This window comes from Okeania sp. SIO2B3, from assembly GCF_010672525.1.
GTDB lineage: Bacteria > Cyanobacteriota > Cyanobacteriia > Cyanobacteriales > Microcoleaceae > Okeania.
This window is the reverse complement of the sequence record NZ_JAAHGH010000021.1, coordinates 1-57,671: the sequence shown is the minus strand read 5'-3', so window position 1 is coordinate 57,671 and position 57,671 is coordinate 1. Positions and strand designations below refer to the sequence as shown.

General features: G+C 36.0%; 43 protein-coding genes, 1 tRNA gene and 2 pseudogenes (1 of these 46 running past the window's edge). 17 read left to right on the top strand and 29 right to left on the bottom strand.

The window, feature by feature from the left end:
• The 4 genes and pseudogenes from fabD to F6K15_RS17210 form a co-directional block, all read left to right on the top strand.
• Positions 1-476, top strand: partial view of an ACP S-malonyltransferase gene (fabD, locus tag F6K15_RS17230; protein ID WP_293062728.1) — the 3' portion only. The gene continues 418 nt to the left of window position 1, outside the view; only the last 476 of its 894 coding nucleotides appear in the window; its start codon lies beyond the left edge, outside the window; the stop codon is at positions 474-476.
• Positions 477-1,453: 977 nt separating this feature from the next.
• Positions 1,454-2,152 (top strand): annotated as a pseudogene (locus tag F6K15_RS38420) (substrate-binding domain-containing protein).
• Between the two features lie 536 nt (positions 2,153-2,688).
• The gene (locus tag F6K15_RS17215) at positions 2,689-3,324 is read left to right on the top strand and encodes a 1-acyl-sn-glycerol-3-phosphate acyltransferase (protein WP_293062724.1); all 636 of its coding nucleotides are present in this window, start codon (positions 2,689-2,691) and stop codon (positions 3,322-3,324) included.
• Positions 3,325-3,359: 35 nt separating this feature from the next.
• Positions 3,360-3,692, top strand: a complete 333-nt coding sequence (locus F6K15_RS17210) for a DUF2288 domain-containing protein (RefSeq protein WP_293062722.1) — start codon at positions 3,360-3,362, stop codon at positions 3,690-3,692.
• On the opposite strand, the gene F6K15_RS17205 is transcribed toward F6K15_RS17210, so the two are convergent.
• The 5 genes from F6K15_RS17205 to F6K15_RS17185 form a co-directional block, all read right to left on the bottom strand.
• Positions 3,653-4,243, bottom strand: a complete 591-nt coding sequence (locus tag F6K15_RS17205; RefSeq protein ID WP_293062782.1) for a YdcF family protein — start codon at positions 4,241-4,243, stop codon at positions 3,653-3,655. The two genes, F6K15_RS17210 and F6K15_RS17205, sit on opposite strands and share 40 nt — an antisense overlap.
• A 608-nt stretch (positions 4,244-4,851) precedes the next feature.
• A tRNA-Pro gene (locus F6K15_RS17200) sits at positions 4,852-4,925 on the bottom strand.
• Positions 4,926-5,132: 207 nt separating this feature from the next.
• Positions 5,133-5,498, bottom strand: a complete 366-nt coding sequence (locus tag F6K15_RS17195) for a DUF1818 family protein (RefSeq protein WP_293062720.1) — start codon at positions 5,496-5,498, stop codon at positions 5,133-5,135.
• A gap of 114 nt (positions 5,499-5,612) precedes the next feature.
• Positions 5,613-6,260, bottom strand: a complete 648-nt coding sequence (locus F6K15_RS17190; protein WP_293062718.1) for a hypothetical protein — start codon at positions 6,258-6,260, stop codon at positions 5,613-5,615.
• A gap of 161 nt (positions 6,261-6,421) precedes the next feature.
• Positions 6,422-6,682: a DNA-directed RNA polymerase subunit omega gene (locus F6K15_RS17185; protein ID WP_293062781.1), complete on the bottom strand. Its 261-nt coding sequence runs from the start codon at positions 6,680-6,682 to the stop codon at positions 6,422-6,424.
• 397 nt (positions 6,683-7,079) lie between these two features.
• Here F6K15_RS17185 and F6K15_RS17180 point away from each other — a divergent pair, with 397 nt between their 5' ends.
• The 4 genes from F6K15_RS17180 to F6K15_RS17165 all read left to right on the top strand — a co-directional run bounded on the left by F6K15_RS17180 (position 7,080) and on the right by F6K15_RS17165 (position 10,507).
• The gene (locus F6K15_RS17180; RefSeq protein WP_293062716.1) at positions 7,080-7,772 is read left to right on the top strand and encodes a GDSL-type esterase/lipase family protein; all 693 of its coding nucleotides are present in this window, start codon (positions 7,080-7,082) and stop codon (positions 7,770-7,772) included.
• A gap of 310 nt (positions 7,773-8,082) precedes the next feature.
• On the top strand, positions 8,083-8,724 hold the full coding sequence (locus tag F6K15_RS17175) for a bifunctional 4-hydroxy-2-oxoglutarate aldolase/2-dehydro-3-deoxy-phosphogluconate aldolase (RefSeq protein WP_293062715.1): 642 nt from the start codon (positions 8,083-8,085) through the stop codon (positions 8,722-8,724).
• Positions 8,725-8,984: 260 nt separating this feature from the next.
• On the top strand, positions 8,985-9,497 hold the full coding sequence (locus F6K15_RS17170; RefSeq protein ID WP_293062714.1) for a L,D-transpeptidase: 513 nt from the start codon (positions 8,985-8,987) through the stop codon (positions 9,495-9,497).
• 317 nt (positions 9,498-9,814) lie between these two features.
• Positions 9,815-10,507, top strand: coding sequence for a metallophosphoesterase family protein (locus tag F6K15_RS17165; RefSeq protein ID WP_293062713.1), 693 nt, complete (start codon positions 9,815-9,817; stop codon positions 10,505-10,507).
• A gap of 745 nt (positions 10,508-11,252) precedes the next feature.
• Here F6K15_RS17165 and F6K15_RS17160 read toward each other — a convergent pair.
• The gene (locus tag F6K15_RS17160; protein WP_293062712.1) at positions 11,253-12,170 is read right to left on the bottom strand and encodes a histone deacetylase; all 918 of its coding nucleotides are present in this window, start codon (positions 12,168-12,170) and stop codon (positions 11,253-11,255) included.
• Positions 12,171-12,295: 125 nt separating this feature from the next.
• Here F6K15_RS17160 and F6K15_RS17155 point away from each other — a divergent pair, with 125 nt between their 5' ends.
• Positions 12,296-17,605, top strand: coding sequence for an ATP-binding sensor histidine kinase (locus tag F6K15_RS17155; protein WP_293062711.1), 5,310 nt, complete (start codon positions 12,296-12,298; stop codon positions 17,603-17,605).
• Positions 17,606-17,981: 376 nt separating this feature from the next.
• On the opposite strand, the gene F6K15_RS17150 is transcribed toward F6K15_RS17155, so the two are convergent.
• The 3 genes and pseudogenes from F6K15_RS17150 to F6K15_RS17140 all read right to left on the bottom strand — a co-directional run bounded on the left by F6K15_RS17150 (position 17,982) and on the right by F6K15_RS17140 (position 18,754).
• Complete coding sequence (locus tag F6K15_RS17150) at positions 17,982-18,179, bottom strand: hypothetical protein (RefSeq protein ID WP_293062710.1); 198 nt, start codon at positions 18,177-18,179, stop codon at positions 17,982-17,984.
• 90 nt (positions 18,180-18,269) lie between these two features.
• Positions 18,270-18,554, bottom strand: a pseudogene (locus tag F6K15_RS17145) (tetratricopeptide repeat protein); the annotation flags it as partial.
• Between the two features lie 14 nt (positions 18,555-18,568).
• Positions 18,569-18,754 carry a hypothetical protein gene (locus F6K15_RS17140; protein WP_293062709.1) on the bottom strand — a complete coding sequence of 62 codons (186 nt, stop codon included), beginning with the start codon at positions 18,752-18,754 and terminating at the stop codon, positions 18,569-18,571.
• Positions 18,755-19,580: 826 nt separating this feature from the next.
• On the opposite strand from F6K15_RS17140, the gene F6K15_RS17135 reads away from it, so the two are divergent.
• From F6K15_RS17135 to F6K15_RS17120, 4 genes are all read left to right on the top strand, one after another.
• Positions 19,581-20,084: a hypothetical protein gene (locus tag F6K15_RS17135; protein ID WP_293062707.1), complete on the top strand. Its 504-nt coding sequence runs from the start codon at positions 19,581-19,583 to the stop codon at positions 20,082-20,084.
• Position 20,085: 1 nt separating this feature from the next.
• Positions 20,086-21,303 (top strand): FAD-dependent oxidoreductase, encoded by a 1,218-nt coding sequence (locus F6K15_RS17130; protein WP_293062705.1) that lies wholly within the window; start codon positions 20,086-20,088, stop codon positions 21,301-21,303.
• Positions 21,304-21,819: 516 nt separating this feature from the next.
• On the top strand, positions 21,820-21,993 hold the full coding sequence (locus tag F6K15_RS17125) for a hypothetical protein (protein WP_293062703.1): 174 nt from the start codon (positions 21,820-21,822) through the stop codon (positions 21,991-21,993).
• Between the two features lie 381 nt (positions 21,994-22,374).
• Positions 22,375-22,518, top strand: coding sequence for a hypothetical protein (locus F6K15_RS17120; protein WP_293062701.1), 144 nt, complete (start codon positions 22,375-22,377; stop codon positions 22,516-22,518).
• 647 nt (positions 22,519-23,165) lie between these two features.
• Here the strand turns inward: F6K15_RS17120 and F6K15_RS17115 are convergent.
• The 5 genes from F6K15_RS17115 to F6K15_RS17095 form a co-directional block, all read right to left on the bottom strand.
• Positions 23,166-23,705: a hypothetical protein gene (locus F6K15_RS17115; protein ID WP_293062699.1), complete on the bottom strand. Its 540-nt coding sequence runs from the start codon at positions 23,703-23,705 to the stop codon at positions 23,166-23,168.
• A gap of 32 nt (positions 23,706-23,737) precedes the next feature.
• Positions 23,738-25,135: an AAA family ATPase gene (locus tag F6K15_RS17110; protein ID WP_293062697.1), complete on the bottom strand. Its 1,398-nt coding sequence runs from the start codon at positions 25,133-25,135 to the stop codon at positions 23,738-23,740.
• Positions 25,136-25,317: 182 nt separating this feature from the next.
• The gene (locus F6K15_RS17105; protein WP_293062696.1) at positions 25,318-25,794 is read right to left on the bottom strand and encodes an MEKHLA domain-containing protein; all 477 of its coding nucleotides are present in this window, start codon (positions 25,792-25,794) and stop codon (positions 25,318-25,320) included.
• A gap of 102 nt (positions 25,795-25,896) precedes the next feature.
• A complete protein-coding gene (locus F6K15_RS17100; protein WP_293062695.1) occupies positions 25,897-26,634 on the bottom strand; it encodes an SDR family oxidoreductase in 738 nt (245 codons plus the stop codon).
• 173 nt (positions 26,635-26,807) lie between these two features.
• Positions 26,808-27,545, bottom strand: coding sequence for an SDR family oxidoreductase (locus F6K15_RS17095; protein WP_293062694.1), 738 nt, complete (start codon positions 27,543-27,545; stop codon positions 26,808-26,810).
• 99 nt (positions 27,546-27,644) lie between these two features.
• On the opposite strand from F6K15_RS17095, the gene F6K15_RS17090 reads away from it, so the two are divergent.
• Positions 27,645-29,492 (top strand): fatty acyl-AMP ligase, encoded by a 1,848-nt coding sequence (locus tag F6K15_RS17090; RefSeq protein ID WP_293062693.1) that lies wholly within the window; start codon positions 27,645-27,647, stop codon positions 29,490-29,492.
• Between the two features lie 1,430 nt (positions 29,493-30,922).
• Positions 30,923-32,557 carry an aminotransferase class I/II-fold pyridoxal phosphate-dependent enzyme gene (locus F6K15_RS17085; protein WP_293062692.1) on the top strand — a complete coding sequence of 545 codons (1,635 nt, stop codon included), beginning with the start codon at positions 30,923-30,925 and terminating at the stop codon, positions 32,555-32,557.
• Positions 32,558-32,631: 74 nt separating this feature from the next.
• On the opposite strand, the gene F6K15_RS17080 is transcribed toward F6K15_RS17085, so the two are convergent.
• Both F6K15_RS17080 and F6K15_RS17075 read right to left on the bottom strand, forming a co-directional pair.
• Complete coding sequence (locus tag F6K15_RS17080; RefSeq protein WP_293062690.1) at positions 32,632-34,053, bottom strand: NAD(P)/FAD-dependent oxidoreductase; 1,422 nt, start codon at positions 34,051-34,053, stop codon at positions 32,632-32,634.
• Between the two features lie 667 nt (positions 34,054-34,720).
• A complete protein-coding gene (locus tag F6K15_RS17075; RefSeq protein ID WP_293062689.1) occupies positions 34,721-36,076 on the bottom strand; it encodes a methylglyoxal synthase in 1,356 nt (451 codons plus the stop codon).
• Between the two features lie 174 nt (positions 36,077-36,250).
• Here F6K15_RS17075 and F6K15_RS17070 point away from each other — a divergent pair, with 174 nt between their 5' ends.
• Positions 36,251-36,475, top strand: coding sequence for a hypothetical protein (locus F6K15_RS17070; protein WP_293062687.1), 225 nt, complete (start codon positions 36,251-36,253; stop codon positions 36,473-36,475).
• Positions 36,476-36,537: 62 nt separating this feature from the next.
• Here F6K15_RS17070 and F6K15_RS17065 read toward each other — a convergent pair whose 3' ends face one another.
• The 13 genes from F6K15_RS17065 to F6K15_RS17005 form a co-directional block, all read right to left on the bottom strand.
• Complete coding sequence (locus F6K15_RS17065) at positions 36,538-37,689, bottom strand: VWA domain-containing protein (protein ID WP_293062685.1); 1,152 nt, start codon at positions 37,687-37,689, stop codon at positions 36,538-36,540.
• A gap of 156 nt (positions 37,690-37,845) precedes the next feature.
• Positions 37,846-39,168 carry a serine/threonine protein kinase gene (locus F6K15_RS17060; RefSeq protein WP_293062683.1) on the bottom strand — a complete coding sequence of 441 codons (1,323 nt, stop codon included), beginning with the start codon at positions 39,166-39,168 and terminating at the stop codon, positions 37,846-37,848.
• Positions 39,169-39,273: 105 nt separating this feature from the next.
• A complete protein-coding gene (locus tag F6K15_RS17055) occupies positions 39,274-40,773 on the bottom strand; it encodes a PP2C family serine/threonine-protein phosphatase (protein ID WP_293062681.1) in 1,500 nt (499 codons plus the stop codon).
• A 291-nt stretch (positions 40,774-41,064) separates the two neighbouring features.
• Positions 41,065-41,820, bottom strand: a complete 756-nt coding sequence (locus F6K15_RS17050) for a VWA domain-containing protein (RefSeq protein WP_293062679.1) — start codon at positions 41,818-41,820, stop codon at positions 41,065-41,067.
• A 426-nt stretch (positions 41,821-42,246) separates the two neighbouring features.
• Positions 42,247-44,040 (bottom strand): vWA domain-containing protein, encoded by a 1,794-nt coding sequence (locus F6K15_RS17045; RefSeq protein WP_293062678.1) that lies wholly within the window; start codon positions 44,038-44,040, stop codon positions 42,247-42,249.
• A 421-nt stretch (positions 44,041-44,461) separates the two neighbouring features.
• Entirely contained in the window at positions 44,462-45,658 is a 1,197-nt protein-coding gene (locus F6K15_RS17040; RefSeq protein ID WP_293062677.1) for a vWA domain-containing protein, read from the bottom strand.
• Positions 45,630-46,820, bottom strand: a complete 1,191-nt coding sequence (locus F6K15_RS17035) for a hypothetical protein (protein WP_293062676.1) — start codon at positions 46,818-46,820, stop codon at positions 45,630-45,632. Before F6K15_RS17035 ends, F6K15_RS17040 begins: the two co-directional genes overlap by 29 nt.
• Positions 46,821-47,289: 469 nt before the next feature.
• Positions 47,290-48,438 carry a hypothetical protein gene (locus F6K15_RS17030; protein WP_293062675.1) on the bottom strand — a complete coding sequence of 383 codons (1,149 nt, stop codon included), beginning with the start codon at positions 48,436-48,438 and terminating at the stop codon, positions 47,290-47,292.
• Positions 48,439-48,468: 30 nt separating this feature from the next.
• Entirely contained in the window at positions 48,469-50,721 is a 2,253-nt protein-coding gene (locus tag F6K15_RS17025) for a hypothetical protein (RefSeq protein ID WP_293062674.1), read from the bottom strand.
• Between the two features lie 551 nt (positions 50,722-51,272).
• Complete coding sequence (locus F6K15_RS17020; RefSeq protein ID WP_293062672.1) at positions 51,273-52,211, bottom strand: hypothetical protein; 939 nt, start codon at positions 52,209-52,211, stop codon at positions 51,273-51,275.
• Between the two features lie 323 nt (positions 52,212-52,534).
• Positions 52,535-53,272 carry a hypothetical protein gene (locus F6K15_RS17015; RefSeq protein WP_293062670.1) on the bottom strand — a complete coding sequence of 246 codons (738 nt, stop codon included), beginning with the start codon at positions 53,270-53,272 and terminating at the stop codon, positions 52,535-52,537.
• A gap of 324 nt (positions 53,273-53,596) precedes the next feature.
• Entirely contained in the window at positions 53,597-54,223 is a 627-nt protein-coding gene (locus F6K15_RS17010) for a hypothetical protein (RefSeq protein ID WP_293062668.1), read from the bottom strand.
• Between the two features lie 2 nt (positions 54,224-54,225).
• Entirely contained in the window at positions 54,226-54,960 is a 735-nt protein-coding gene (locus F6K15_RS17005) for a hypothetical protein (RefSeq protein WP_293062666.1), read from the bottom strand.
• Between the two features lie 100 nt (positions 54,961-55,060).
• Between F6K15_RS17005 and F6K15_RS17000 the strand changes: the two genes are divergently transcribed.
• The gene (locus F6K15_RS17000) at positions 55,061-56,842 is read left to right on the top strand and encodes an ABC transporter ATP-binding protein (protein WP_375341070.1); all 1,782 of its coding nucleotides are present in this window, start codon (positions 55,061-55,063) and stop codon (positions 56,840-56,842) included.
• Positions 56,843-57,671: the final 829 nt, after the last annotated feature.

Here is a 57,671-nt window from a genome sequence, read left to right as displayed (position 1 = left end):
AACTTCAGAAAACAGAAAATGTTGTTCTAGCAAATGATAATAATTCAGCTCAAGTTGTTATATCTGGTAGACCAGAAGCAGTCGAAACTTTGCTCAATAATATTAAGGTTAAACGTGCAGTAAAGTTAAATGTTTCTGGGGCGTTTCATTCTCACTTAATGGAGTCGGCATCTATAGAATTTAAAAAAGTATTAGAATCAGTAGAATTTGCTGATGCAAAATTTCCCATAATTTCTAATTTTGAGCCAATTGCTACTATAGATGCAGCTACTATAAAAAAACGTCTTACTCAACAAATGACAAATGGTGTGCGGTGGCGCGAAACATCTTTAGAGATGCAAAAAGAAGAAGTAGAAAAAGTTATAGAAATAGGTCCGGGAAAAGTTCTCACAGGTATAATTAAACGAACTTGCCCAGATTTTAAATTAGCAAATGTAAATAGTTTAAAGGATATTAAAGCTCAAGTTAAAAGTTGAAAGTCAAAAGTTAAAGAATAGGCTCAATGTTTTGATTATTTCTAGTCAAAAATGTAGGTAGATAGTTTGATATTATTTTTGATTTGTTTGTAGTTTTGCTCTAGCCCTTACAATACTTAGTATTATTGCTAAAGCAAAACTTACTAAGTCTACTATTATAACTGTTCTACCGATAGCTTAGCTCCCCTGGAAGGTGCAGATGATATTACACAAACGATACCAGCGGATAGGATATGACACATAATTTGGGATTTTTATATAATATCATGTCCGGATAATTAGTGATCAAAAAACTTTCTCCTTTTCCTCCTCTTTTTTCTTGCTTCTTCCTTCTTTCTTCCCTTCTGACTCCTGAGGACTCCGTCATTTATTTATAACTATTCAACCGGACATGATATAACAATCCTATTTGAATTTTGAATTGTGAGACATAACATAAAGAGCAAGGAAGAAGGAAAAATCTTACGTTGTCTGATTTTTAAGCCTTTGATTTTTCCTAACTTTTTCTTCGACTACTATATCCTCAACTGTTAGGGAATAGGGAATAGAGAATAAGGAGTAGAAAACACCGAAGCAATAAATCAAATTATCAGGGAGGATTAAGGATTTCTAGAACTATAAATTCTTGGGTTATATTCTATTTCAGGTCGGAAATGATTTTTTTGCTCAAATGGAATATCCTGCATGTGTCTTTTTATTCCTCTTACTGTTGGTAACATTCTTTTTTCAAATTGGTATTACTCTATAAAACCAAGTCAAACAATCATGACTAAAGATAATACACCACCAGTAATTTTTTTTATACTATTATTTTTCCTACTAGCTGGAGGAGGATACTGGTTTTATTAAATCAAAATAAATTAGATACTAAAAATGATATTGTTAATAATCCATCAGCAAAATTAAGCATCGCTGAAGCAGCTAATCAAATAATCTCTAATCTAGATGTTTCTCTACCAAATTCCAATATATTAGCAATGGATGGTAGCGTGACGATGGTTAAATTAATCAAGCTGATGGAAAATGCTTATGAACAAAAACATCCTAATATTCCAATAACTTATAGAGTACCTGAAGGTAGACCAAATGGCTCTAATCAAGGCATCAAAAATTTACGAGAAAATAGAGTACAAATAGCAGCAATATCTCGTACTTTACTACCAGAAGAGAGCCTTCAAAGAAACATTAAATTAATTCCTATTGCTAAAGCATCTTGAGCAATAATAGTCGGAATTAATAATCCCTAGAAAGGAAGCTTAACATTAGACCAACTCAAAGATATTTATCAAGAAAAAATAATCAATTGGTCAGAAGTTGGTAGTGATGATTTGCCGATAAAAGTTATCAACCGTTCTGCCAAAAGTGGCAGCTACAATTTCTTTCAAGATGTTGTCTTATTAGGAGAATCTTTTCCTCCAGATAGTTCAAACTTTATTACATATCAAACAGATGTCACAACTCCAATCTTACGAGAATTGAACAATAATGGAATTAGCTATACCACAGTAGCTCAGGCAAAAAATCAAACCACCGTTAGAATCATACCAATAAACAGAATTTCACCTGTAGATCAAACTACTCCTAATAATGATAATTATCCTCTGAGTCGTAGTGTATTTTTAGCAGTACAAAATCAAACAAGTTTAGCGGTAAAAAAATTTCTAGAATTAGCCTGATCAACCAAAGGTCAACAACTTGTAAAACAGGCAGATTTTATACCTTTAAAATAAATGCACTTTCCTTCATCTCTCCACTTCTTCAGTAAACATTTCTTGCAGAATGCTGCGCAAACGGCTATTAGCGGTCATCTCTCGGTTTTTTAATAAATGAAGTAATACCAATTTGATAAATATTTGCTACAAATAGCTAGGGTATTTCGTAAGAATTCAGCAATTATGAATTCAGGAGTCAGAATCAATAGATTTAATACCATGTTTGATATTGTCAATTATCTTTTTCATCAAATAGACTTTCAGATCAAGTATGCGCGATAGTGCTTATTATTCGTAACATTCTTTTTTCATGCATGGTAGTATATCAAATCCGGGGGAATTGGACATAAAAAAAATATCCAACTGTCATAACTACTAAGTCAAAGTGATTCTCTCTCCTCCTAACTCCTGACTCCTAGAGACTACCAATCTATAACTGTTTAACCTGATTTGATATTATGATGATGAACTAACTTAATCTAAAATTAAGGTCATATCTTGTGGCTAGAAACCGTGAACCAGTTGAGAACTTAATTCTTTATTGCTTATTAAAATGGTCAGTAATAGTTCCTATACTTAAGTTTTATTTTCGGAATAATGTTTATGGTACAGAAAATGTTCCACAACAAGGGCCATTTGTTGTAGTTAGTAATCATGCTAGCGACTTAGACCCTCCAATAGTTTCTGTTTGTATGAAAAGACCTGTTGCTTATATGGCAAAAGAGGAATTATTTGAAGTACCCGTTTTGAAGCAAATTATTACATTATACGGAGCATATCCAGTTAAAAGAGGATCGGCAGACCGAAGTGCTATTCGTTCAGCACTCAATAGTTTAGAACAGGGGTGGGCAGTAGGTATCTTTTTACAAGGAACTAGGACTTCTGATGGTAAAATTACAGAACCAAAATTGGGGGCGACTTTAATTGCTGCAAAAGCCAAAGTACCATTATTACCAGTTTCTATCTGTGGTACTCATGCAGTGAAACGTCAAGGTTTGATAGCTAATTCTGTACCAATAACTGTCAGAATTGGAGAACTTATACCACCTCCAGAATCAACTAAGAAACAAGAGCTAGAATTAATAAGTCAAAAATGTGCAGATATAATTAACAAAATGCACGATTTAGGACGTTGATATATTGAGTTTAGTTAAAATTAGTTAAAAAAGAAATGCCGGATATTAGAGAACAATTGGCCGAAAATTTGGATGTAGCTGAATGGAATTGGTTAGTACCCCATGTAAAACGTGATGCTGTAGTAATTGTCGGCCAAAATTTAGATTTATTGGATGTGGGAGTAGCGATCGCTTCTGATAATACATCTTCTGTGCAAGACTGGATTAGCCGAGAACTTATTTATAAGCCCTCAGCCGAACAGTTGTCAATTTGGAATAGTAATGATAGTAAAAAATTTAATGCTTTGATAGTACAACCTTTTGTTTTGGTACAAGAATCTGATGCTACTCAAGAAGATAATGGAGCAACCAGTCCTGCACCAGTATAACCAGTAGTTACCCATAAAATCGCTCTCATGCCATCTCTAATAACTTTTTCAATGGGTTCGGGCGATCGTCCAGAAGGTACAGGCATTGGCTCAAAACTAATGCCCCTGCTGCCCAAAACAATTTCCCCTATAACTTGAGCGCGACGCATATGGTCATCAGAAGTAACTAGATAAACACTTGTAATACCGTGGGATTTTAACTTATCTACCATTGTAGTAAAATTAGTTACAGTATCTACGGCACTATAGTCTAAATGTAAGCGAGTTTGTGAAATACCACTCTTAGAGAATAACCAGTCAGCATATTCCGGGTTAGTGCCAGAAGACACCCAGATATCAAGGTGAGGACGTTGGCGAGCAAATTCTGCCGCAAAAACTTCTCTTTCTATCGCCCCACCAAGTACAAATAAAGCTTGAGGTGTTTCTAAACTACCTGCAAACTGTTGATAACTAATCCAAAAAGTTAATATAAATCCTAGTAAAAACCAGAAAATACGGGAAATCTTCAATCCTTTGTATGATTTTTTACTTGAAACAACCCTCAACACCATATCTTTAACATAAAAAACCATCTGTAGTGTTACAGATGGAAGTAGATTCTATCAAATAAATATTCAGATAGTATTATTTACCATCCGGAGTAGGGGATTACAAAAGATTTTTTGAAGAAATAACAATCTCTTGCTGAGAATTAATTAGGAGTTTTGTGCCAAAGTGTAGTAGAAGGAAGGACCGAAGTTGGAAAAATCTTGTAGCGTGGTCCCCGTCTCCTGTCCACCGGAATCTCACCACAAGGCACGGTCATGTCATAGCGACAAACCTTGTTCCTTATTCCGCTACTATAGCAGATTTTTACTTCGCCTTATTACCCACGTGTTGTTATTCAAGCAGCCGTTAAAACGGGCGCTGCGTACTTACTCCCGTCATTTTTTAGGTTTACTATTCCCCAACTCTCCTGCTCACTCAAGAAAATGTAGAAAAATTTTTGAGAAATAGTCTCAAATTATGCATTGGCGAAATATTTTTGGAGGGTTGCTAAATCCACGTTACAAAAATAACTAACTTCTGAGTTCTGACTTCTGACTTCGTTAACAGCCTCTTGACTGACCCAACATACATTATAGGATAGTGTTGGACTTCTCAATAATATCAATTAAAATCGGAGCGGCGGGATTTGAACCCACGACCCCCACTACCCCAAAGTGGTGCGCTACCAAGCTGCGCTACGCCCCGACAACCATTAATATACTATAACACCATATTACACTTTTGCAATTAATTATTATATTTTGAGAAAGATATTTTTTATACATTTATGATTGTTATAGCAGTCGAAGAAAAGATCGCGGACATATCAAAAGCTTAAAATTCAGACAACGCAAGATTTTTCTCTCTTCCCCCTTCCCCCTTCCTTCTTCCCTCTTCCTTCTGCTATGTGAGTTAAAAAACTTTTAGCATTTGTGCTGCTTGGACTAAACCAGGGACAGCTTGTACAGGCCATTTTCCTTCTGCCCTGCGCCCTTGATTTAAAATGAACTGAACAGTATAACTTTCTGGAAACCCTTCTACCTGCATCCAGAGCAAATCACTTTCAGCTTCGCAGACTATTCTCTCTTCATCCATCAACTCATCTGCCATCTGGTTTATAGCTTTATTTAACTGGTCTAATAATCTGCAAAAATCCTCAAGTTCTACTTCTGTAAGTTCTATTGACCAATCATTCCCAGCAACTAAACCCTTAAATTTTTCCGCTTCAGGATTCAACCCTAACCGCCAACCAGCTCCACTTTTGACTATTTGTCCCATTTTTTTATGAAAATAATTGGGTCGCGCAACCTTGCCTTTTAAGGCGAAATGTTTTGGGAGGGGACTCAAATCTCCGTTACAAAAACAACTTCTGACTTTTGACTTCTGACTTCGTTAAGGTCTCAGCAAATCTGCATCTCCCGGTTGGGGAATAATTGGCGCTCTAGGATTTGAACGTCCAGAGTTATCTCTCTGATATATATCTGGTATTGATGGAGGGTTAGGATCGCCACTAAAAATATTTACTAATCTATTAACTAAAGTTTCTCTTTGAGAGCGAGTTAAACTTTGAATAGCTTTACGATCGCCCTCCATTGGATTTTCAGTTAAAGAATCGTTTCCTGGATAAACCGATGATTGTAGATAATCATTCGCCCCAAGATAATCTGCTAATGTTAATTTCCAGTCAAACCGATAATTGGGAGCACGGCCTTTAACATATAGATGATACCGAATTAAACGTGAAACTAGAGTTTCTTCAGTATCTACTTCCCCCGTTTCCTGAGATATGTAACTATTTTCTAATGGCAAATCTGGTATTGTCTCATATACAAATGGCCATACCTCTGTAGGTCTAACCCGGCGTTGGACAATTTTAATTGAGTCTTCAAAATTTTCTTGGTCTGTAACTGTTTCTAACAGATAATGAGCAGAAGGGCTAACTGTAATTGCAATAGAAGAAAATAAAGCTTCAATATTAGCCCAAACTACTAATGTTACGATTGTAATCTTGAAATATTTGAGCCACCGCTTCTTGCTCATGGCTATTATCAAATCACTACTATTATATTTGTATATACTAGGTTACTGCTTACCAGATGTGAGTAGGGTCGTTTTGAGTCGTCCCGAGAGAATAAAGCTCTGGTCAGTTCATAGAAATGTCGGAAGACGTAGGTTTAACTCGTTAGTCTAAAGACATCTTTTTAGAATCCCCTTGCTTCAGCTATGGGAGTACTCAAATCACTAATTATTTCTGGCTGCATCAATTCATCGGACATTTCAACTACAGCACGGATAACAGGTTTCATTAATTGTTCATCCATATTATCAAAATCTTCATAACGACGGCGTTTAGCACGATTAGCTACTTGTACCACAACGCGATAACGATTAGAGGCAGCTTTAATCAGCTCTTCAGACCTACGACTTAGTTCTGCGGAATCAATACTAGATTGCTTTTCTATGTGCATAAATTTTATTAGCCTGTTAGTTATCGGTTATCTTTTATCAGTCACATTTGGAATAAAATGCTGCTATAATAATAACATTTTTTCTATAATAAGTACATAGATTAAGTAGAGATTATTAGTAGTTAGGCCAAATTATCTGACTACTTATATCAAATCCAGTTATCAAAGATAATTTATTAGGATATTAGGATTCAGATTAAACCTCCTCCTCATTTCCCCTAAATCCTATCTCCAGCATCTGCACAATTGTAATACCCTATCAACCGGATTTAGTCTCATATATATTTTTTGTTCTCTTTTCTCCAAATATAGGTAGTCAATGGTAATATTTTTAGTTAAAATTCAATCAATCTTAATAAATTTATACTAAAATTATCAATTTTTATTGCTTATGTTAATATCCACCCCTTCGACTGTAAAGCACTTTTCTCAGACTCATCATCATCCCCTAAAAATAGTTGCTTTGGGAGACAGTTTAGTTTATGGTTTTGGCGATCATGAAGGTGGTGGATGGGTAGAGAGATTACGACGGCAATGGATGTTGCCAGACAGTGCTGGTCATGTACTGTACAATCTTGGAGTTCGAGGAAACCGTGTTTTACAAGTAGAACAACGCCTGGAACATGAGTTTCACCATCGTGGAGAATTAAGAAATCGTCAACCAGATATTATTATTCTTTCAGTTGGGGTAAATGATTCTGCCAGAGTCCAAAGACCAAATGGACGTTACTATACTGATTTTTCCAAATTTAAAACAATTTTAGATAATTTATTGGATACATCAAAACAACTTTGTCCTGTACTATTTGTGGGAATGGTTCCTGTTAATTTGGAGAGAATGCCTTTTCAAGATTGTTTATATTATAGCCATGAGGATCAATTTATATATAAAGAGGCGACTCGGTTGGCTTGTTTAAAGCGAAAAATTCCTTATTTAGATGTGTTTGAAAAATGGTTAAGTCGGGGCGAAAATTGGTGGAAATTACGTCTTTGTGCAGATGGCATTCATCCTAATGTCGCAGGTTATCAAGCTCTATTACAAGATGTATTGGACTGGGAATATCTGAATTTATTAACTAGCTAAGATGTAAGCATTCAGCAGTCAGCTATCAGCTTTCAGCTTTATTGCTTTTAAGTAGCCGTGTAAAAATAACTTGAGCAGTTTTTTTCATGGAAGCTATATTTCACAATTTATCCCAGAGAAAATTTGTACAACCTATTATTATTACATGGCTCCTAAAGGAAAAAAAAGCAATTTAATCAAAGCTTTAGATTGATTTTGAATGATTAATTATTAACTAGATTTATACACTATAAAAATTGATTCATTAGTGCAATTTTTGACTTCAATACATCTATACTTATTCAAACTTCCTTTTTCCTTCCACCAAAATATGAATCAAGAAAGCTGGTTAAAAATATTACAAAAAAATCGAATAATCGCTGTTATTCGTGCCTCGGAAATCGAGGTTGGTAGGAAAATGGCAAAAGCAGTTGCTGCTGGTGGTATACGCATAATAGAAATCACTTGGAACAGTCATAAAGCATCAGAATTAATTACTTTACTCCGCTCTGAATTACCAACTTGCATAATTGGCACAGGCACATTATTAACCATAGAAGAGTTACAAAAAGCACTCAAAATTGGTTGCCAATTTATCTTTACGCCACATACTAATCCTGCTATGATTCAAACAGCAAAAATAGCAGCAGTTCCAATTATTCCCGGCGCTCTTTCTCCTACAGAAATAGTTACTGCTTGGCAGGCAGGAGCTAGCTGTGTTAAAATATATCCTATTTCATCAGTAGGAGGCGCAACTTATATCACAAGTTTGCAAGGACCTTTGGGAGAAATTCCTCTAATTCCCACTGGTGGAGTCACCTTAGAAAATGCTAAAGAATTTATAAAAGCAGGTGCAATTGCTGTAGGTTTATCAGGGAAACTATTTCCCAAAGATTTAATAATTGCTCAAAATTGGGAAGCGATCGCAAGACTTGCTCAGGCTCTCCTTAGAGAACTTTCAACTAACAATTGAATCTGAAAATTAATCAAAATAATCTACTTCTAAATCACACCTTAACGAAGTCAGAAGTCAGAAGTCAGTAGGGGCGAATGGCCATTCGCCCGTACAGAAGTTAACCCACCCCTAGCCCAACCCACCCTCGCCCCTCCCAGGAGGGGAGCCAGGAGGGGAAGTAGAGGATTTGAGCAACTATCCAAAAATATTGCGCCTTAAAAGGCGGGGTTGCGCGACCTTTATGATTTTGATAATTTTGTTTTAATTAGGTATAAAATATGAAAGACTTAGTTAGTTCTAAAAAATGGTATCAAGTTGGTAAAATATGTGCTGCTACAGCACTAACTATTACAACTTTTTTCTCCTGGTCAATACCAACCAAAGCTAGTGGATGGGAAAATCTAATTGCCACGAGAATGTTAGAATTACAACAATCAGCGGAACGTTGGATTTCAATTGACTTATCAACCCAAAGATTAATTGCCTGGGAAGGAAATAAAGCAGTTTATGCAGTGATAGTTTCTACAGGTAAATCATCAACCCCTACTCGCTTAGGTACTTTCAGAGTACAGACAAAATATCGCAGTACCAGAATGACCGGACCGGGTTACGATGTGCCCGATGTTCCTTATACTATGTATTATGATGGAGGAATGGCAATTCATGGTGCTTACTGGCATAATATGTTTGGCACCCCAGTTAGTCACGGTTGTACAAATGTAGCAGTCAATCACGCCAAATGGTTATTTGACTGGGCATCAGTGGGGACACCTGTAGTAGTACATGAGTGAAGGAAAGAGGACTCAGGAGTCAGAAGTCAGGAGTCAGGAGTTAGGAGTCAGGAGTTAGTAGGTAGAAAAGAGTTTTTGGCATTGCATAATTGCGGGATGATTTTATCACAGAGCATCAACTATAATCGCCGTGTTGACCTGTCCCCGTGTCCCCGTGTCGGCCTCAATCATCCCAGTATTCAGCAACGCCGAGTTTTTTGGTGACTTTAGAGTCAGAAATAGGTACAATTCCCACTATTGTTTTGGTTGAAAATTTACCACTAATTGAATTTCATAAATCAAATCAGCAACGCCGAAAAAAATAACAAAAAATATATATGCGTATTCTCGCCATCGGAGATATTCACGGTCATTCTAGAGCATTTGATACATTAATTGCAGCAGTTAAACTACGGTTAGAAGACGTTATTATTACTCTTGGTGACTATGTAGATAGAGGTCCAGACTCTCAAGGAGTGATTAATCGATTAATTGCACTCCATGAAACTGGGCAACTTGTAGCCTTGCGTGGCAACCATGAATTAATGATGATGAGGTCTCGTGATTGTTCGCAACATGAAGCTCGCTGGCATAATTCTGGTGGCAAGGAGACTTTAGCTTCTTATTCAAAATCTGGTAAATCTCAACGAAAATATATTCCAGAGGAACATTGGCATTTCCTTGAGAATGTTTGTGTAGACTGGTGGGAGTCAGACGCACATTTTTTTGTTCATGCGAATGCTGCTCCCGGTCTATCTCTGAATGAGCAGTCAGAGTACAAACTTTTCTGGGAAAAGCTAGATCACCCCATGCCTCACTTTTCTGGAAAAACAATGGTTTGTGGTCACACGAGTCAAAAAAGTGGTAAACCTCTGAATTTCGGTCACACTATTTGTATTGATACCAGAGTTTATGATGAGGGTTGGTTGACTTGTTTGGATGTCAGTAGTGGTAAGGTTTGGCAGGCAAATAAAAAAGGTAAGTTAAAAACAGCGTTAATAGATGATTTTGCAATTCGTCAAATTAAGTAATATCAAATAATGAGGAACGGAAAAGGAAGTCAGGAGGAGAAAGTTTTTTGCCCGCTTAAGCACAAAGGAATTCTATCACGCTATTATCCGGATATGATATAGAACCCCCGATCGTATCTTCATAAATATTAAGTTTTTTGAGCTAGGAGACAGGAGACAGGAGGTTAAGAGTGTAGAGGGTAGAGGGTAGATGTGGGGAGAAATAATATAAAAAATTCAACACTCCTTTTTCAGATTGTGCATTAATTTTGATGCACGAAAAGACTTGACTACCATAATTATATAGATCTCAAATGGGTTCTATATAGCGATCGCCAAAGTGGTTAGGAGAAATATAGCAAGGAACGAGTTGGTGTTTGACTTATGTTGATGATGAACCTGAGACAAAGAAATACTTTTCCCGCTGTTCCCTGTTCCCTGCTACTAGCGTGTCAAGCTTAAAATAGTGTTTTAGGAAAATTCTCCAAACCTTAGTCATAGCAAGAATTATACTAAAAAATTTAATACATCATTTTCAGCTTGACGCGCTACTACAGTATAATAGAAATCTCCAATAATCACAAATAAAATCAATTATCGTACAGAAATTATCAATTATTTCCCCCTACTCCCTACTCCCTACTCCCTCTTTTGGAGGAGATGTCTAATTGTCAAATTAGTCAATATACTAATTCATAAGTCTTGCTAACAAAGCGTAGCTCCTCTAGAAGGAGCAGATAATATAGTTCAACAAAACTGGGAAAAATCAAAGTCGATACTGGTGAAATACATCTCTAGCAGCACGGTGCAAAAGTGAATGAGTGTAAACTAATGATTTCATATCCTTTGTATATCCCCCACCAATAACGGAAGCAACCGGATAACCTCCTGCCATGCAGGTACTCAATACTTGCATCTCGCGCCGGAATATTCCTGTATTTGTCAAAGCTAATTTTCCCAAAGCATCATGGATATGAGTATCAACTCCAGCATCATATAACACTAAATCTGGCTTTACTTGGGACAGCAACTCTGGTAAATATTGCGCTAAAGTCTGTAAATAGCGGTCGTCATCCATTCCCTCTGGTAAGGGTACATCTAAATCGCTAATTTGTTTTCTACTAGGAAAATTGATACCACAGTGCATAGAAAATGTAAATACAGTAGGATCGTGTTTGAATATCCAGGCAGTCCCGTCTCCTTGATGTACGTCTAAATCTACAATTAGTATTTTTTGAGCTAATTCTAGTTTTTGGATAACGCGGGCAGCGATCGCTAAATCGTTAAAAATACAAAACCCAGACCCATAACTAGGAAACGCATGATGAGTACCCCCAGCAGTATTACAAGCTAAACCATGTTTGAGTGCCAACTGCGCCGTTAACACAGCACCACCCACAGCAATACAAGTTCGATTTGCTAATGCTTCACTCCAAGGCAACCCGATACGTCTTTGTGCTTTTGGGTCTAAAGTGCCGTTACAATATCCTTCTATATAGTCGCGATCGTGAACTAATTCTATCCATTCCAAAGGTGGCAGTTGTGGAATAAAAAAATGCGATTTTTCTGTCACCCCATCTCCTAGTAACATTTCATAAAGTAGTTGAAATTTTGCCATGGGAAAGCGATGACCGGGTGGCATCGCTGCAACATAATTAGGATGATAAATAATTGGTAAATTCATAAAAAGAAGACTGATAACTGATAACTGATAACTGAAAAGACTTGCCTAGTGATTCATAACACAGCCTCAGAGTTAGATAGAGTTATTATATTTATATAATTACCATAATTACTAACTCTAGAGCAATGACCATCCAACTCCCGGGTTATCAAATCAAACAAAAGCTATACGAAGGAACTCGTACCTTAGTTTATCGAGGCATTCGAGCAACAGACTCTCAAACAGTCGTGCTCAAATTTATGCGCAACGAATATCCCACTTTTAACGAACTGTTACACTTCCGCAACCAATATACCATTACCAAAAACCTCAACTTACCAGGAGTAGTCAAATCCTTAAGTTTAGAAAACTATGGCAATGGTTATGCTTTAGTCATGGAAGATCATGGGGCCATATCTCTAGACAAATATGAATCATTAGACTTAACAACTTGTTTAAAAATAGCCATTCAATTAGCAGATATATTACACAAACTATATCAAAATCGAGTTATTCATCAAGATCTTAAACCAGCAAATATATTAATTCATCCCCAGACTCAACAAGTAAAATTAATCGATTTTAGTATTGCTTCTGTACTACCTTTTGAAACTACTGAAATTAAAAATCCCAATGTATTAGAAGGAACTCTGGCTTATATTTCCCCAGAACAAACGGGAAGAATGAATAGAGGAATAGACTATCGCAGCGACTTTTATTCACTGGGTGTCATGTTTTTTGAGATGGTCAACGGAAAATTACCATTTGATACCACTGACCCCATGGAATTAATACATTGTCATTTGACAAAAACTCCTCAAATGATTGATTCCCAAATCCCGACTCCCTTAGCTAATATTATTCACAAATTGATGGCGAAAAATGCCGAAGACCGTTATCAGAGTGCCTTGGGTTTAAAGTTTGACCTAGAAAAATGTTTGTTTCAATGGGAAAAGGTGGGAAAAATTGAGACTTTTAAGTTAGGAGAGAGGGATCTAAGCGATCGCTTCCTCATTCCTGAAAAACTCTATGGTAGGGAAAAAGAAGTTCAAACTTTACTTGATACTTTTGAGCGTGTCGCCAACGGTGGAACAGAAATGATGCTAGTGGCAGGATTTTCTGGCATAGGTAAAACAGCAGTGGTGAATGAAGTTCACAAACCTATTGTTAGACAGCGCGGGTACTTTATCAAAGGAAAATTTGACCAGTTTCAGCGCAATATTCCTTTCAGTGCTTTTGTGCAAGCTTTCCGAGACTTGATGAAGCAACTTTTGAGTGAAAGTGATACACAACTAGAGCAGTGGAAAGTTAAAATACTCAATGCTTTAGGGGAAAATGGGCAAGTTATTATCGACGTTATTCCAGAGTTAGAGAAGATTATTGGCGAACAGCCAAGGGTTCCTGAGTTGTCAGGAAGTGCCGCCCAAAATCGCTTTAATCTGTTGTTTCAAAAATTTCTTCTGGTGTTCGCGCTCCCTAGTCATCCTTTAGTTATCTTTATTGATGACTTGCAGTGGGCAGATACGGCATCTCTGAAATTGATGCAACTATTGATCGAAGGTGGAGAAACTGGTTATTTGTTCTTGTTGGGAGCTTATCGGGACAATGAGGTATTTGCAGCTCATCCGTTGATGCTAAGTTTAGATGAAATTGCCAAATCAGGAGCAACTTTAAATACTATAACTCTGGCTCCTGTAAGCAAAACCGACTTAAATTATTTAGTGACAGATACTTTGAGTTGTGAGGGAGAACTTGCCTTACCTTTAACTGAATTAGTGTATGAAAAAACTAAAGGAAATCCGTTTTTTGCTACTCAGTTTCTCAAGGGATTATACGAGGATGGTTGGATTAGTTTTAATTTTGATGTGGGTTACTGGCAATGCGACATGACACGAGTGCGAGAATTGGTGCTATCTGATGACGTGGTGGAGTTTATGGTAACAAGATTGCACAAGTTGCCAACAGCAACTCAGGGGACATTAAAGTTAGCAGCCTGTATTGGTAATCAATTTGATTTGGAGACTTTGGCTATTGTTTGTGAGAACTCACAAGAAGATACAGCAGACAGTTTATGGAAAGCTTTGCAAGATGGTTTTATACTTCCTCAAAGTGAGGTTTATAAGTTTTACCTGAGCCGTGATGATGCTAGGGAAAATACTCCAACAAGTGAAAATGCCCAATATCTTTTTTTGCACGATCGGGTGCAACAAGCTGCTTATTCTCTGATTCCTGACGAACAAAAACAAACTACTCACTACCATATCGGACAACTGCTTTTAGAGAAAATTCCACCCGAAGCAAGAGAAGAACGAATTTTTGAGTTGGTAAGTCAATTTAACTATAGTAAGAATTTAATTATTAAACAGGAAGAGTGTAACCAACTTGCTGAACTCAACCTGATAGCTTGTCGCAGAGCTAAGGCTTCTGCTGCTTATAATGCTGCTTTAGAATATTGCGATATTGCCCTAAATTACCTGGAAAAAGAAAGTTGGCAAAACCAGTATGACTTGACGCGGGATTTACACTTACTTGCGATCGAATTAGAGTATCTAAACTCCCATTTTGATCGTTCCAGAGAACTAGCCAATTCAACGCTGCAATACACCGAAGATTTCTTGGACAATGTGGCAATATGCAAACTCAAGGTTCAATCCTATATCATTCAGAATCAGATGTTGGAAGCCATTAATACTGGCATAGAAGCCTTGCAATTACTAGGTTATTCTTTGTTAGATACTCCTGATATTGAGATTGCCGATCTAGACATCCCTCCACTGGAAGCAATTGAAACTCTTAAAGAAGTAGACGATCCAAAAAAATTAGCTAAGATTGAACTCCTTGCCAGCCTAATTAGCCCAACTTACCTTGCCCGACCTGAACTTTTTCCCAAAGTAACATTAGCCGTCATCCAAGCTTCTGAACAAGATGGATACTCATCTGCATCTGCTGTTGGTTATGGTTTTGGGGCACTTTTATTCCTCAATCCCGGATATGTGGAAAAAGGGTATAATTCTGGGCAAGTGTCGCTCAAAATTCTAGAGCATTTTTCAGCCAAAGAATATCAGTGTAGGCTGCAATTCATTTTTAACATATTTATTCGTGTTCATAAAGAGCACGCAAAAGCGATCTTAAAACATTTATTAGAGGGATTGCATTCTGGCTTAGATACAGGAGATTTCGAGTTCGCATCCTATTGTGCGATGAACTATTGTAGTTGCCTTTTCTTTATTGGTTATAATCTTAGAGAGATTAAAGATATACAAAAGCCTTATCAAGATTTAATTCAAAATCTGAAATTAGAGTTTGCAATTAATTTATTAGGAATTTGGCGACAAATTGAATTTAATTTACTAGGAGAAGCGCAAGATCCCCATCGTTTAATTGGAGAAAGTTTTAATGAAGAAGCGAAGCTGCGACAGTTCCAAGAATCAAATAGCTTTACGTTACTCTTTTCTGCTCATACAGCAAAATCGATTTTGCTGTACTTGCTTGAAGACCACTTAGGGTCTTTAGAAGAATCTACTTTAGCTGTGAAATATATTGAGAGTGAATTTGGGCCTTTGATGATATCTTTGCACAAATTTTATTATTCATTGGCGCTGTTAGCTGTTGGTTCTGAGTTTGACTATGGAGCAAACTCTTTGGAAATTGTGGAGTCCAATCAAAAAATTTTACAAAAGTGGGCACATCATGCACCAATGAATTTTCAACACAAATACGATTTGGTAGAAGCAGAAAAATGCCGAGTATTAGAAAAAAAACTAGAAGCAATAGAGCTATACGACAAAGCTATTGCTGGAGCAAAAGAAAATGAATATATCCAAGAAGAAGCACTCGCCAACGAACTCGCAGCTAAATTTTACCTAGACTGGGGTAAAGGAAAAGTTGCTGCTGGCTATATGCAAGAAGCTTACTATTGTTATGCCCGTTGGGGCGCAAAAGCCAAAATCAATGATTTAGAACAACGCTATCCTAGCCTCCTCAGTTCTATTCTCGAACGGCAAAAACTAAGTTTACTCAACAGTAACACGATCGCAACTCAAACGATGGGAACAATCTCCAACACCACAACAGGTACAGGAGAAATATTAGACTTAGCTACTCTAATGAAAGCATCACGCACCCTTTCACAGGACATATCTTTAGAAGGAGCGATCGCTAATTTAATGCAAGTAGTTATGGAAAATGCTGGTGCAGAAAATGTAGCTTTGATGTTATTTCAAGAACAAATCTTAATGCTCACAGCTATCCTTACTTCCAAGGGTGTTTGCCAAGTCGATTCTATTCCAGTAGAAACTAGTCATTCAATACCCTTGAGTATTATCAACCAAGTTAAGCACAACAAAAAGCCTCTAGTTATCTATAATGCCAGTAATGAAAATGCTTATGCAGGAGATACTTATATCCAAAAGCACCAACCTCAGTCTGTTTTATGCCTACCGTTATTAGACCGGGGTCAAATGATTGGTATTCTCTATCTAGAAAACAATCAAGTAGCAGGAGTGTTTACCAGCGAGCGGGTGGAAATTCTCAATTTACTTTGTTCTCAAGCTGCTATCTCCTTAGAAAATGCTTTATTGTACCAACAAGCTCAACAAGCGCTGGCCGATCTGCAACAAGCACAGTTGCAATTGGTACAAAAAGAGAAAATGGCAGCATTAGGAGACCTGATGGCAGGAGTTGCTCATGAAATTAATAACCCTCTCGGTTTTATGGGAGGTAATGTCAGTATTATTCAAGACTATCTGGCGGATGTCTTTGCCATTATTGAGTATTATCAACAAGAGTTACCGCACCCCAGTCCCGAATTCACTGACAAAATAGAGGAACTAGAACTGGAATTTCTCATGGAAGACTTTCCCAAAACTATTGCATCTATGGAAACAGGGATAAAACGCATTGGTGAAATCAGCAACTCTTTACGAATTTTTAGTCGCACCGATACCGAAACTAAAAGCAGTCTCGATCTGCATGATGGCCTGGACAGCACTCTGTTAATCTTGAAATATCGCCTCAAAGCTAATCAAAACAGACCAGGAATTGAGACGGTCAAAAATTATGGAGATTTGCCCAAGGTAGAATGTTATCCAGGGCAATTGAATCAAGTATTTATGAATATTTTAGCTAATGCAATTGACGCATTAGACGAAGCAAGTGAAGGCAAAAATTACACTGAAATTGAAGCCAATAATAATCGGATTACTATTAGTACGAAATTAAGTACCGATAAAAATATGGCGGTGGTGAAAATTGCTGATAATGGTCCAGGAATGAGCGAACAAGTGCGTTCAAAAATATTTGAGCAGGGGTTTACAACTAAAGGGGTGGGCAAAGGAACAGGGTTAGGCATGGCGATCGCGCGGCAAATTATTGTAGAAAAACATGGCGGGACAATAACTTGTAGGTCAGAATTAGAGAAAGGTACAGAATTTATTATTTCTCTTCCTTTAATTTAAAAAATTGATTGACTTAAATAAAATGACTGATAATACCCATAAAATTCTTGCCCTAATTTACAAATACCAAAGTCCTAACAATTAACTAATATTCTGGTTAGGATTTCTATGGGGATTGCAAATCTAAATATCTTATAGATTAAAGGTTTCAAAAAATAATTGTTCAGCTAATACCAATTTTAAAAAAGAATGCTACAAAAAGGTAGAGATTGATCAGGTATGCTTAAAAATAGCATATTCAATTTATTTTAGATATTTATATCTATTTTTTTCCTCTTTTTTTCTATATTTATTCCTTCTTCCTTCTTCCCTCTTCCTTCTTTATTACTTCTACCATTTGTAACAAACATTTATCAAAATGGTATAATTCTTAAGTTTATTCAGTAGTCTGTTCTGTTTTTGTAATAGCTTTAAATCGCTCATCTGAATAGAGATGACTAAAATCAGAGTCTCCCTTAGCCCAATCCTTATAGCTTTTATCTAATTCCACAGTTATTCTGAGATTTACCAATGCCAAGCTATCTTCTTTTAGTAAGGCATAGCAACAAGCTTGATGATAGAAATTATCAGCCAAGAAGAAAGAACTAAGATTTAATTCTAATGCTTTCTTACTCGCTTCAATAGACTCTTGATATCGACCTAATTTATAAAGTGGACGAGATTTCTAATCCCAATCATTTGATAAATTGGATAATTCTGAAGTTAATGAAATAGCTTGATCGCAGCAACAGAGAGCTTCTTCATATCGCTCAAGACTAAAAAGAACTGCTGATTTTGAATTCCAAGCGTTATCATGGTCTGGCTCAAGTTGGATAACTTTCTCTAAAACTTCTAATGCTTCATCATACCTTCCTAGAGCATTGAGAGTATAATCTTTATTATTCATTGCTTTTAAATATTCAGGTTCCAGCTCTAAAGCTTTATCGTATAAAGCAATTGCCTCTGCATACTTTTGTGCATCTTTTAATTCGTTTCCTTGGTAATATAATTCTTCAGCAGATGGTGTTTTTGATTCGGTTTTTCAGGACTTTTTAAATCGGAATTTTCTGCATTAGCAGGCTGTGTTTTTGATTCGATTTTTTCAGGACTTTTTAGATTAGGATTTTCTACATTATAGATAACTTCGTACTGTCCTCCATCTCCATTCATAAACTGTTTATGCCTGCCATTAGAATCTTTATCATAAGTAACAGAACCTAGAAAATCATCGTTTCCAGGGCCAGCATCATACTCCCAAAGTTCAAGAGTTATAGTTCCAGAGGGTTGATAATACTGGGAATAATTTGGGTAAATAGTTTCCCCTAATTTAATGTTGTATGCTTTATTTCCCTGGGGCTAAAGTTTATTACCACCCGCCTGCTTAAGATAGATATTATCTCTTCTTCCTTTAAACTCGCTGCGCTTGTGACAAGTAATCTTCATCTATAGTTATCTTAATCATTTCACTCATAACTAATACTCCCTTAATATTGATTAAAAAAACAAAATAAAATTTTATTATAGAGCTTGACTCTACAAACAATTTGCTTTAGCTTGACTATATAATTATGTTCCAGAGTAGTTTCAATAATTGATAATTGATAATTGATAATTACCTCTCCCTAAAACAGATAAGATTGAATAAAAGGAAAATATTTTCTCTCTTGGTCTCATGGATATGGCGAGGAGACCTCGCCATCCCACCCTACGGGAAGCTCCGCTAACGACCGCTTGTTTCTCCTTTAAAGGAGATAATTTTTACCTTAATTATTCGGTAAAGCAATAGAAGCCTGATATCAAATCTGGTTGAATACCTATTAGAGTTGTTGTGAAATGGGGAGGTAATGTCAGCTATTTTTATTAGTGGAATTTAATTCGCTTTTATAGTAAAATACTATTAAGCAGTTACACAAAATTAATCCCTTATTAGGTAAACTATTTTGTTTAGGTGCTGATCAAATTAATTCATACTCACTTAACTAAAACCATCTATAATATGCAGCTTAAAACTATTTGGCAATTAGGTAGTAATAACCCAGAAAATCCCGATAATCTAGACACTATTCGTCAATGGTGGGCAGCCATAGCTGACAAAGAAATCACCTGGCGACAGCGACTTATTCCTGTCAGTGGCGATATTACAGAACTTGATTGGGAACCTCAAAGATTTGATGAAATATTTGAGATAGCTAAACCAGAAATTCGCGGTATTACTCTTTATTGGCAAAAACCAAACTCTACGGCAGAAAGCAATACAACTGTGCAAAAACTAGAATTACATCATACTCGTCAGGAATTATATATTTTTCCTAAATCTCAACAACAACTGGTAATTAGAGTTGCATTGCCAGAAGTAAAATATCAAAGAATTGAAATTAATAATCCCGAAATTTTAGTCGAAGAAAATAGTATCTTATTTCAAGATGCAACTCAGTTATTAGAAGTACAAATTAAACTAACACCAGAACAGTTAAATCAATTGAAGGAGAAACTTAAATAAAATGACTAATAATACCCATGAAATTATCGATGTACAGCAAACAACTTGTTGTATAGTTGGTGGCGGACCAGCAGGAGTTGTATTAGGATTATTGTTAGCACGTCAAGGTATCTCAGTCACTCTCCTGGAATTACATCAAGACTTCGATCGCGATTTTCGAGGAGATACTATTCATCCTTCCGTAATGGAAATAATGGCACAAATAGGTTTAGCTGACCGTTTGTTAGAGTTGCCCCATTCCAAAGCTCGCACACTCAAGTTAAATTCTCCCAATGGTGACATTGCTCTGACTGACTTCAGTCGCTTAAAAACTCCATATCCGTATATTACTATTCTGCCACAAGTCAAATTTTTAGAATTTATTGCTACTGAAGCGCAACAGTATCCCAATTTTAATTTAATCATGGGTGCAAACGTACAGGAAATTATTGAAGAAGATGGAGTAGTGCGTGGGGTGCGTTATCGGGGTCATGGAGGTTGGCACGAAGTTCGAGCATTATTAACAGTGGGAGCAGATGGTCGTTTCTCCCGAATGCGTCAGTTAGCGGGTTTTGAACCAATTAAAACTTCTCCACCAATGGATGTAATGTGGTTTCGTTTGCCACGCAAGTCAGAGGAACCTAATGGTTTATCAGGTCGTGTAGGTAATGGCAAGATGGTGGTTTTGCTCGATCGCTCAGATTTCTGGCAAGTAGCTTATATGATTTCTAAGGGTGCTTTTGCAAAACTGCGCACTGCTGGTATAGGTTTTTTGCGAAAGTCTTTGGTTGAGTTAGTGCCAGAATTTAGCGATCGCTCCCATCTACTTGAAGATTGGTCTAATATTGCTTTTCTATCTGTGGAGTCGAGTCGTCTTCCTAAATGGTATCTACCGGGTTTACTGTTCATCGGTGATGCTGCTCATGTCATGTCTCCTGTAGCTGGGGTTGGTATTAACTATGCTATTCAAGATGCAGTTGTAGCAACAAATGTTCTTAGTGAACCCCTCAAGCGTGGTAGTTGGCATTTGTGGGACTTAGCAGAGGTGCAGCGCCAACGGGAGTTTCCAACTAGAGTTATTCAATGGTTTCAGGAGTTAGCTCAAAAACGAATTATTGCTCGTGCGCTAAATCAAAATCAGCAGTTTACTATTCCTGCTTTTTTGCAGTTGCCTGTGTTGCGAGATATTCCGCCACGGTTGATTGCCTTTGGCATTGCACCTGTGCGTTTGAATAGTTGAATTTAATGATTAGATTGTTTGAGTAGCAGCTTTTGAACATATTCAAACAACGGCGTTGCTGATTCTGGGTATGATGCAAGCCCCCCTAACCCCCCAATTTTGGGGGGAATAAAACTCTAAGCTGATTCTGGGTATAATTTTGCCCCCCTAACCCCCCAATTTTAGCTATCCCTTATAAAGAACTCCTCAAACATGGGGACACGGAGAGCAGGGGAGAAGGGGAGAAGGGAGAAATAGTTAGAGCATCTAAATAAAAATACTTAACTTATCAAAATAAATGTACTTTTAAATACATTTTCTCTCTAGAAAAAGGCTTTGAAAGTCTTAAACAGAATTTGTCTTTTTTGTCAATTTTTATGTTAAGAAAGATGTTTATAAAGCATAGCAATTTTAGGGGGAATAAAACTCTAAAAGTCCCCCTAAATTGGGGGATTTAGGGGGCTTGAGCAGAACCAAACAATCGCGCATTCATACTTCAATTAAGCAACGCCCAAATAACTACTAAGATAATGTTAAATGCCAAAGTATTATGGGTACTATGTTATTAAATTTAATCGTCCTATTGGTAGAGTTGATCATGATGATGGAAGGATTAGTGAAAATGTAGTTTATGCGGAAATTGGCAGAAATTCAGATGGAACAATTAAGTATGCTTATCCTATTGTTGAGCCTAAAATAAACTATAAATAAGAGGTCAAAATGAATAAAATTAAGCAATTTAAACTAAGATGAGGTCATAAAAATATAGAAAATTTTACTACTCCTCCTGATGATCCTTTAGGGGAGTTATCTGACTTTGAATTAGGGTTAAGGAAGTTTTGTTATGAGTTTAATCGTCAAGTTATTGTAGAAATTGGGCAAACTAAGTTTAAGGTATTTTTAGATCCTGATATTTGTATCTTATTGGAGGATAGATTTACTGAACAAATAGGAGAGTTAGAACGGGATAAAATCATGGGTTTAGATTTCGTTGAAAGTTATTGGTTTTGAATAAATTTTGTTCCTGTTGATACGCAAATTCAATGTTATTTAAAAGAGCTTAATTATTATCACCAGGAATCATTAATTATCTTGGAAAAACAACAGGTTTTGACTGAATTAAAGCAATTTTTAACTGAATTAATGAATCTAGCAGTTAATCAAGGTTATATTAGTTTACAAGATAGGGATGAGTTTATTAAACCTGCTTTTGCTCAATCAGAGGTACTAAGATAGTCTTTCATTAATGGATAATTGATAATTGATAATTGATAATTACCTCTGGTTAAAACCGAGAGGATTGAATATAAGGAAACATTATTTCTTCTCTTGGTCGATTGGATATGGCGAGGAGACCTCGCCATCCCTCGACCGCTTTTTTTTCCCTTAAAAGGGGAGGCTTTAAACCAGAATTATTTAATTATTAATTATTAATTATTCGGTAAGCATTTCCTCCGGAATGCTGCGCAAACAGCCGTCAGCTATTAGCTAGCCTCCTAGGTCGCAACTGCGAACTTCAGCTATTAATTTTGGGGAAGGTAAAACCAATTTAGAACTTGAGAAAAAATAAAAAGTTACTGCTAAAATCCCAGGACAAAACCTGAGAAATAATTAGGGTTTGCTGAAAAAGTATTTTAGTAGGGGTAGGAGACAGGAGACAACCCACCCCTAACCCCTCCCAGGAGGGGAAAACAGGAGACAGGAGAAATGGGAATTTAGAGGAGGTAGAAGTAAGAATTGTCCCTTGATTTTTCTGCCCAAATATGCGCCTAAAATACTAATTTTTTGAGCTTTTTAGACTGAAATAGGCGCACTTTTTTCGACTCCAAAAAAGCTAAAGTCTTTATCTGTAAATATTTTGAGAATTAATCAGCAAGCCCTAATTATTTTTTATGTCCTATCAAATGATTGAACTGAATGTGATTTGGGGAGCTAATTTTTAACATATTTTCTGGAGTATCATGAATATCATCTTTAGATTTATATCGTGTTGGTTTCTTATTAACTGTGATATTCTTAAAACTGACAAAACGGCATTTGTAATTATCAAGAAAATCTTGTTTCTCCCAAAATAACTTACCAATTGCTTGACAATATTCAACAAAACACTGCGCCCCTTTTAGTTGCTGGATAATCTCTTTCTCTTTAGATGTCTTTTTTCCTCGCTTCATTTCAATAAAGACGATGAATTTTCCTTTGTTAATAGTATCAGAAATAATGACAAAATCTGCACGTTTGCATTCACCTTTAGTTCCCTGGAAAACTTCTTTTGGTGCGCTAAAAGTATCTACCTTGATCGTAATAACTTCATCATCATCGGGCATTCCATAAATAGTTACAGTGTAGTTATCAACTTCTGTGAGTTTGACGATATTCTTCTGATATTCAGATTCTAATACTACTGTAGCTTCCGGTTGAATCATCTTTTTAAGGATAACAATATCCGAATCAACCATCAATCTTCGCCCCAGGCGATCGCTTCCTGAATTCGATTCATCTCTTCAATAGTTGTATCAAAACTACGAGCTTCAATACCCATTTCCGGGTCAATATTTGCTAGGGTAAGAGTTTTGCCCTTAATTTTTCTTTTATTACCTTCTAGTTGAATAGATTTTTCTTCAGCAATATACACTTTAATCTTTTCAGCAGATATTAATTCTTCTGTTTGATAACCCTCTTCCTCAGCAATGCGTTTCAGATGAGGTTTATCGTGATTGAGCATAATTAGTGTATTTAATTCTTTGATAATATAATCACTATGAGTAGTAATAAAAACCTTGATTCCCAGATTAATAAGTCGAGCAAATAGTCTGGCAACACGACGCTGGTTTTCAGGATGTAGGTTTAACTCTGGTTCATCTACCATGAGTAAGTCCCCAGGTTGAGCTTCATGTTTTAGATAAAAACCAATATCTAGTAAAGAACGCACAGCGCTAGAACTTTCAAGCATAGATAGTTTGGGGGGTCGTTTCCCTTGTTTCGGCGTATAATAAAGTTCATCATTAGGAGTAACTGTATACTCACCTCCAATAATATCAGCGAAATCATTCAAAACTTCAGGATGCTCATTATAAAGAAAACTATGTTGTTTGGAAATTTTCTCTAGTTTCAGTGTAAACTTTACATTTTCTTTAACTGGAAGTGGATAATTTTGATATCCTTCAAATAAAAACTTTTCTAGATCAATATTATCATCTGCCTGACTCATTTCTTCAAGCAAACAGTTGCGGGCAAAATTTAATTCTTTACGAAAAATAGCAGCACCTGTTCTTTCTGAACTAGCGATGAAAGGTCTAGGAAAAAGTTGATAAAAAATAATTTCTTTGAGAGCATTTGCGATAAAATCATTAAAAATATTAGTTAGAATTTCCGCTTTTGCTTTTTCAACTAGAAGCGTTACAACTAATTCTGTACTATCATAATTTTTGGTAATGGAAAAAAGTTCTCTACCTGGAAAATTGATTTTACGCTCAAACTTCGTATTTAAACTAATATCATTAATATCATTTATATCAACAATGACATCAAATTTTGTTTCTTTAAATCGTTCACGATCTGCTGCAAAAATCTTTGGTAATTGCTTGGTATATTCTTGACAACCTTTAGCAACGATTTCTTGAATCTGTTCAATATATTCTTGTATATCAATACTAATTACACCTTCAGCAAATAATTGCTGAATTTTATCGTCGATATCAATAGAAAGTATCCGTTCCCAAGTACACAAAAATCCAAATAAGGCATAAGTAGCGTAAGTCTTGCCAGTATTATTACCACCACAAATAATTGTCAGATCGGCAAGAGTAAATTCAGCTTGTTTTAATACACCAAGATTTTGGATTTTAATTTTCATTCCTGATAATGCTTTATAATTCCTTGTATCTGTCTCAATACTTAAATTTTAATGATTTGATGGTTTAAGTAATACCACTTTCCCATTAGGTAAATTAATATTTTCAGCTAATTTATACAAAAAATAGAGTTTAAAATACCTAATATATTCTTGCCTAAATAATCGCAATTCACCACGACTAGCTAAATATACTCCCATTGGTTATAAGTAGCAGCTTGACCACATTGCTTTTGATTTTCATCTAGAAGATTCCAGATGGTAACATCTAAAATCCAAAACCGTTTACCTTTGCTGGAAATACGAACCCCCCGATAACCACTAATATAGCCTTGAGTTTGTACCTGAGTCATTAATAGCTGGCGATCTTCGCGCTCTGAAAGTTCTGCTGTCTGACGAGAAGGGGTATGAGTCAACTGCTCCCAACTCATTTCCCATAAATCCAACGCTTGCTGATTACCATAATTGAAGATAGGGTTTTCTTCCATACCGTGAGAAACAACAATAAATGGAGCTTCCCACAATGCTTGAGCCATAAATTCCGGTGTTCCATCTACATCCAATAAAGATTTACCAGTCCAATATTTATAGCTTCGTAACAGTATTTGAGTACGGCGAATTATAGTTTCTTGTTTCCAGGGATATAAGATATTTTCAGTCATCGATCATTTTTCAACAGTTAATCATCAAGAATTCTATCTTAATTTTCTACCTTTTAAATTAGATTACTCTTAAAATTTTACCTGTTAATTTGAATCAATAATTTATCTTGCCTTGTAATAAGGATGTACATCAATGCTACAACCACCATCAACAAAAAGAGTTTGCCCAGTAATATAACCTGCCTCTTCTGAAAAGAAAAAGCCAATAGCTGCTGCTACTTCCGAAGGTTTACCAGCACGCTTCATTGGTATCCCACAAATTAAGCGCTTTTCCTCTTCACTTCCAGTTGGAAAAATGCGCCTACCAATTTCTGTTTCTATTCTCCCAGGAGCAACAACATTAACAGTTATCCCACTTGACACAAACTCCAAAGCCCAAGTGCGAGCCAAACTAATCATTCCTGCTTTAGCTATAGTATAACTGGTGCGGTCTTGCGCTCCCAAAGCAGCGATACTAGAAATATTAACAATACGACCCCACTTTTTCGCCTTCATTGATGGCACCACTGCTTGAACAGTTTGTATCGCAACACGCAAATTTAAGTCAATCACTGTATCGAAGTTATCCAGCGTCACCTCCTCTAGTGGTTGTGGGTGTACTATTCCTACATTATTGACAACTCCATCAAAAGAATATTGTTTCGTTAAATTAGCCAGAGTTTCTGTTGTGGCGTGGCGATCACTCAGATCGACTGTAAAAAATTCACCAGGAAAGGTTTTTTCAGGAGTGTGACGTGCCAGGCCAATTACTAGGTGTCCTTTTTTCGCCAGGTATTCTGCTGTAGAGAAACCTATTCCCCGACTTGCACCAGTAATTAAGGTTATATGTTGTTCTGTCATTTTTCTGGATAGTAAAATAATTTATCAAAATAACATGGGTCTAAAACCCCGCCTTTTAAGGCGCAATATTTTTGGAGCTTTTCTCAAATTCCTGTTACAAAAATAACTTCTGTACGGGCGTTACGAAGTATGCGAAGCAAACGGCCGTTTGCCCCTACTGACTTCTGACTTCGTTATCTTGTCTTGTAATAAGGATGTATATCAATAGTAGAACCACCATCAACAAAAAGAGTTTGCCCAGTAATATAACCTGCCTCTTCTGAAAAGAAAAAGCCAATGCTTGCAGCTACCTCCGAAGGTTTACCAAAGCGCCCTATTGGCACCCCACTTAAATAGCGCTTTTCCACTTCACTTCCTGATGGATAATAATATCTAAATAATTCTGTATCAATAGGCCCAGGAGCAACAGCATTAACAGTTATCCCACTCTTGACCAACTCCAAAGCCCAAGTGCGAGTTAAACTAATCATTCCGGCTTTACTGACAGCATAAGTGCCACGGTTTTGCGCTCCCAAAGCAGCGATACTGGAAATATTAACAATACGACCCCACTTTTTTGCCTTCATTAATGGCACCACTGCTTGCACAGTTTGGATAGCAACACGCAAATTTAAGTCAATAACTGCATCGAAATTATCTAGTGTGATTTCTTCTAGTAGCTCTGGGTGTGCTATTCCTACATTATTTACCACTCCATCAAAAGCATACTGCTTGGTTAAATTAGCTAGAGTTTCTGTTGTAGCATCGCGATCGCTCAGATCCACTGTAAAAAATTCACCAGGAAAGGTCTTTTCAGGAGTGTGGCGCGCCAGGCCAATTACTAGATGTCCTTTTTTTGCCAGGTATTCTGCTGTAGAGAAACCTATTCCCCGACTTGCACCAGTAATTAAGGTTATATGTTGTTGTGTCATTTTATTTGAGGGTAAAATAATAGCTCTAATTAGAAATTAATAATATTTTGGCAGTTTCAGATTGATTTTTAATCAAAAGAAGATGTCAACAAAAATAATATGAATAGTTTAGATAAAAAAATTAAAACTTTAGTAGATTTATTACAAAACAGAGCTATCGAAAACCCCAAACAAATAGCTTATACCTTTTTAGTAGACGGAGAAACAAACACAATTAGCCTCACCTATCAACAACTAGAACAACATTCACGAGCGATCGCTGCCTATCTCCAATCAGTATGTCCACCAGGAGAACGTGCTTTACTCATCTATCAACCGGGACTAGAGTATATTAGCGCCTTTTTTGGATGTCTTTATGCTGGAATTATCGCAGTTCCTGCCTATCCCCCTAGACCCAATCGCTCCCTGGCCCGCATTCAAACAATTATTAGGGATACAGAGGCCAAAGTAGCTCTAACAACTAAATCTATCATCTCCACCCTAGAACGTCGCGCCTCAGAAACCCCAGAATTGAATAATTTAGGTTGGTTAGCCACTGACCATATTCCAGACAATGTTGCAGAAAAATGGCTTGAACCTAATATCAACGAAAATACTCTTGCCTTCCTCCAATATACCTCCGGTTCAACAGCTACACCAAAAGGGGTAATGATTACTCACCAAAACCTTTTGCATAACTCTAGTCTGATTCATCAATGTTTTGGACATTCTGTAGAAAGCAAAGGAGTAATTTGGCTGCCTCCTTATCACGATATGGGTTTAATTGGTGGGATAGTGCAACCTTTATATGGAGCATTTCCAGTAGTTTTAATGTCTCCGTTAATGTTTCTGCAAAGTCCGGTGCGTTGGCTACAAGCTATTTCTCAACATCAAGGGACTACCAGCGGTGGACCTAACTTTGCTTACGATCTGTGTGTCCGTAAAATTAAGGCCGAACAGATTCAAAATTTGGACTTAAGTAGTTGGGAAGTGGCATTTAATGGTGCTGAACCTATTAGTGCCCAAGTTTTAGAAAGATTTGCCAGAACTTTTGAAGTTTGTGGTTTCCGTCGAGAAGCTTTTTATCCTTGTTATGGGATGGCAGAAGCTACCCTGATAATTTCTGGAGGCGATAAACTTGCCCCACCAATTCAAACTACTATTGCGACTAACGCATTAGAACAAAATCAGATTATTTCAACTACTTCAGAAACTGAAGCAACAAAAACATTAGTTGGTTGTGGTCAAACTTTGCCAGACCAACAGATTAAAATTGTCCATCCAGAAAAATTAACTCTCTGTACCGAGGGTGAAGTTGGAGAAATTTGGGTATCGGGGCCAAGCATTGCTGAGGGTTATTGGCGCAAACCAGAAGAAACAAAGCAAACTTTTGAGGCTTATTTACCTGAAGCTTCGGGAAAAGAGCCATTTATGAGAACTGGAGATTTAGGGTTTATAGAGGGTGGGGAATTATTTGTGACGGGTCGTCTTAAAGATGTGATTATTATTAATGGTCGGAATCATTACCCTCAAGACATTGAATGGACAGTGGAGCAAAGTCATCCACTAATTAGACCAGGTTGTATTGCTAGCTTTTCTGTAGAGGTGGCAGGAGAAGAACGTTTAGTAGTAGTAGCTGAGGTAGAACGTAATTTTCGTCAACTGCTTCATGGAAGTCAAAAGTCAAAAGTCAAAAGTCAAAAGCATAATTCCAGTGATGAATCTGTTAGCTTGGTAAAGCTTGATTTTTTTAGTCAGCGTAATGGTAAGTCTGATACGGAAAATTTTGATAATTCTCAGGACTTAATTAAATCTATCCAACGGTCTGTGTCAAGAAATCACGATTTACAGATTTATCAGATACTGTTGCTTAAACCGGGAGCTATTCCCAAAACTTCTAGTGGAAAAGTTCAGCGTTATGCTTGTCGCGAAGGCTTTTTAGCCGGAACTCTACAAATATTTGAATAAGGAAGAAGTTAAGAATGAAGAAGTGACAATGTTTACTTTGTCACAACAGGAATTTAAAATTCTAAAATTTTAATGTCAAATATCTTTGTTGATTCTTACTAACCAGCTACTAAATATTTGACAAAGTTCAATAACTCTCTCCAATACATTTAAAAGCATTAAAATTAAAATGCACGGGAAAAATTTTGCTGGCTTTACCAAGTAACAATTTTTGATGTGATCGATGTCTGGTCTCTAGCTAGGCATCCTTGACTATTTCAGAGCTAAAAAATGACTTAGCTATATATGATTAATACTATTTTGCATACACCTGAAAATAGAAGTTAGGGTTGACCGAAGCAGACTTTAGTAAATACCGTAAAATAATTTTAACCAAAAGTCTGTTATGATTTACTATGGCTTAAAACACCATTAAAGGAGATACAAGAGCACTGCGTCTGGTAAACTATGTGCTTTTGTACCTTATTCGATTACCTTTTACGGCTTATTTGGTTTTTGCGCCATGTAATTGACCAAGCACAACGGACACAGCTATGGTTTTTTATACATGGCTATAATTAACCTCATAGTAGCACTCCTGTATATGAGTGTCAACGGCTTTTGTCAATTATTTATTAGCTTTTGGCGTAAAAACCCACATTGTTTGCTGTGAAAGAATTGCAAAAATTTGTGAGGTTTATGAATATTTTTTTGATTTTGACAATTGTGAGCTTTGCTACAACACTCTTATTTTTTGTAAATCAGCTCTTATTCTTGGTAAACCAGTTAATGTCCTATCGTATTCTGATTGAAAAGGGTAAGAAAAATGATGAGGAGGACAAAGATTAAAATCTTAGCTGGACAATTAACCATTTCTTAAATCCAGTTTAAGAGCTTAAAAATTGCTGTCGGGTAAGTAATACTGAAAGCTTCCTCAATATTCAGAGGGAGTTTTTTTTGCTCACTATGTAATATGTTTTGTGACAACAGAACCGTAAAATGAACAATTAATGTCCAATAATTATTATCTAGATATGGCCTACGCTCCCGTCCTGCACTCTACGCTCGGTTAAAAATTTTAGGAATCGAAGTAGCTAAAGACGAGAACTACAAAGCATTTGTGACTCCAGAACAATCTGATGACTTCTTCCTTCTCCCTTCTCCCTTCTCCCTTCTCCCTTCTTCCTTCTCCCTTCTTCCTTCCTACTTCGTATAAGATAATGGCACAATAACCATCATGCCTTCCCCAGTGTTTTTTTTGGGGGGGTCAATCAGTTGAAATAGTTAGCTATTTTAGGTAATTGTTACAAGTTAGAAGTTAGTCCTAAAAAATCATAAATCAAATTTATGATTTTTGAGAGGGACTTTTTTACCCCAATATGTGTTATTGCATATAAGCTACTAGACAAAACTAAGTGACAAGCAATTTTAACGTGGTGCAGGAGTGAACAATGAAACTGTTGAACCAGCTTACGAATGAGAAGGACAGCCAACATCTGTCTTTAGTAAACAACGAGCCAGAACCTGCCTTGCAAGTCCCACAATTATCTGCATCGATAGAAACTATTAAGTCCTGGTTGATATCCCAATTGGCCGAAAGACTAGAACTTGATATCCATGAGATAGATATTGAGCGGGATTTTATTGATTATGGCCTCAACTCAATTGAAGTGGTCAATCTTTCTGGAGAACTAGAAAATCTCCTTGGTAGGCGACTTCCTCCAACTCTATTATTAGATTATCCAACTATTGAGGCTTTAGCTGAATATTTAGTGGAGGATACCACCCAAGATACAGGGCCAAATATTCACAAAAAATTAGAAGATGAGGCTGAGGTCCCAACTTCTAATCCAACTATTGAAACTGAAGAAATTCCTTTAGAATATTATAACTTCGACCTGTACCCAGAATATCTGCAACTGCAAAAGCAAATGGCAGAAATTAATGCTACAGGTATTGGTAATCCGTTTTTTATACCTCAAGAACGGATTAATAATAATACCACAGTTATCGGTGGTAGGGAATTGGTTAATTATGCTACCTATAATTATTTAGGTATGTGTGGCGACTCCTCAGTATCTAATGCAGCGAAGGAAGCTATCGATCGCTATGGTACTTCTGTTTCTGCCAGTAGGTTGCTATCAGGAGAAAAGCCATTACATCAGGAATTGGAAAGAGAAATTGCTGATTTTATCGGCGTAGAAGATAGTATTGTTTATGTCGGCGGTCATGCCACTAATGTTACTACTATTAGTCATTTGTTCGGGCAAAATGATTTAATTCTCCATGACTCTTTGAGCCATAATAGTATTTTCCAAGGTTGTTTGTTATCAGGAGCAACTATTATTGCTTTTCCTCATAATGACTGGCAAGCTTTGGATAGGTTATTGAGCGATCGCCGTCATCGTTATAAACGGATACTTATTGCTATAGAAGGTGTATATAGTACAGATGGTGATATTCCAGACTTACCGAAATTTATAGAAATTAAACAACGTTACAAAGCTTTTCTGATGGTAGATGAGGCTCATTCTATCGGTACTATTGGCAACCATGGTAGGGGTATTAGTGAGTATTTTGGGGTCAACCCCAATGATATTGATTTATGGATGGGTACTTTAAGTAAATCTTTTGCTAGTTGTGGTGGTTATATTGCTGGCAGCAAAGCATTAGTAGAATATCTTAAGTATACTTCTCCAGGATTTGTCTATAGTGTAGGTATTTCCCCACCAGATGCAGCATCAGTATTAGCAGCTATTCGTCTGTTGAAAGCGGAACCGGAAAGGGTAGCACAATTGCAAGAAAGGTCTCGACTATTTTTGGAATGCGCTCGCGAACGAGGTTTGAATACTGGTATGAGTAAAGACTCTCCAGTGATACCTATTATTGTGGGTGAGTCTATTAAGTCTGTACTATTATCCCAAAATTTATTTAAGCGGGGAATTAATGTACCGTTTATGTTTTATCCTTCTGTACCACACAATGCAGCTCGACTGCGCTTTTTTATCACTTGTAATCACACAGAGGAACAAATTCGTTTTACTATAGATGCTCTTGCTGAAGAGCTGAGGAAGATGGATATTTAGTAGATAATGGCTAATAGCTAATCATAAATAATACAATTAGCTATTAGCTATTCACATTGACAAATCAAAGTGATTTAGCAAAGCAGTTTAGGAATATTTTGCTCTCGATCTGTTGACTCAAATTGTTGATTATTTTTGATTATCTGCCCCAAAATTTTTGCCATAATATCAGGTTGAAACAGAATTTTTGGAGGTTGAGTCAGTTGCATGACTACTATATATTTTTGATAAACTTCCGGGTGCTCTACTGAAAGCCGCAATACCTGGTCTAAATATTGCTGTATTAATCTTGTCATCCAGTCTGGTTTGGCACCTTCTGTACCTGGCCAACGTAAGTCTTCCGCAGTTGCCATTAACCAAGGGATAGAATTTACTTGAGCAAGTTGCTTCTGGAAATACTTGCTCAAACCTTTAAGACTGGGATTACTTTGCAGACATCCATCAAGGGTGATCGCTCCTAAAGCAGCTACAGTCATACCTTGACCATAAACAGGATTAAAGCAACATACTGCATCACCTATAGCAATAATACCATCTGGTAGTCTTGATAATTTATCGTAATGACTGAGGCGATTTTCCGTACGTCGGTAGCTATAAACTGGGGAAATGGGTTGAGCATCTTTAATAAATTCGTAGACAATGGGATTTCGCAAACTACGGGCAAATTCTAGGAAACCAACTTCGTCAGTAGGAGGATAATCTTTGTTTACAGCCCACAGAGTAGTCACCAAACAATCATTTTCCACCGAATAGATGACCCCACCACGGCGATCGTTTGGTGGTTTTGGTGCTACTGCTAATACTTTCCAATCTGTCTGAAAACCCTCTGGACACTTATACCATCGACTACTGTAGCCCAAAAAAGAATTTATTACTGTTTCTTCCGGAGCTTGATAACCTAAAGCAGTTAACCATTTAGGTAGAGAGGAATTTCGCCCACTAGCATCAACAACTAAGTCGGCAGTTAAATCTTGTTCGTGAGAATTTGACTTTATTCGTACTCCTGTAACTTTAGAGTTATTAACATTGCTGAGTAAATTTTTTACCTGAGTGCCTTCTAGAAATTGCACGCTGTAATCAGCAGTTAATTGACGGCGTATTGACCACTCTAACAGATGGCGACTACAAAGACAACTTTTTATCTCGGAACGAAACCGAGGTTGCCAACCAAATAAATTATACCAGGGAAATTCTGCTGCCCAATCAATTTTTAGGGAACCTGCAGTTTCCAAATCTTTGACTAAACCAGGAAACAGTTGCTCTAAAATTTGTTGACCTTTGGATAATAGTACATGGACATGATGGCTTTGAGCTACTCCTGGCCGAAATTGGGGATGTTCGGGAAAGCGATCGCGCTCTATTATTGTTACTTGCTGAAAATGGTTTGTTAATATTCGCCCTCCTAATAACCCTGCAATACTACCACCAATTACGATTGCATGGTTACCTTTTTTAGGTTGTTGCTGTGAAATATTGATTTTGTCTGAGTAGATCATTATTTTTTTATAAAATTTAAGAATTTACAGTACCAAAGAAATTTTGAAATTACCTCTACTTTTCTCTAATTTCTTCCCTCCTGACTACTTAGGGTTTGCTGAAAAAGTCTTTTTTAAGGAGTAGGGGACCCACCCCTAACCCCTCCCCCTCCCAGGAGGGGAAAAGGGGAGTAGGGGAGAATTTTTTTGCCCAACTCTTCTAAAAATGCTAACTTTTTGAGCATGAAGAGCTGAAAACCATGTACTTTTTCAGTGCCTAAAAAGGCTAAAACCTTTATCTGGTAATTATTTTAGCCCACATTTTGTACTTCAATTTGTCTCATTAAAAGTAGTATATGAATCTGTAGCTTGGTAAATATTTATACTATGCAAATCATCTCAATACTTTTTTCGTTCATCAAATTCCTAGTAAATAATTTACGCATAAATACTTGCTATACATGATTACTCAATCACGGCAGCTATGATTTTCTTCTCAAATTCTGTCTCCTGTCTCCTGTCTCCTGACTCCTTCTTCGGTTGCTACATTTTGTGGTGCGGAATGTAGGTTTTAGATTTAATCATCAAACCATGCTTACTCCTAAGTAATGAAGATTGATATCATACACTAATTCACCAACACCCACAAAATTTTTCCTTCTTCCGTCTTTCTTCTTTCTTCTTCCTTCTAAATTATCTCATCATTTTGCAGAACCTGATTTTTAACTCTTGTTGGTAAAGATAAGAAACTCCAGGCAGATTTTTCTTCAATTTCATTAGTTGGTGGAGCAAGCACAATTAAACCATCAGGAATACACTTAATCTCAACTGGAGTAGTGCCAATAATTTCACCATCAAGTACAACTTTTTGCGGTGGATCTGTATTAACTTTTACCTGCTTTGTTCGCAAACCAATAGTATCTTGATCTTGAGCAGGAGTTTTAAATATAGCTGAACCAAACATTCTAACTATAGTATTAACAGCTTGCAGTCTACTATTAGAGGTAATAATCATTACTTCTAATAAACCATCATTCATAATTACTTCTCCCAAACCTTGAGCTAAAACTGATGTTGGTGGAGCTGCATTGGCAATAGTTATTGCTCCCGCTTCAAAGGTTTTGGTAACACCATCAATTTCTATTTCAACATCAAAAAGTTGTTGTTCGTTTAGTTGTTGCCAACCTGCCATCATATAGGCAAGGACTCCCCAACGATTTTTTGCTTCTCGATCTGCTCTCTCTATAGTTTCTGCTTCATACCCCACTCCTGCTAATAAAATCATGGTACGCTCATTACACTGACCAACATCTATTGTACGAATTTTACCTGCTAAGATAATCTCACAAGCACTTCTAATTGGTGTAATACTGGGAATTCCTAAAGCCATACCAAAAGCATTGGCAGTACCTCTAGGAATTACACCCAGAGGAATACCAGTATTTACTAATTCTCCAGCGACGGCAGAAACAGTGCCATCACCGCCAGAAGCAATAATAATATCTGCTTGTTTAGCGATCGCTACTTTTGTCAATTCTTCTGCTGTTTGTTCTATAGTGGTTTCGTGTATATGTAAATGTAGATGAGGCTCGAGAAGTGATTTAATTAATGATAATTCTTGTTGAGCATTGCCCTGGCCAGATACAGGGTTGAATATGAGGTGGGCAACAGTAGCTTGAATAAAACTATTAATAATTGCTTCAGCAGTGGCAATATTAATGGCAATGGGAACATTATGTACCTGACAAATACGCAGTAATAATTTGAGGTCTGGTTCATAAGATTGAGAGAATAAGTAGTCTACTAAACAGATAACAGCAATAATATTTCCTGTGGCTATTTCTGCTGCTATTTGAGCATCTCCTCCCAAGGAAATTGGTAATACAGAGTTTATTTTTATAGCTGCTTCTTGTAAAAGATATTGAGCAGTGTCTTCTGGGGCAATTAATTTATAGCGAGATAGCACAACTTGATGTTGTTTGACAAATTCAACTAAGTTGTCCTTTTTGCTGTCATAAGCAAGTAAAGCAATGGTGTTTGTCATTTCAGTTATCAGTTATTAGTTAGGGTTTGCTGAAAAAGTCTGATGGTGATGATAGGCAACAGGCAACAGTTTAGACTATCTGCTACGGCTAAATTTTCTGATCGCCAGGGGAAAAATATTAGCATTTTTAGACTAATTGAGCAAAAAACTTGTACTTTTTCAGGATAAAAAACCATGAAAGCTTTTACAGGTATTGATTACAATTTTATTCAGCAAGCCCTAGTTACAGCGGTTCCCGTTGCCCGTGAGGTATACCTGTCGCGGGCAAGATGCCCGCACTACAATGATTTTACTATTCGACCCACATTCCGCACCACAAAATGTAGTATAGAAGAAGGAGTGAGGAGACAACCCACCCCTCGCCCCTCCCCCTCCCAGGAGGGCGAGACAGAATTTTAGAAGGGAAGAGGACAAGGATTACTAATTTATCTGTTTGACAACTGCTGAAAAATCTACAAATCTCACCAAACCTCATCTGTAGAAGGTATTTGAACTGTGGGAGGCGGAGCAATAGGAACATTACCTGATGCACCAGCTACTTGTCCAGCAGGTGATGAAGCAGCTTTTAAAACAGCAGTAGAAGCCCATTTAATATATGTAAGCAGTGATTCAGGATTACTAGCTTTTAAAGGTTTGAATTCTGGATGTGCTATGAATTTTTGCAGTACATCTTCATCTGCATCTTGACCGATAGCAATGGCAATACGAACTGCTTTCTTAGCCCAAGGTTGTGCCATTAATGCTCTTAAACCGTTCTCAAAATCATCAGTAGGTTGACCATCAGAAAGCAACACTAGGACAGGAGGCAAGGCGCGATCGCTCATAGGAGGAGTCTTTAACTGTTCGGCAAGCATTTCTAAAGCTGTTCCCATATCAGTATTTCCTCCTCCTACAGTTGCCAGAGTTTCATCCAAATCAAATTCATAAATAAGTTTCTTTTTCTTTTCATTTATATTGCCAGTAAACTCTTGAACTACTCCTCCTACTGAAACTGCCACTTTGAATGATGTGGGATCGTTACAACCTGAACGACCATGATTTTTAAAATGATTGACAAAAACTTTATAATGTCCCATTGGCGAACCTCCTGGCGGCCAATAGATATTTTCTACAGGTTCTTCTGATGTTGGACTTACATTCATATCAACATCCAATTCACCTTGACACACAGGACATTTTTTCTTGCTATAGTAAATTTCTGTACCGCAGGGACAAATAGCATGAAGATCGAGATCGTTGTAATTGTTCCACATTAGAGAAAATTGAACGTCTCCAGATTTTGCCCCCTCCCGATCCAAACGTCTTTTAAATTCAGCAGAAAAAGCTGCTGTTTGAGGTACTTCATCAGCACTCAAGTCAGTCCATTGAAAATTTTCTAGTGGTACAGGGGCATTTTGAACCCACGTTGCACCACTAGAAAAACGTAATGTTCTGATCAGCACAGTAGCATTTGGATTTTCATCTGCAACCTGTCTCATCTGAGGTAGTGTTTTGCGGATAGCATTATTCAGAGATTGGATTTTTCTATCCAAAGACATTGAACCAGAAGCATCACAAATCCAAATAAAGTGCAGAGGACGAGTTGCTAATGTTCCCCCAGGAAGTGCGCACATAAGTTGTTTCTCCTAAGTAATTGTTTAATGTTTTCTGTGTCAAAAAATTTGAAAGGAAAGCTAAACAGGACTTACACAAATTAACCTTTAAAACACCATATGTAGGGGCGAATGGCATTCGCCCTCACTCAATTTAGTGTCCGTGCGTAAGTCCTGCTAAACTCGAATTTCTCCTTTTTCAGTTCCGAAGTTAATTTTAGTTCCCACTGCCATAGTAACACTACGTCCAGGTTCAACATCTTTCATATTATTATCAGCTGTTGTCACCACCCATTTTGCGGTGGATAGATTTTTCAATCCCCAAAGGTTAGGATTTTTAGGATTTCTAACTACCCCTGCTACTGCTTCTGAAAAATCATATTTTTTCCCATCGTCTACATGATGAGGAAATAACTTAGTATCGTGATTTAGCATGATAATTTTTTTACCAATACGGATACGAGGTGGTGTAACTATTTCTTTTTGACAATTCCAACAAGGATTGAGTTTTCCTTGTTTTTTCAGAGCATTTATATCATAAAAATTTTGTTCCCCACAATGAGGACAGTAAATGATGGAATCTCGCAAATTCAGCATAGTTTTACGCCACTCATTTTCCTGTACTCGACCATTTTCAGGGTCTTTAATTCCATCGGTAAAAGCTCTGGTAAATAAGTCTCGCAATGATTGAGGATAAATATCCCAAAAAACAAGAGGATTATCTTGTACCCCAGGAACGGGACGGTTGGAATGATCGTCGGGGTCAAATATAAAAAGTGCCTCTGTACCATAAATTTTTGTCATTGCTGGCAAGTCAAAACAATGAATAGCTTGTTCTTTTGCTCCCTCTAAAGGATGATGGTTGAAGAGAATATAAAATAGCAAAACTGTTAAGGAAAATAAGTCAGTTCGTGTGCTAGGGTTTGCTTCACCTTTGACTATTTCTGGTGCCATAAAACGTGGGGTTCCGGCAACACTTCCAGGCGTTTTGTCCACGTCTACATTATCATTATCACAAATGCGCACTTCTCCCGTATCGGGGTCAAAAAAAGCATTGCCAAAAGAAATATCTCGATAGCATAATCCTTTGGCATGAAGTTGATAATAACTATCAGCTAGTTCAAATCCTGCTGTCACTAAAGCACGAAAACTAGGGTCAATCCTACGTTTGACTAAATCGTTTAGACTTTTAAAACGTGGTTCTCGTAGAGGCATTATATAACCATAGGATGAGGGTTGTTCGGGAGTTAGTGCTAAATCTATTGGCCAAAGAAATCGGTCGTTAGGGGCACCACTTTGAATAGCATTTTGTAAGCGCTCTTTTTGACGGGGGTCTTGTTCAACAATATGGGGAAAATACCATTTGAGAGCCATTGATTCCCCATTGACATTAACTTGGTAAACTTCTCCTTGTCCGCCTTCCGCAAGGCGTTTTTCAATTATACAGTTTGCACTAGAAATTTCGGTGGCAATGTTTTGTCCATCTTGTAGTTGACTCATTATTTTTCTGCTGATAATTTGGGTTAATATTTTCAAAGAATGCCTTTTTCAGCTTTTCTAGTATTAATTTAAAAGCAAATATTTTTGGCTATTTGTTATTTTTTTTTATGAGGAAGGTAATGGGTTTGGACTGGTTAAAGGTGTTGTTTTTGGGCTTGGTAAAACTTTAGGAGTTGAGGTTGTTGAAGGTTTTGGTTCTGGATTATTAGAACTAGAGCTTTTTGGTGGAAGTAACCAGATAGCAGTAGCAATATTTGTACACATACTAATAGTAACTAAAACCATAGTCGCAATTAATCCTTTTTGTAGAAAATCTAAATTTTTTTTTGTTTTGGTTCGACGAGTGACTATTGTTTCTGTTTGTGTGACTTTTGTGGCTTTTTTATTATTAGTAGAATTTGATTTTTGTGACTTTTGTTCTGTTAAATTTTGCAAGCGTTTTTCAATATCTTCTAATTTCTTAGATTGGGATTCTGATAGTTCTATAAAACTCTTTTGCAAATCTTGTAATAAATCACTAAAATTATTGACAAGTATTTCCATTTGATTTGATTGGGCTTCAATAGTTTTATTGAAAAGATCAAAAAACTGTTTTAGATCGTCTTTTTTGACAATGTATTCTAATTTATCCTCTATTTGTTGAACTTTTTCCTTATATTCTTTCTGCTCTTGTCGTACAATTTTAATACCATCACCTGTGTCTTGAATATCAATTTGTTTAATCAACCCAAAGGTAATATCATCTCCACTCCCTCCTTGAGATGTCTGCTCCAAAAAACCTTTTAGTTGTGATTCAACTTCATCAAAAGTTTGCTGCCGAATCATATCTAAGTAATCTTTACCAATTTTGATGAATTTATCTTCACTATCAAAAGAGTTGGCATAACCATCTGTAGAAACTATAATCATTGGTCGTTTACTTTCTTGCGTGTAACGAACAAAATGATTATTTATATATTTCCAGGCATCCTTCATACACAAAGAATAGGTTTCATTAGCTATCAGATTTTCATCTTTTACAATAGGTCTAGTTGTTTTTCCCCAGATATCTACAGTCAGAATATCTCCATCTCCCAGTTGAAGATAAAGGTTATAATCTTCTGTTACTAAAACTGCTAAGAGAGTCGCACCATAAACAAGATATTTACGATCTTCTTTATTATCTTCAAGACTTTGACGTACTTTTATTCCCTCTTCTTTTTCTAAATTATCCAATTCTTTTGAAGTAAAGTCCTCCTTTTCTAGATCGTCATCGACTTTCTCTTTCCATTTGGAAACTATTCTTTGGGGAAGCTTATCGTCAACATAATCTTTTACTGCTGAGATATTATGTCGATCGCTTTCTTGATCTACTAAACCTGTCAAAAGTTCTATGGCAGTTTCTACAGCAAACCTAGAACCGCGATCGCTCCTAAAACTTTTGGCACTACCATGACCATCAGAGATAGCTAAGATAATAGGCAAACTGTTCTCCTTAGGTTGTTCATAACGGCCGTGATCCTGGTTATCCAATTTTTTGCGAGAGTGACTTGCTCCTGTAACACTTTCTAGCATCACGCGCCATGGTTGTGAACCTCGATCTAATTTTTCATTTTCTTCACTCATAAATTTTTTCCCTATTTGATTCTAATATCTATCAGGACTTACGCAGAGAATCTATATATAGAGAGGGCGAATGCCATTCGCCCCTACATATTGCGTTTTAAAGGTTAATTTGTGTAAGTCCTGATCTATGTCTTGATTATATACCTGGGAAAATCTTTTTTCTACAGCAGTTTTCAGGTCAATAAACCACATTAAAAAAATGATAACCCTGTAGAGATGTTGTATGCAACGTCCCTACTTTGTGGTCTACTCAAATGAAAAGCGCTGTAAGTCCCATTTCATAGAAAAACTTCACCAAATATCATCATCATCCGAACTACTCGTAGGTACAGCAGGAATTGGAACAGCTCCAGCAGCAGCAGGAACAGAAGTTACTACGGTAGTTGGTGTAGTACCAGTTGGGTTTGAAACTACACTTGTTGCCGGAGTTCCAATTTGACTAGCTGGGGAAGAAGCTGCTTTTAAGACTGCAGTAGAAGCCCATTTAATATATCTGACCAAAGTCTCAGCATTATTAGCTTCTAAGGGTCTGAGTTCTGGATGATCGATAAACTTTTGTAGAGTATCTTTATCAGCATCTTGACCGACAGCAATAGCAATACGAACAGCTCTTTTTCCCCAAGGTTCGTTCATCAACGCTCTCAGACCGCTGCCAAAGTCATCAGTAGGTTGACCATCACTAATAAGGACTAATACAGGTGGTAGAGCGCGGTCTGTCATTGGTGGCATTTTTAGTTGTTCTGCAACCAATAACAAAGCTTTGCCCATATCCGTGAGACCTCCCGCAGTTAAATCTGTCCAATTAAAACTATTGACGGGAGTTTCAGTGGGAACGTGCCATTGAGCGCCATCAGAAAATTTAACTGCTCGCACTAACACATTAGCATTAGGATTTTCATCAGCTACCCGTTTCATTTCTGGAAGACATTCACGAATGGCTGTATTCAACGCTTCAATTTTGCCATCAATTGACATAGACCCAGAACAGTCACACAGCCAAATGAAATGTAGGGGTCGGTTTGATATTTCGCCACCAGGTAATGCCATAGTTTTTAGTTCCTTAGATTTTTTTGTTATAGCGCTACGCGCTAGGGAATAGTAAACTCTTAAGAGGATATCTGAAAAGTTTTTTGAGACTGAATTGTTGCCCCCCGAGCAAGCCAACGCATGGGGGGAATAAGAGTCAATTTGCTTGCTCTAGTCCCCCTATTTTTGCCCCCCTAGCCCCCCAACGCATGGGGGGAACAATAGTCAATTTGCTTGCTCTAGTTCCTCCAACTTTGGGGGGAACAGAGTCAATTTGCTTGCTCTAGTCCCCCAACTTTGGGGGATGCGCGGGGGCAAAGTTTTTTGAGACTGAATTGTTGCCCCCCGAGCAAGCCAACGCATGGGGGGAACAAGAGTCAATTTGCTTGCTCTAGTCCCCCAACTTTGGGGGATGCGCGGGGGCAAAAATCTAACTTCTGACTTCAGCTATATTTGCCCTCTAACAGAGCCAAAATTAATTTGAGTACCTGCCACTAACTTTAAAGTTCGAGTAGGTTCAATATTTTTAGACTCACCATTAACCATAGTAGCAACCCAAGTTTGATGAGATAAATTTTGTAATCCTAATACACTAGGGTCTTTGGGATTAGGATTAACTTTTGCCACAATTCCATTATTTGATTTAGAGGTTAAACCAGAAATATCTGTTTCTTTGAGTTGGGTATTATGGTTCAGGGTAATTACCCGACCATTTATTTTCAAAGAAAAACTGCTTCTTGATGAAAGTGAAGGCATTGTTATCGGTGAGTCAGATAAAGTGGAAGTTGTTGCTTCTGAACCACAAACCGTTACTTTTGCCCGACCTACATTTATTTGCTCCCCTGGTCGAACACTTCGCTTGCTACCTGCTTCCACATCTTCACAGAAAATGTTTCCTCCATCAAACTGGAATTTAAAAGCAACAGAAGGAGTTTCAGGAACATAAACAATACATAGTTCTGGGTTACTCCCCACAGTGACAGTTTCTTTTCCCAAATTCACCGTCTTAATTTCTTTTGGACCATAACTAATTTCCAGCCATGCCTTCCGAAATAGAACTTCTGTAATTACAATCATTATACCAATACAGAATCCTAATATGGCAGCACCTATTAATCTACCTACTTGATCACCAAAAGCTGCAGCTATCGATAGAAAAGCGATCGCTCCTAGAACACCACCAACTGCTCCACCAACTAAGGCTCGTTTTCCCTGTAAGTTAGGAATAAAGAATGCCATACCAAAAGCTAATAATGCTCCAAGTAGTGCCCAGGCCATGCTCCTACCTATAATTGCAACATCTGCCATGCCTCCATAAAATAATTCTCCAATTCCTCCTGCGACTAAACCTGCTGCCAAACTACCTGCAACTCCACCAGTCCCCTGTACAAAGTTGAGGGAGGTTCCTAAATAGCGTTTTTGTCCTGTGGTTAGAGCAATAAATGTACCAATAGCTAGTAAGGCAGTCCACAAGCTAGTAGCAACGATCAAAGAAGTCTTTTGGTCTTTGGAAACTGCTTGTGTTCCAATGGCAGAAGCAATCTTTTCTCCGATTTTTGGTAAAATTTTGTCAAAGTTTTGCCGAGCAGCAGCAGTTTCAGCGAGGGAAAAAATTTCACCATCAATTTCTCTTTGTAAGGGTTGGAATATTGAACGGTCTCCATCACTAATCACTAGATGAAGTTGGTCTATTCCTTGGTCTCTCACAGATTTTTCCGCTGCTGCTATAGAAGGAGTCTCTTTATCTGGTATCTTAGGTGGAGCATCAGTAATTAAAAGAATAGCTTTAGTGGCGTTCTCTCGAAATGGTTGTCTTGCTCCCAAAACTAAAGCATCAAGACTACTCTCTTCCTCATCTCCTCCATAAACCATTCCCATTTGACCTACTTTGGTTTTAAAGCTATTTGTATCTTTTGTGAATGGTTCTCCTGCAAAGGAAAGAATATTGGGTTCTTCTCCTTCAAAGCGATCGCCAAAAGCTATTAATCCTACTTGCGCGTCCAGTTCTCTTGAGTTTAAAGTAGAGACAAAGTTACTGATGCCATTTTTAACACCATTGATTTCTCCTTCCATACTGCTAGTAACGTCTAATACAAATAAAACATCAACTTGCTGAAGAGTAGGAGTTGGCAGAATAAATGCCAGTAATAATTCACCAATAATTGCACCTATTAAGCAACCAAATGCTGCTAAAATTCCGAATATTAGAATCTTTTTTAGAGCTGCTATTTTTTGATACATGATTCATATTTCCTTGATCATATAAATTCATTTTTTCTGATTTAGGGCTTGCTGATTAAATCTAAAGGCATTGACAGATAAAGACTTTAGCCTTTTTTTGGTCTGTAATACCTTGGTTTTCAGTTCTTCACGCCCAAAAAGGAGCGTATTTTAGGCGCATAGTTGGGCAGAAAAATTAAGGGACAATTCTTACTCCTACCTGCTCGCTCATTCCCATTTCTCCCCTCCTGGGAGGAGCCTGCGGGTGGGTTGTCTCCTGTCTCCTGTCTCCTGTATCCTACCCCTACTAAAAGACTTTTTCAGCAAGCCCTATTTAGCATTTCACCAAATTTGATGTTATGCCAATTGGAAAAAAGAATGTTTCAAATGGTGAGGGCGAATGCCATTCGCCCCTACGACTTTTGACTTTCGTGAAACGGTATTACTCATTAGCAGGAGTAGATTTTTGTTCTATATACCATCGCCAACCGATGAAGGGTAATAATCCAAAAATAGTGCAAAAAATTAACGTTCCTCCTAATATCAACATTCTGGTTATAAAGGGTAAACTAGGGATATTATTAATCCTAAAATTTTCTTCTGCTGAAAGTTCTCCTACAGTAATTTTAACAGTTTCTTTTTCGTATTGTTTAATAGAAGTAGGTTGATAACGAATTTCATATTCTCCTAATAGAGAAACTAGAAATATTTCTAATGCCTGACTAATCTCTGTAGAATTAGCAGAAAATAGGTATATTCCTTCTGATGCTTGAGCAAGTTTTTCTAGAACTTCTGGATCTATTTCATCATATTTACTACCCTGAGAATATCCATAACCCAAAGTATGTATAGTAATTTCAGGACTATCTTTAATTAATTTTTCTAAATCATTTAGCTCTGATTTGTTCTGGGATAAAACAGAGTCAAAGCCATCAGAAACTAGAATAATTCCTAAACGAGATGGCTCTTGAGAACCTGCTTCTTTTTTAGAATAATTCTCGTTAAGATATCTAATAGCAGTCCCCAATGGTTGTCTAATATTTGTACTGCCACAAGGTTTTTTGTTTTTGCTCTTAAAACGATTTTCTAAGTCTGATAGTTCCTTCTGAAGTTCTGGAGCTTCAGGTGAATAAAATTTACTCAATGCACCATCATTAACTGGCGGTGGAACATAACCTCCTCCACAATTTTTTCCATCCTCTGCAAAGGGAACAAGTGAAATTTTTGAGGGGTATTCTTTTTGATCAATATCTTTTATAAAAGAACGAATTGCTGCAATAGCTGCTAACCCTCTAATTTGATTATTTCGATCTAATTGATTCATGCTCCCTGTCACATCTAACAAAATAATAATGTTACTAGGGTCTGGTTTTTTTTCATCTGGTTTTATCAGTATAAAATCATCAACTAACTCCCCATTAGATTTCAGTTCAATATCTTTTTTATTGAGTCCTTCTTTGAGTCTATTTTTCTCATCTAAGACTTTAAATTCAATTACAGCTTCTACTTGATGTTCTGTGTTGTTTTCGTCATAAGATTTAACAATTTTTAGAGTTTCCGCAGCAATAGATGGCTGCCATGTAACTGTTAAACTTAATAAGCAAATAGCACTATGCTTCAGGATCGAGAAATCGGTCATAAAAAACAAACCTCACATATTTTCGAGAACTTTGATTTTTGGTATAAAGAGTAATAACAGTATTATGATAAAGTTCAATCTCATTTGGATAATCTATCAATTCTAAATCTTTGTCTAAATTAGGTGAACTATTTTCAGGTTGATTAGATATATTAGCATAAGGATTTGGGGCTGTATTATTTACCGTTTCCGGTGGTTTAATCACAATTTCACTGGGAAGTTTTTTGAGGATATTGTTAGAAAAATTTTCAATAGTTGCATTTCTACCATTGATTTTAATAGTAGCAATTTGACCGGGTAGATCGTTAACAATAATATCCGCTTGTTCTACATCAGAACCTATAATAATATTCCCTGTTTTGGGAAGTTCTATTGATAATCCTTCTTGAATAGTAAGTTGATTTCCAGAAGGAGCATAAACCAATTTTAAACGACGGTCTTTGTAAGTTTGTCGATTGAGATTATTTGTAGTAGTATTGCCTCCAGAAATTCGTTCAAAACCATATCCAGCTTTTAAAGCAAATTGACTATTAGGAGATTCAGTAAAGCTCAAGGCAAAACCAAGCATAGTTCCTAATAAAATAAAGCTCCAAATATCTTGTTTAATAATTATTTCGGAAAAAATAAACACGATCAAACTTACAATTAAGCTCAAACAAATACTTTTGACAAAATGATTGATAACTTTAGTTGTATCATTTTGTATTCCTCCTATTGTTGTTTTATTTAAAACTAATTTACTCCATGTCCGCAAGAGCCATGTTATTCCTTCTGCGAAACCAATAACTAAACCAATTATTAACCAGTCTATCAGTCTGATCGTCCAAGCAGGAAATATAGTTAGTTTAAGAACAAAACTGATTATTCCAGACAATATTGCTCCTAAAATACTAGCAACAATGGCAAATCTTAGAGGTAATTTAAGAACTTTCCAACCTTGTTTTAAGCGAGTTGGATGACTGAAAAAAACTTCTGCCATTACCATTGCAACTGCTAAAAAAATGGTGACGATAAAAAATTTAATTAAGTAGGGATATTGAGCAAAAAATGTCAGGTCTAAGCTATCCCAAATAGGTTTGAAATCTACCAGTAATATTTGACTGAAACTCCAGCCAAGCACTGATGCTAATAGTCCAACAATGAAGTATAACCAGTTACGCATAAAAATTAATTCCTATTATAAAAGTATTGATATTGATAAGGATGAAGTTGTATTTTTTTCTTGTTGTACATAATAACCATTTTTGATAATCAAAAAATATTTGTATAATGGCCAAGTTATGCCTTTTATCTAAATATTATAGCAATTTCCATACTGGTTATTTCAGTTATCAGTCATCAGTACCTCTAGCTCATTTAATTTTCCAGTTCATTAGACGTAGGTTGGGTTGAGGAACGTTAGCGGAGCTTATCCGTAGGATAAACCCAACATTAGCAAGGTTTTGTTGGGTTTCACTGCCGTTCAACCCAACCTACATTTTTAGGCGTGTCAGTCTACTAAGTCATTGCGACTGGAACGGAGTGGAAGGAAGCAATCTCAAGGGTTTCGACGGCATAAACATTTCGTTACATAGTGACGTTTATTCGCACCTACCTACTTATATTAATTATTTACATTTTCTAGATGCCTACTAATTCATAAATTTTTCAATTATAAACAGAAAGAAAGCAATCGCAAACAACATGATTGTCAACAAAAAGAAAAACAAAATTGTTGCCACTTCAGATTTAAACAACCCTAGAATAATAATTGCTATTAGACTTAATTCTGAGAAAACAATCAGGATAATAGCAATTTGTTTTAGCAATATTTTAGTGTTATTTATTTTTATTCTATTTCCATAATTATTTGGAGGTGTTTTATTTTGAGTATTGTTGGGTACATTCTCAAAAGAATTTATATTGATTTGTTGCCTATTTATACTTGGAGTTTGTTGTAGCGATCGCTTCACTGTTTCTCGGTCTATATCGTTAACATTGACAATTTCCTGTATATATTCCGGAACAGTTTTTTCTTTGACAAAAAATGGATAATTTTTACCAGATTTCTTCAGACTAAAATAAAGTCTATGAGAAATTTCATCCTTGAGCTTTTCTTCTCTTAAAATCTGGAGCAATATAGACTTAAATTTTGGGCTAGAAGCAATTTTTAGAATGTTGGAATAGCCTTGTTTATACCGTTCTCGATATTCTTTAGTTTTTGACTGATTATAAAAATATTGAAAGGATGAACTTGTATTTTTTTCTTGTTGTGCATCATAACCACTTTTGAGCATCAAAAAGTCTTTGTCTAATGGTGAAACTATACCTTTTATCCAAAGATTATCTTCTTCAGTAAAGAACCTTTTTAATTTTCTAGGTTGATAAGGCCATTTTTGTTGAAGAGGTAACATAAATTTGTCTTCAACAATATTATTTATGATTAACCATACACCTTCTTCAATATAATTTTTGAAACAGGAATCGTTTTTTGTTGGTTGAATTAGATATTTAAGTCGTTGGCATGAGTACAAAAAAATATTCCAAATATCCTCTTCACTAAAAAGTAATTGCTGAAACAAATCTACTGCTCTTTCAGGTACGATTAAAGCACTGAGTGTATAGTAACGAATAATAGAAGAGAAGCTATTGAATTCTGTGATTATTTCATCTCTGTTCTTGGTTGCTAATTTTTGCCATTGTTCATAATTTTGGGGAATATCTGTTTTAATAAATTCAATTTTTTGTAGAGATAATTTTCCATTTTTGACAAAATTGTTGAGAATTGTATTTACATTCATAATTTTACTAGCGATGGTTTTTCTAAATATCTAGAGCATATATTCTTGAACTATAAACATTAAGAAAGCAATCAGTATTAGCAGTAGTGCTAAGACTAAGGGAGATATAACTACTTCAATTGCAAATTGAAGAAATCCTAGAATCATAGTTGCTATTACACCTAATAAAGAAAAAACAGCTAGAATTGTAGAAATTTGCTTTAACAATCTTTTAGCATTATTTGTTTGTCTTCTATTTCCAGAATTATTTGGAGGTGTTTGATTTTGAGTATTGTGGGGTAGATTATCAACTGGAGTTCTATTTATTTGTTGGTAATTTCCAGAATTACTTGGAGGTGTTTGATTTTGAGTATTGTGGGGTACATTACCAACGGGATTTTGATTTATTTGTTGGTAATTTCCAGAATTACTTGGAGGCGTTATATTTTGAGTATTGTGGGGTACATTACCAACGGGATTTTGATTTGTTAGTTGCGGTTCTCTACTAGGAGGTAGTTGTGGCGATCGCCGACCTATTTTTCGTCGATTCCAATTCAAAATTTGGCATAAATTCTCCCAGATAGTTTTTTCTTTTACTAAGTATAAAAATAATGAAGCATTCGCAGGATATTTCTTCAGTTTAGAATACAGTCCATGAGAAACTTTGCCCCTAAACTTTTGTTCTATTAAAGCCTGGAAAAATAAAAATTCTGTTTTGTGGTGAGAAGTATTTTTGCTAACTTGAGCAAAAATTTGAGTTATTTTTTCATATCCTTTTTTGTACTCCTTTCTATATTGTTCATTGTCTAAGTTATCAAGAAAACCTTGAAAAGAGGAACTTGTACTCTCTTGTTGTTGCCCAGTATCACTACTTTCAGTAGGAAGAAATTTTTGGTATGACAAAAATATGCCTTTTCTCCAAATATTCTCTTCTTTAGTAAAGAACCTTTTTAATTTTCCAGATTGATAGAGTCGAAAATTTTTTTGACGAGGTAATCTAAATTGGTTTTCAACAAGATTATTGATAATTAACCACACACTTTCCTCAATAGATTTCTCAATTGTTTTTTTTAAATAAGGATCATTTTGCCTTTGTTGAAAATATTTAAAATATTTAGCAGACTTCAAAAACTCTTCCCAAATATCATTTCTACTAAATAGTAATTGCTGAAACAAATCTACTGCTCTTTCAGGTACTATTAAAGCACTGAGGGTATAGTAACGAATAATCAAATAATAATCATTAAATTCTGTTCTTATTTCATCTGTGCCTTTGTTTGATAAATTTTGCAATTGTTGATTATTTTGCTGAATACCTTTTGTGATAAATCGAAATGTTTGTTGTGATAAATTTCCATCTTCGACAAAATCTTTAAAAACTGACTCAGTATCTAAATTATTTGATGTTGTCCCTTGATTAAACTGAGACGGAGAAGATGCTTGTGGAGAAGAGTAATTACTATTAGTTGATTCTCTTTGATTAGACGAAGAAGGGGGAAGTGCAGGTTGACGAGAAACTGTAGAATAATTTCTATGAAAAAACTCCTTTGTTCCAGCTTGTATTAAAGTAAAATCTGTAGGACTTGCAACTGAGTCAACGTTAAATGCCCAAGCAGCTTTTTCTCGATCGCCAGGGACTAAACTTAAACAGGTTTTCCACATTTTTAGTAAGTTATTTTTACTCATATCTAAACCTGGTTTAAATAAACGCAACCCATCAAACTTACTATCATAAAAATCCTGAGAATCTGGATAATCTAGAGACTCTAAATCTTGACTACTAAACCCATCAAATTTATGACTTTTTTCCGGCTTATTTTCCAAGATATCGAAAGTTAAATTCTCTGGTCGAGTATCGAAAAAAAACTCAATTAAAGTTGCCATTGCATCGTAATTTCTATCATAAGATTCCCGACAACAGAAATAACGTTTCACAGGAAAAATTCGATTAGCAAAGTCAATTGCAATAGAAACTACTGCTAAAACAGCCCATTCTTCAATAATTCTTCCTACTAAAGCATTTCCATGAACAAAAGACTCATTAAATTCTTTAAAACCCATCAAATCTCTAGTTTGATGAGGTAAATTTATAAAGCTTTGATAATCAATTTTTTGAGATACATCAAACCGTGAATCTTCTCTTCTAGTAGCTCTTTGAAGAGGTTCAGGAATAACACCATCATTAAAAGTATGTCCTACATAAGGGGAGCCATAAAATCCAGTAGACCTCCAACTATTTCCACAAAATTCATAAGTAAAACCAGACCTAAATTCATAAATTATTACTTCATCTATTTCAGTCATAAATTTTTTCCTAAATCTACGTTTTATTTTCTATAGTATTTCTTTAACCTATGACGTACAGTTTTAGATCCCCCCTAACCCCCCTTAGTAAGGGGGGAACCGCTTAAAAAGGGGGGAGTCTTCAAACTCACCTTTAAAAAGGAGAAAGTATTCAACAAACTCACCCTTAAAAAGGAGAAAGTATTCAAACTCAACCTTAAAAAGGAGGGAGTCTTCAAACTCACCTTTAAAAAGGAGAAAGTATTCAACAAACTCACCCTTAAAAAGGAGGGAGTCTTCAAACTCACCTTTAAAAAGGAGGGAGTCTTCAAACTCACCTTTAAAAAGGAGGGAGTTTTCAAAGTCACCTTTAAAAAGGAGAAAGTATTCAACAAACTCACCCTTAAAAAGGAGGGAGTCTTCAAACTCACCTTTAAAAAGGAGAGAGTCTTCAACAAACTCACCCTTAAAAAGGAGAAAGTCTTCAAAGTCCCTATTTTTAAGGGAGATTTAGGGGGATAGTAAATGTACCTCATAACTGCAGGAATTGCTATAATTATTAACAGTATCCTTCAAAAAGAAGGGTCTTTCCATCTTTTACCTGTAGCTATCCAATACAAAGGATTAACTAAACCAAAAGGTCGCCATTGTCCTGTTTCCTCTATCATCGCTCCATCTTGTAAATTCTTGCCTAAATTTAATCTATTCGGGCGAGGATCGTTTTGAGGCAAAACTCCAAAAGAAGACAAAGCAAAGAAATCAATTTGATTTTTTCTCAGAGAAAGATTTTCTCTTAAAAATTTTCTTGTATTACTCAGATGAACTTGAAATAAATCTCGTTCTGGTTCCCATCGCCTTGTCCACAGTTCGCCACGCTCACATTTACTCATTACAAAAGCAATCCTTATTTTTCTCAGATTACTTTCTATTTTTGTTAGTTCATCTAGGGAAAAAATATCGTCATCTTTGGGAAATTCAGATAAAAGTTTATGAAAGACACTTCTGTAAAAACCATCAATATCTTCAACAATACTAAACTCATTTCCTCGATCTTCTAGACAGAAATCAGGCAGCAAAACTATCCATCCATTAGCATTTGTTAAACAATCTAGGAGATAGGGTTTTATTTGTCTAGATAAATCTGTCCTTCGTAGTTCTTGAAAAAATTCACCTGCATAATCTTTAGCGTTTAATTTAATTTCTGTTGGTCTAGATTTGGGATTAATTGTTATCGAAAATTCGTAGTCTTGCAAACTACCATCAAACATTGTAGGTTCTAAAGGTCTTTTAGTTTCCCAACTATCTCTTACTGTACTTTCTAACTGACGGGTTGCTCCTCTTGTATCGACAGTAACTTTTCCTGTATGACTTTTGTTTTTACTGTAATTAGTAATTGATAATAAAGCTCCCAAAAAAGTAGTTTTACCTGAAGCTCTCGGACCAATTATATAAATATTTTTCTTATTTTCTCCAGGGAGAGTAGTAATAGGTGGAGCAGGAGTTAGTGGCATTTTTTAGATTCCTTAGTAATAGATTTACAGCATATTTCGGACTGAGGTACAGGGTAAATGATAAAAATATTGTAGTGCGGGCATCTTGCCCGCGATGGATGTACCTCTTCAAGAATTTATAATTTATAATTTAGAATTATCTCTCCTTTAAAAGAAGAGGATTTCAACCACAATTTTTCGGTAAAATTCAGTCTAATTAATAATTAATTACTGATAATTAATATAGCCTTCAAAGAGGGGAACTTTCAAAGTCCCTCTTTTTAAGGGGGATGCGCGGGGGATCGTAAATGTACCTCATCTTTATGACAAATTCTATAACTGTTTTAAGTTCCAATATATAACCATGGTAACTCTAATAACGGGCGAGCTTTATAAGTTGTAATAAAGACTTGAGTTTTCACAATACGGTTCTGCTCAAAACGGTAAATTAGCTCCCGAACATTATCAAAAATAGGTAAAACATTTGTTTTATGTTGCATCCAATTAATAGATTTTTCTCGTTGTAAAACTTCGGAAATTTGTTGCACATTGCAAAACAAATCTGCCATATTTAAGCAAAAAATTACATACTGATTATTTCTGGCATTATTTTCTAGAAAATTAATCCATTCTTGAAAACGATTTTTCCATTGAGTTTGTTTTCTAAACCGAATATCCTCTATATTTAATCCATCATTTCCAACCAAATTATTCTTTAATAATTCTCGGTAGGGAGCCATAACTATCATTAAAAATTTAGCATTATGGAGACTTGTTAAAAGAAAATTCCAATCTTGAGGATTAGCTTTGCGCCATCTAGAATCTTCTGCTCTCCAAGCTTCTCCAGGAGAATCAATCAAATTTACCTTTATCTCTTTAATATTACCAGATAAATTAACCCTCAGTTCTATAGGTATATTATTAATACTATCCGTAGGCATAACTTGACCATCAATAGTAAATCGTTCTAAATCATCATAAGAAGGTTTAATAACCTGAACATTACCTCTATTAGACTTAGCTAACTCCAACATCAAAGTAGTTTTTCCTACTGCTTGGTCTCCCATAACAATAACTGACATAGTTTACTGAAAAAAAATCAAATAAATTTAAGTAAGCATTCAGCTATTAGCGTTCAGCTCTCAGCTTTTTAACGAAGGATGTAACTCAATAGAATATTAAGGTTAACTGGTGAACTTTTATCAAAAAATCAGGTCTAAAACCTCCCCTTGGATAGGGGATGAACAAAATCAACATCCGTATTTCAATCCCAATGGTTTAGGCAGAGATACTGATAACTAATAACTAAAATGACCCATACTTTTAATTCCTTAAAACCTCTCAATTGCTTTTGTCTTTTTTAAAGGTTAATTAAGCTGATAGCTGACGGCTGAATACTTACAAATTTAATTATACTCCAGTTCAAAGGTGCGGTATCCCATAGAAATTTGTTTGCACCATTTACTAATGATCAAGTCTATTTTAGTGCTGTAAACATTTCCTGATGTTTCTCTTTCCAAGGAAGTTTTAAACTTGTTATATTCTTGCTTGCTATTTTTATTAAAAAATCCTTGTGGATTATCTTCCTCATTCTCAGTCAAGTCAATAGAATAAGACCAAATTTTATTCCCGACGTTACTGAAACTTAAAATTAATGTGTACTGAATTAATCCCACTCGACTGTGTCCGGGATAGGGATTAATATTACCTAAATCTGGTGAATAAATACCCAAAACAAACGCCCAAGATTCAACTGCCCAAATAGATGCTTCTTCTGCAATAGCACGTTTATTTTGAATTCGTTTAGCAAGCTGTTTCAGTAACAGTTCTAAAGGAATAACTCCGGCATTTTTTTGCAACTCATCAATAACTTGCTCTTCCAGTGCAACAACAAGCACCGAGATTTCTTTGAGATATTCTCCACACAAATCTGATAGTACAGCTTTACATTTTTTTGCTTCCTTGTACCGGGTTATCCCCTCTTTTTGAATTAATTGATAAAGTGTTTGACGAGGTATGTTATTCATCACCATATTTAATTCAGTTTAAATGAATCTAAAAATTTTTCTACTGCTCCTGGAATTTCATTTTCAATTTCACTTGCGCCAATCATATACAACCTTCGTTCTGCTAAATAAACTCTGAATGTAATAGTTTCTAGATCATTTGTTAGTACAAATTCTCTCCCTAAAAATCTTTCTGAGTTGTAGGAATAATCCCTGCTCAATTTAAAATTTTTAACATCAACAATTTTGTTTTGCACTCTTGCTAATATATCTTGTTTATCTGTCAATTGTTTACTATTTAAAACGTCGGAATAAGCAACTACAAATCTTGATGATTCGGGATGACTTGCAAATACTTTAAAATTAATCTTTCCATTCTCAGTTTCAATAATTTCTATCTCGGCCGTCATTCCACCTGTAGGCATCCAGATGGTAAAATCGCCTTCTTTAAAAATAAATTTTTGCCATTCTATCTGCCCAGATTCAATCGTTAATACAGATTGGGGTTTTTGTGTTTCGAGCTGTTTCATTTCCTGCTCTATCTTTAGTCGTCCTTTTTCAAAAAAGTCTGGACGGTTATTCAAGGAAAAACGAGTTTGTTTGTCTATAGTTTGCCTAGAATTATATAATTTCAAGTTCCAATTACTACAGCTAGTATTGAAAACAACTATGATTGTGATTAAGAATAAATTAAGAATTGAAGATTTTCTTAAGGGAACAGGAATAATATTTTGATACTTTTGATCTATTTTGGAATTTTTCATAGTTCGTTAATTTAGAATGGCTATATTTACATTATACTTAATCTTAACTATGTTAGAATAACTCAAGTTTTTACTTATACAAAATTATTGGGATTTCACATTGTCAAAAAAAACATTTCAATCAAAACATCCTTTTTTACGTTTGCTCAACTATGGAAGTAGTTATCGTATTCAAATTTGGCAAGCTGCTATCTGTTCGATTTTAAATAAAATTTTCGACCTGGCACCTCCAGTTTTAATTGGGGCAGCAGTTGATGTTGTGGTGAAACAAGAAGATTCTCTGATTGCTCAATGGGGAATTCAAGATATTTTTGGACAACTTCTGATTTTAACATTTCTGAGTTTAATTGTTTGGGGATTAGAATCAATTTTTCAATATGCTTATGAGCGACTTTGGCGCAGTTTAGCTCAGAATATTCAGCACGATCTACGTATTGAAGCTTATAGTCATTTACAAGATTTAGAGTTAGCCTATTTTGAAGAACGCAGCACAGGCAATTTAATGGCAATTTTAAATGATGATATTAATCAGTTAGAAAGGTTTTTGGATGTAGGAGCAAATGAAATAATTCAAGTGTTAGTAACAGTCACAATTATTGGCGGTGCTTTTTTTGTTTTAGCTCCTAGTGTAGCTTGGTGGGCAGTTTTACCAATGCCATTTATTATTTGGGGTTCAATTTGGTTTCAAAAATTTTTAGTCCCTCGTTATGCTGAAGTTCGAGAAAGGGTCAGTTTATTAAACGGACAATTATCTAATAATCTTTCAGGAATTACTACTATCAAAAGTTTCACAGCAGAAGCTTATGAAGTAGGAAGAATTACTCGAGAAAGTGAAGGTTATAAAATCAGTAATAGACGAGCGATCGCTTTTTCTGCTGCTTTTGTACCTTTGATTAGAATTATAATTTTTATCGGTTTTACCGCAACTTTATTATTAGGTGGTTTAGAAGCAGTTGCTGGTAAATTAGCCGTAGGTACTTACAGTGTAATGGTATTTTTAACTCAACGATTATTATGGCCTTTAACTCGTTTAGGACAAACTCTTGATTTATATCAACGAAGTATGGCTTCTACTAATCGAGTGATGAATTTATTAGACACTTCTATTACTATTTCTCCGGGAAATATTGCTTTGCCTGTTGAGTCGGTTAAGGGAGAATTAGAGTTAGAAAATGTCTCCTTTGCTTATGGGAATAATTTACCTGTTGTGGAAAATATTTCTCTCAAAATTCCTGCTGGTAAAACTATTGGAATTGTCGGTTCAACAGGTTCGGGAAAAAGCACGATAGTCAAATTATTACTGCGGTTTTATGAAATACAAGCAGGTAAAATTACTCTCGATGGTATAGAAATAAATCAGATTAATTTACAAGATTTACGGCGAGCAATAGGTTTAGTTAGTCAGGATGTATTTTTGTTTCATGGAACTGTGGCTGAAAATATTAATTATGGTTCTTTTGATGCGACTTTGCCAGAAATTATTGCCGCAGCTAAAATTGCTGAAGCGGATGATTTTATTAATAAATTACCTCAAGGTTACGATACTATTGTTGGGGAAAGAGGACAGAAATTATCAGGGGGTCAAAGACAACGAATTGCTATTGCTAGAGCTGTGTTGAAAAATCCTCCTATTTTGATACTTGATGAGGCAACTTCAGCAGTGGATAATGAAACTGAAGCAGCTATTCAAAAATCTTTAGAAAAAATCACTCAAAATCGGACAACTATTGCTATTGCTCATCGTCTTTCTACTATCAGAAATGCCGATTGTATTTATGTTATGGAATCTGGCAAAATAGTTGAGTTTGGTCGCCATGAAGAATTATTAGAAAGTGCGGGAATTTATGCTGGTTTATGGCGGGTACAATCTGGTTTAAAGTAAGGAAGAAGTAAGAAGTAAGAAGTAAGAAGTAAGAAGGAAGAAGTAAGAAGGAAGGCAGAAGTGAAATATATTGAAAAAATATACCAAATCCAGGCATAGGTAGTGATAATTTAATCAGTTGTTTATACCTAAAGTTCAACAATTGAGATTTAGCATCTAAGCGATCGCCAGTAATGGAACAAAAACCTAGGTTAATAAAAAAAGGAAAATAGTTTTGGTAGTAATGGAACAAATATACCCTAAGAAAAAATTACTATTTGATGATTTATGAAAATATTATTGTTTCCTCAGCTTTTATTAATAAATTTCAGGTATTTACCTGAAAAAAAGGAAGAAGGAAGAAGGAAGAAGTAAGAAGGAAGAAATAATAAGGAAGGCAGAAGTGAAATATATTGAAAAAATCCTCATACCAAATCCAGCCATAGGTAGTGATAATTTAATCAGTTGTTTATACCTAAAGTTGAACAATTGAGATTTAGCACCTAAGCGATCGCCAGCAATGGAACAAAAACCTAGGTTAATAAAAAAAGGAAAATAATTTTGGTAGTAATGGGACAAATATACCCTAAGAAAAAATTACTATTTGATAATTTATGAAAATATTATTGTTTCCTCAGCTTTTATTAATAAATTTCAGGTATTTACCTGAAAAAAAGGAAGAAGGAAGAAGGAAGAAGGAAGAAGTAAGAAGGAAGAAATAATAAGGAAGGCAGAAGTGAAATATATTGAAAAAATATACCAAATCCAGGCATAGGTAGTGATAATTTAATCAGTTGTTTATACCTAAAGTTCAACAATTGAGATTTAGCATCTAAGCGATCGCCAGTAA

Excerpts from the sequence above, each read along its gene's own strand:
- F6K15_RS17210 (WP_293062722.1), top strand. The coding sequence starts at position 3,360 with ATGCCGGATATTAGAGAACAATTGGCCGAAAATTTGGATGTAGCTGAA.
- F6K15_RS17205 (WP_293062782.1), bottom strand. The coding sequence starts at position 4,243 with ATGGTGTTGAGGGTTGTTTCAAGTAAAAAATCATACAAAGGATTGAAG.
- F6K15_RS17195 (WP_293062720.1), bottom strand. The coding sequence starts at position 5,498 with ATGGGACAAATAGTCAAAAGTGGAGCTGGTTGGCGGTTAGGGTTGAAT.
- F6K15_RS17190 (WP_293062718.1), bottom strand. The coding sequence starts at position 6,260 with ATGAGCAAGAAGCGGTGGCTCAAATATTTCAAGATTACAATCGTAACA.
- F6K15_RS17180 (WP_293062716.1), top strand. The coding sequence starts at position 7,080 with ATGTTAATATCCACCCCTTCGACTGTAAAGCACTTTTCTCAGACTCAT.
- F6K15_RS17175 (WP_293062715.1), top strand. The coding sequence starts at position 8,083 with ATGAATCAAGAAAGCTGGTTAAAAATATTACAAAAAAATCGAATAATC.
- F6K15_RS17170 (WP_293062714.1), top strand. The coding sequence starts at position 8,985 with ATGAAAGACTTAGTTAGTTCTAAAAAATGGTATCAAGTTGGTAAAATA.
- F6K15_RS17165 (WP_293062713.1), top strand. The coding sequence starts at position 9,815 with ATGCGTATTCTCGCCATCGGAGATATTCACGGTCATTCTAGAGCATTT.
- F6K15_RS17160 (WP_293062712.1), bottom strand. The coding sequence starts at position 12,170 with ATGAATTTACCAATTATTTATCATCCTAATTATGTTGCAGCGATGCCA.
- F6K15_RS17155 (WP_293062711.1), top strand. The coding sequence starts at position 12,296 with ATGACCATCCAACTCCCGGGTTATCAAATCAAACAAAAGCTATACGAA.
- F6K15_RS17140 (WP_293062709.1), bottom strand. The coding sequence starts at position 18,754 with ATGAATGGAGATGGAGGACAGTACGAAGTTATCTATAATGTAGAAAAT.
- F6K15_RS17135 (WP_293062707.1), top strand. The coding sequence starts at position 19,581 with ATGCAGCTTAAAACTATTTGGCAATTAGGTAGTAATAACCCAGAAAAT.
- F6K15_RS17130 (WP_293062705.1), top strand. The coding sequence starts at position 20,086 with ATGACTAATAATACCCATGAAATTATCGATGTACAGCAAACAACTTGT.
- F6K15_RS17125 (WP_293062703.1), top strand. The coding sequence starts at position 21,820 with ATGCCAAAGTATTATGGGTACTATGTTATTAAATTTAATCGTCCTATT.
- F6K15_RS17115 (WP_293062699.1), bottom strand. The coding sequence starts at position 23,705 with ATGATTCAACCGGAAGCTACAGTAGTATTAGAATCTGAATATCAGAAG.
- F6K15_RS17110 (WP_293062697.1), bottom strand. The coding sequence starts at position 25,135 with ATGAAAATTAAAATCCAAAATCTTGGTGTATTAAAACAAGCTGAATTT.
- F6K15_RS17105 (WP_293062696.1), bottom strand. The coding sequence starts at position 25,794 with ATGACTGAAAATATCTTATATCCCTGGAAACAAGAAACTATAATTCGC.
- F6K15_RS17100 (WP_293062695.1), bottom strand. The coding sequence starts at position 26,634 with ATGACAGAACAACATATAACCTTAATTACTGGTGCAAGTCGGGGAATA.
- F6K15_RS17095 (WP_293062694.1), bottom strand. The coding sequence starts at position 27,545 with ATGACACAACAACATATAACCTTAATTACTGGTGCAAGTCGGGGAATA.
- F6K15_RS17090 (WP_293062693.1), top strand. The coding sequence starts at position 27,645 with ATGAATAGTTTAGATAAAAAAATTAAAACTTTAGTAGATTTATTACAA.
- F6K15_RS17085 (WP_293062692.1), top strand. The coding sequence starts at position 30,923 with ATGAAACTGTTGAACCAGCTTACGAATGAGAAGGACAGCCAACATCTG.
- F6K15_RS17080 (WP_293062690.1), bottom strand. The coding sequence starts at position 34,053 with ATGATCTACTCAGACAAAATCAATATTTCACAGCAACAACCTAAAAAA.
- F6K15_RS17075 (WP_293062689.1), bottom strand. The coding sequence starts at position 36,076 with ATGACAAACACCATTGCTTTACTTGCTTATGACAGCAAAAAGGACAAC.
- F6K15_RS17070 (WP_293062687.1), top strand. The coding sequence starts at position 36,251 with ATGAAAGCTTTTACAGGTATTGATTACAATTTTATTCAGCAAGCCCTA.
- F6K15_RS17065 (WP_293062685.1), bottom strand. The coding sequence starts at position 37,689 with ATGTGCGCACTTCCTGGGGGAACATTAGCAACTCGTCCTCTGCACTTT.
- F6K15_RS17060 (WP_293062683.1), bottom strand. The coding sequence starts at position 39,168 with ATGAGTCAACTACAAGATGGACAAAACATTGCCACCGAAATTTCTAGT.
- F6K15_RS17055 (WP_293062681.1), bottom strand. The coding sequence starts at position 40,773 with ATGAGTGAAGAAAATGAAAAATTAGATCGAGGTTCACAACCATGGCGC.
- F6K15_RS17050 (WP_293062679.1), bottom strand. The coding sequence starts at position 41,820 with ATGGCATTACCTGGTGGCGAAATATCAAACCGACCCCTACATTTCATT.
- F6K15_RS17045 (WP_293062678.1), bottom strand. The coding sequence starts at position 44,040 with ATGTATCAAAAAATAGCAGCTCTAAAAAAGATTCTAATATTCGGAATT.
- F6K15_RS17040 (WP_293062677.1), bottom strand. The coding sequence starts at position 45,658 with ATGACCGATTTCTCGATCCTGAAGCATAGTGCTATTTGCTTATTAAGT.
- F6K15_RS17035 (WP_293062676.1), bottom strand. The coding sequence starts at position 46,820 with ATGCGTAACTGGTTATACTTCATTGTTGGACTATTAGCATCAGTGCTT.
- F6K15_RS17030 (WP_293062675.1), bottom strand. The coding sequence starts at position 48,438 with ATGAATGTAAATACAATTCTCAACAATTTTGTCAAAAATGGAAAATTA.
- F6K15_RS17025 (WP_293062674.1), bottom strand. The coding sequence starts at position 50,721 with ATGACTGAAATAGATGAAGTAATAATTTATGAATTTAGGTCTGGTTTT.
- F6K15_RS17020 (WP_293062672.1), bottom strand. The coding sequence starts at position 52,211 with ATGCCACTAACTCCTGCTCCACCTATTACTACTCTCCCTGGAGAAAAT.
- F6K15_RS17015 (WP_293062670.1), bottom strand. The coding sequence starts at position 53,272 with ATGTCAGTTATTGTTATGGGAGACCAAGCAGTAGGAAAAACTACTTTG.
- F6K15_RS17010 (WP_293062668.1), bottom strand. The coding sequence starts at position 54,223 with ATGGTGATGAATAACATACCTCGTCAAACACTTTATCAATTAATTCAA.
- F6K15_RS17005 (WP_293062666.1), bottom strand. The coding sequence starts at position 54,960 with ATGAAAAATTCCAAAATAGATCAAAAGTATCAAAATATTATTCCTGTT.